48 protein-coding genes, 1 rRNA gene and 1 pseudogene are annotated in these 57,671 nt (G+C 60.3%); 31 read left to right on the top strand and 19 right to left on the bottom strand.

From position 1 onward, the window contains the following. Positions 1-203: 203 nt before the first annotated feature. Complete coding sequence (locus FBY10_RS00255) at positions 204-1,319, bottom strand: ImmA/IrrE family metallo-endopeptidase (RefSeq protein ID WP_145335582.1); 1,116 nt, start codon at positions 1,317-1,319, stop codon at positions 204-206. 5 nt (positions 1,320-1,324) lie between these two features. After that, positions 1,325-1,918 carry a hypothetical protein gene (locus FBY10_RS00250; protein ID WP_145335584.1) on the bottom strand — a complete coding sequence of 198 codons (594 nt, stop codon included), beginning with the start codon at positions 1,916-1,918 and terminating at the stop codon, positions 1,325-1,327. Positions 1,919-2,523: 605 nt separating this feature from the next. Between FBY10_RS00250 and FBY10_RS00245 the strand changes: the two genes are divergently transcribed. Next, positions 2,524-3,567: a methyl-accepting chemotaxis protein gene (locus FBY10_RS00245; RefSeq protein ID WP_145335585.1), complete on the top strand. Its 1,044-nt coding sequence runs from the start codon at positions 2,524-2,526 to the stop codon at positions 3,565-3,567. A gap of 826 nt (positions 3,568-4,393) precedes the next feature. Here the strand turns inward: FBY10_RS00245 and FBY10_RS00240 are convergent. Next, on the bottom strand, positions 4,394-5,560 hold the full coding sequence (locus FBY10_RS00240) for an MFS transporter (protein WP_145335587.1): 1,167 nt from the start codon (positions 5,558-5,560) through the stop codon (positions 4,394-4,396). A 94-nt stretch (positions 5,561-5,654) separates the two neighbouring features. Here FBY10_RS00240 and FBY10_RS00235 point away from each other — a divergent pair, with 94 nt between their 5' ends. The 6 genes from FBY10_RS00235 to FBY10_RS00210 all read left to right on the top strand — a co-directional run bounded on the left by FBY10_RS00235 (position 5,655) and on the right by FBY10_RS00210 (position 11,003). Beyond that, positions 5,655-6,548 (top strand): LysR family transcriptional regulator, encoded by an 894-nt coding sequence (locus FBY10_RS00235; RefSeq protein WP_131700424.1) that lies wholly within the window; start codon positions 5,655-5,657, stop codon positions 6,546-6,548. Between the two features lie 768 nt (positions 6,549-7,316). After that, the gene (locus FBY10_RS00230; RefSeq protein ID WP_145335589.1) at positions 7,317-7,805 is read left to right on the top strand and encodes a group 1 truncated hemoglobin; all 489 of its coding nucleotides are present in this window, start codon (positions 7,317-7,319) and stop codon (positions 7,803-7,805) included. Between the two features lie 708 nt (positions 7,806-8,513). Next, on the top strand, positions 8,514-9,146 hold the full coding sequence (gene nthA / locus FBY10_RS00225) for a nitrile hydratase subunit alpha (RefSeq protein ID WP_131700426.1): 633 nt from the start codon (positions 8,514-8,516) through the stop codon (positions 9,144-9,146). A gap of 20 nt (positions 9,147-9,166) precedes the next feature. Next, entirely contained in the window at positions 9,167-9,820 is a 654-nt protein-coding gene (nthB, locus tag FBY10_RS00220) for a nitrile hydratase subunit beta (RefSeq protein WP_145335590.1), read from the top strand. Next, positions 9,817-10,257, top strand: coding sequence for a nitrile hydratase accessory protein (locus FBY10_RS00215; RefSeq protein ID WP_145335592.1), 441 nt, complete (start codon positions 9,817-9,819; stop codon positions 10,255-10,257). Before nthB ends, FBY10_RS00215 begins: the two co-directional genes overlap by 4 nt. 68 nt (positions 10,258-10,325) lie before the next feature. Beyond that, entirely contained in the window at positions 10,326-11,003 is a 678-nt protein-coding gene (locus FBY10_RS00210; RefSeq protein ID WP_145335594.1) for an energy-coupling factor ABC transporter permease, read from the top strand. A gap of 64 nt (positions 11,004-11,067) precedes the next feature. Here the strand turns inward: FBY10_RS00210 and FBY10_RS00205 are convergent, their stop codons facing one another. After that, entirely contained in the window at positions 11,068-12,069 is a 1,002-nt protein-coding gene (locus tag FBY10_RS00205; RefSeq protein WP_145335596.1) for a helix-turn-helix domain-containing protein, read from the bottom strand. A 507-nt stretch (positions 12,070-12,576) separates the two neighbouring features. Between FBY10_RS00205 and FBY10_RS00200 the strand changes: the two genes are divergently transcribed. From FBY10_RS00200 to FBY10_RS00150, 10 genes are all read left to right on the top strand, one after another. Further along, a complete protein-coding gene (locus FBY10_RS00200; RefSeq protein WP_131700430.1) occupies positions 12,577-13,824 on the top strand; it encodes an acyl-CoA dehydrogenase family protein in 1,248 nt (415 codons plus the stop codon). A 190-nt stretch (positions 13,825-14,014) separates the two neighbouring features. Continuing rightward, entirely contained in the window at positions 14,015-14,965 is a 951-nt protein-coding gene (locus tag FBY10_RS00195; protein ID WP_131700431.1) for a transporter, read from the top strand. Positions 14,966-15,362: 397 nt separating this feature from the next. After that, entirely contained in the window at positions 15,363-16,196 is an 834-nt protein-coding gene (locus FBY10_RS00190; protein ID WP_145335598.1) for an EamA family transporter, read from the top strand. 132 nt (positions 16,197-16,328) lie between these two features. Beyond that, positions 16,329-16,856, top strand: a complete 528-nt coding sequence (locus tag FBY10_RS00185) for an RNA polymerase sigma factor (protein ID WP_131700433.1) — start codon at positions 16,329-16,331, stop codon at positions 16,854-16,856. After that, entirely contained in the window at positions 16,849-17,805 is a 957-nt protein-coding gene (locus FBY10_RS00180; protein WP_131700434.1) for a FecR family protein, read from the top strand. Before FBY10_RS00185 ends, FBY10_RS00180 begins: the two co-directional genes overlap by 8 nt. A gap of 104 nt (positions 17,806-17,909) precedes the next feature. Continuing rightward, positions 17,910-20,351 carry a TonB-dependent siderophore receptor gene (locus FBY10_RS00175; protein ID WP_145335601.1) on the top strand — a complete coding sequence of 814 codons (2,442 nt, stop codon included), beginning with the start codon at positions 17,910-17,912 and terminating at the stop codon, positions 20,349-20,351. Between the two features lie 99 nt (positions 20,352-20,450). Next, positions 20,451-21,230, top strand: a complete 780-nt coding sequence (locus FBY10_RS00170; RefSeq protein ID WP_131700436.1) for a PhzF family phenazine biosynthesis protein — start codon at positions 20,451-20,453, stop codon at positions 21,228-21,230. Positions 21,231-21,266: 36 nt separating this feature from the next. Next, the gene (gene ggt, locus FBY10_RS00165) at positions 21,267-23,096 is read left to right on the top strand and encodes a gamma-glutamyltransferase (protein ID WP_178116705.1); all 1,830 of its coding nucleotides are present in this window, start codon (positions 21,267-21,269) and stop codon (positions 23,094-23,096) included. A gap of 23 nt (positions 23,097-23,119) precedes the next feature. Continuing rightward, positions 23,120-23,842, top strand: coding sequence for a peptidoglycan editing factor PgeF (pgeF, locus tag FBY10_RS00160; RefSeq protein WP_131700438.1), 723 nt, complete (start codon positions 23,120-23,122; stop codon positions 23,840-23,842). Positions 23,843-24,317: 475 nt separating this feature from the next. Next, entirely contained in the window at positions 24,318-24,632 is a 315-nt protein-coding gene (locus tag FBY10_RS00150; RefSeq protein WP_090409699.1) for a DNA-binding transcriptional regulator, read from the top strand. A gap of 26 nt (positions 24,633-24,658) precedes the next feature. On the opposite strand, the gene ddlA is transcribed toward FBY10_RS00150, so the two are convergent. Next, on the bottom strand, positions 24,659-25,753 hold the full coding sequence (gene ddlA, locus FBY10_RS00145) for a D-alanine--D-alanine ligase (RefSeq protein ID WP_145335607.1): 1,095 nt from the start codon (positions 25,751-25,753) through the stop codon (positions 24,659-24,661). Positions 25,754-25,797: 44 nt separating this feature from the next. Continuing rightward, a complete protein-coding gene (locus tag FBY10_RS00140; protein WP_145335609.1) occupies positions 25,798-26,436 on the bottom strand; it encodes a LysE family transporter in 639 nt (212 codons plus the stop codon). A gap of 137 nt (positions 26,437-26,573) precedes the next feature. Here FBY10_RS00140 and FBY10_RS00135 point away from each other — a divergent pair, with 137 nt between their 5' ends. Beyond that, complete coding sequence (locus tag FBY10_RS00135) at positions 26,574-27,383, top strand: AraC family transcriptional regulator (protein WP_131700442.1); 810 nt, start codon at positions 26,574-26,576, stop codon at positions 27,381-27,383. 6 nt (positions 27,384-27,389) lie between these two features. Here FBY10_RS00135 and FBY10_RS00130 read toward each other — a convergent pair. After that, a pseudogene (locus FBY10_RS00130) lies at positions 27,390-27,590 on the bottom strand (flavin reductase); the annotation flags it as partial. A 72-nt stretch (positions 27,591-27,662) separates the two neighbouring features. Next, positions 27,663-27,995, bottom strand: a complete 333-nt coding sequence (locus FBY10_RS00125; RefSeq protein WP_145335611.1) for a DUF2790 domain-containing protein — start codon at positions 27,993-27,995, stop codon at positions 27,663-27,665. 225 nt (positions 27,996-28,220) lie between these two features. Between FBY10_RS00125 and FBY10_RS00120 the strand changes: the two genes are divergently transcribed. The 3 genes from FBY10_RS00120 to FBY10_RS00110 all read left to right on the top strand — a co-directional run bounded on the left by FBY10_RS00120 (position 28,221) and on the right by FBY10_RS00110 (position 31,986). Continuing rightward, positions 28,221-29,540: an OprD family porin gene (locus tag FBY10_RS00120; protein WP_145335613.1), complete on the top strand. Its 1,320-nt coding sequence runs from the start codon at positions 28,221-28,223 to the stop codon at positions 29,538-29,540. Positions 29,541-29,878: 338 nt separating this feature from the next. Then, positions 29,879-30,553: a heavy metal response regulator transcription factor gene (locus tag FBY10_RS00115; RefSeq protein ID WP_131700444.1), complete on the top strand. Its 675-nt coding sequence runs from the start codon at positions 29,879-29,881 to the stop codon at positions 30,551-30,553. Beyond that, entirely contained in the window at positions 30,550-31,986 is a 1,437-nt protein-coding gene (locus tag FBY10_RS00110; protein ID WP_145335615.1) for a heavy metal sensor histidine kinase, read from the top strand. Before FBY10_RS00115 ends, FBY10_RS00110 begins: the two co-directional genes overlap by 4 nt. On the opposite strand, the gene FBY10_RS00105 is transcribed toward FBY10_RS00110, so the two are convergent. From FBY10_RS00105 to FBY10_RS00095, 3 genes are read right to left on the bottom strand one after another with little or no spacing between them, the layout of a single operon-like run. Further along, positions 31,910-35,056, bottom strand: coding sequence for a CusA/CzcA family heavy metal efflux RND transporter (locus FBY10_RS00105; RefSeq protein ID WP_145335617.1), 3,147 nt, complete (start codon positions 35,054-35,056; stop codon positions 31,910-31,912). The two genes, FBY10_RS00110 and FBY10_RS00105, sit on opposite strands and share 77 nt — an antisense overlap. Positions 35,057-35,074: 18 nt before the next feature. Beyond that, positions 35,075-36,181 carry an efflux RND transporter periplasmic adaptor subunit gene (locus FBY10_RS00100; RefSeq protein ID WP_145335619.1) on the bottom strand — a complete coding sequence of 369 codons (1,107 nt, stop codon included), beginning with the start codon at positions 36,179-36,181 and terminating at the stop codon, positions 35,075-35,077. Positions 36,182-36,199: 18 nt separating this feature from the next. Next, entirely contained in the window at positions 36,200-37,420 is a 1,221-nt protein-coding gene (locus tag FBY10_RS00095; protein WP_145335621.1) for a TolC family protein, read from the bottom strand. A gap of 184 nt (positions 37,421-37,604) precedes the next feature. Between FBY10_RS00095 and FBY10_RS00090 the strand changes: the two genes are divergently transcribed. Further along, entirely contained in the window at positions 37,605-38,975 is a 1,371-nt protein-coding gene (locus FBY10_RS00090; protein ID WP_145335623.1) for a gluconate:H+ symporter, read from the top strand. A gap of 3 nt (positions 38,976-38,978) precedes the next feature. Here FBY10_RS00090 and FBY10_RS00085 read toward each other — a convergent pair whose 3' ends face one another. Next, entirely contained in the window at positions 38,979-40,268 is a 1,290-nt protein-coding gene (locus tag FBY10_RS00085) for an MFS transporter (RefSeq protein ID WP_145335625.1), read from the bottom strand. A gap of 185 nt (positions 40,269-40,453) precedes the next feature. Here FBY10_RS00085 and FBY10_RS00080 point away from each other — a divergent pair, with 185 nt between their 5' ends. The 5 genes from FBY10_RS00080 (at position 40,454) to FBY10_RS00060 (ending at position 46,055) form a co-directional block, all read left to right on the top strand. Continuing rightward, the gene (locus FBY10_RS00080; protein WP_145335627.1) at positions 40,454-41,872 is read left to right on the top strand and encodes a short-chain fatty acid transporter; all 1,419 of its coding nucleotides are present in this window, start codon (positions 40,454-40,456) and stop codon (positions 41,870-41,872) included. Positions 41,873-41,997: 125 nt separating this feature from the next. Continuing rightward, a complete protein-coding gene (locus FBY10_RS00075) occupies positions 41,998-42,318 on the top strand; it encodes a hypothetical protein (RefSeq protein WP_141605450.1) in 321 nt (106 codons plus the stop codon). Between the two features lie 87 nt (positions 42,319-42,405). After that, positions 42,406-44,106 (top strand): acid phosphatase, encoded by a 1,701-nt coding sequence (locus FBY10_RS00070; protein ID WP_145335629.1) that lies wholly within the window; start codon positions 42,406-42,408, stop codon positions 44,104-44,106. A gap of 121 nt (positions 44,107-44,227) precedes the next feature. Next, a complete protein-coding gene (locus tag FBY10_RS00065) occupies positions 44,228-45,397 on the top strand; it encodes a hypothetical protein (protein ID WP_145335631.1) in 1,170 nt (389 codons plus the stop codon). A 145-nt stretch (positions 45,398-45,542) separates the two neighbouring features. Further along, positions 45,543-46,055, top strand: coding sequence for an SET domain-containing protein-lysine N-methyltransferase (locus FBY10_RS00060; RefSeq protein ID WP_145335633.1), 513 nt, complete (start codon positions 45,543-45,545; stop codon positions 46,053-46,055). On the opposite strand, the gene can is transcribed toward FBY10_RS00060, so the two are convergent. Further along, positions 46,052-46,696 carry a carbonate dehydratase gene (can, locus tag FBY10_RS00055; protein ID WP_145335634.1) on the bottom strand — a complete coding sequence of 215 codons (645 nt, stop codon included), beginning with the start codon at positions 46,694-46,696 and terminating at the stop codon, positions 46,052-46,054. The genes FBY10_RS00060 and can overlap by 4 nt on opposite strands. Before the next feature lie 151 nt (positions 46,697-46,847). Between can and FBY10_RS00050 the strand changes: the two genes are divergently transcribed. Continuing rightward, positions 46,848-47,252: a serine kinase/phosphatase gene (locus FBY10_RS00050; protein ID WP_131700454.1), complete on the top strand. Its 405-nt coding sequence runs from the start codon at positions 46,848-46,850 to the stop codon at positions 47,250-47,252. A gap of 59 nt (positions 47,253-47,311) precedes the next feature. On the opposite strand, the gene rimI is transcribed toward FBY10_RS00050, so the two are convergent. Together rimI and FBY10_RS00040 are read right to left on the bottom strand one after the other, a co-directional pair. Further along, positions 47,312-47,764 carry a ribosomal protein S18-alanine N-acetyltransferase gene (gene rimI, locus FBY10_RS00045; protein ID WP_003188286.1) on the bottom strand — a complete coding sequence of 151 codons (453 nt, stop codon included), beginning with the start codon at positions 47,762-47,764 and terminating at the stop codon, positions 47,312-47,314. After that, the gene (locus tag FBY10_RS00040; RefSeq protein WP_131700462.1) at positions 47,757-48,500 is read right to left on the bottom strand and encodes an energy transducer TonB; all 744 of its coding nucleotides are present in this window, start codon (positions 48,498-48,500) and stop codon (positions 47,757-47,759) included. Before FBY10_RS00040 ends, rimI begins: the two co-directional genes overlap by 8 nt. Positions 48,501-48,687: 187 nt before the next feature. On the opposite strand from FBY10_RS00040, the gene mksB reads away from it, so the two are divergent. From mksB to mksF, 3 genes are read left to right on the top strand one after another with little or no spacing between them, the layout of a single operon-like run. Beyond that, positions 48,688-49,965: an Mks condensin complex protein MksB gene (gene mksB, locus FBY10_RS00035; protein ID WP_049710159.1), complete on the top strand. Its 1,278-nt coding sequence runs from the start codon at positions 48,688-48,690 to the stop codon at positions 49,963-49,965. Next, a complete protein-coding gene (gene mksE, locus FBY10_RS00030; protein ID WP_027606956.1) occupies positions 49,955-50,662 on the top strand; it encodes an Mks condensin complex protein MksE in 708 nt (235 codons plus the stop codon). The genes mksB and mksE overlap by 11 nt, the downstream gene beginning before the upstream one ends. After that, a complete protein-coding gene (mksF, locus tag FBY10_RS00025) occupies positions 50,659-53,499 on the top strand; it encodes an Mks condensin complex protein MksF (RefSeq protein WP_145335636.1) in 2,841 nt (946 codons plus the stop codon). Before mksE ends, mksF begins: the two co-directional genes overlap by 4 nt. 174 nt (positions 53,500-53,673) lie before the next feature. Here the strand turns inward: mksF and FBY10_RS00020 are convergent, their stop codons facing one another. The 4 genes from FBY10_RS00020 to rrf all read right to left on the bottom strand — a co-directional run bounded on the left by FBY10_RS00020 (position 53,674) and on the right by rrf (position 57,507). Next, on the bottom strand, positions 53,674-55,977 hold the full coding sequence (locus FBY10_RS00020; RefSeq protein ID WP_145335638.1) for a PqiB family protein: 2,304 nt from the start codon (positions 55,975-55,977) through the stop codon (positions 53,674-53,676). Then, the gene (locus tag FBY10_RS00015) at positions 55,970-56,593 is read right to left on the bottom strand and encodes a paraquat-inducible protein A (protein ID WP_131700458.1); all 624 of its coding nucleotides are present in this window, start codon (positions 56,591-56,593) and stop codon (positions 55,970-55,972) included. The genes FBY10_RS00020 and FBY10_RS00015 overlap by 8 nt, the downstream gene beginning before the upstream one ends. Next, the gene (locus FBY10_RS00010) at positions 56,580-57,239 is read right to left on the bottom strand and encodes a paraquat-inducible protein A (RefSeq protein ID WP_145335640.1); all 660 of its coding nucleotides are present in this window, start codon (positions 57,237-57,239) and stop codon (positions 56,580-56,582) included. The genes FBY10_RS00015 and FBY10_RS00010 overlap by 14 nt, the downstream gene beginning before the upstream one ends. 152 nt (positions 57,240-57,391) lie before the next feature. After that, positions 57,392-57,507: ribosomal RNA gene (gene rrf / locus FBY10_RS00005) — 5S ribosomal RNA — on the bottom strand. Positions 57,508-57,671: the final 164 nt, after the last annotated feature.

Below are 57,671 nucleotides of genomic sequence, written 5' to 3'. Positions count from 1 at the left end.
ATTCTCTTTATCAAAAAAATCTTCGAAGACAATCACCCGCAGCTTTCATTGCGGATTGAGCTTTCTACCAAAGAACGTGACTGTTTTCCGGTTCGCAGAATGAGGCCGCTGAGGTTTTTTCGGTCGTTGAACTGGAGCGGTGTGGTTTGATTATTTTCAGCGCCAACAACAAGCCCGGCAGATGCCGGGCTTAGTGACGGAGCTTACTTGACTAGGCGCAGGTGTCTTGCAGCTTCGGGGTGGATCTGTGGTGGACTCGAAAGGGCTATCGACTCTAATCCAGCTAATTCTTTGAGAAATGCAGGTTTTATGTGTAAGGCTTTAGCTATCTCCAAGGCGTTGATTCCTTTTTTTTCCGCCAAGATGAATAGCGACCGCGCGAGCATTTCAGGTGGCTCTTGTGCTACCAAGTGATCCTCTCGCTCCCCATTGGTCTCGCCATATTTTCTCAGGGTGATCACCCCGGTTTTGTACTGACTCTCGGTGATTAGATCAAGCTGCTTTGCCCTAAATAAGATGCCGGCCTTGCTCACTTTCCAAGTGAGTTTGAATTCTTTTATGCCCTTCCAATCAAGCCGTGTCCCAGTTGGCCGAGGAAAAAGCTTTGCCATCATCGACCGGGGTAAAAGCAGGGCACTTGCGAATCTGTTGGCCTGGTTCTCGGTAACCCTATCGCCCGTTACCACCCCTTCGTGCATCACCAGATGACCTAGCTCATGAGCGATGTCAAAGCGCTGCCGGCATGCGCTTTCTTTAGCAGTGTTACGAACAATAAATGGCCGTTCAACTGATACAGAAAGAGCATCGATTTCCTTGGAAACGCCCTGGAACGTAGTAACGACCGCTCCTAAGTTTTCCACGAGCCTGGTCATGTTCGCTATAGGGCCTAAACCTAAGTCCCACTCTTTTCGACAATATTCTGCGGCTCGCTCAACTTCATCGAAGGTGTGCGAGTTTGGCAGGCTAGGAATACTCACTTGAGGGAGACGCAGCTCTTGATCAAGAAATTTGATCAAAGAGTCAATCATCTCGCCTCTAGCTATTGCTACCTGCTTGATAGTGCTCTTGGTTGTCATCAGTTTTCTGAAGTGAAACTGATCCTCATTCAGTCTGTGTGGTCGGGATCCGAAAAAACCAATTTCCACGTCCAAAGCTTCCGCAAGGTCGCCCATCAGTTGTTCTGTAGGCGTTCCTTGACCTGTTTCAAGCTTGTGTAGGTATTGGCGTGTTTTGCCTACCCTTTCTGCTACCTCTTCAAGAGCTAGCCCGCTAAAAACGCGGGCTAGTCTGAGAGATGCTCCGTCGAAAACGGCATTCATCTATATCACTCGGTTTGAGCTTTATCGCTCTTATCAATGGAATCTTCGCGGACACCAACCTCAGCTGGCCGCAGCTCTTTAGAAGCTGGAGTGTCGCTGTCCACAGTATGCAGTACAGGACCAGATGCTCCATATGCCCACTGAGACACTTTTTCCTGGAAAGCGTTGTATCCAATGAAGAAAACTCGATCCTCGTCTTCCTCCGTCATCGCCTTTTCGACTACAAAGCGCCACATAACAGGGGCATTTTCATCGATCGAGAACAGGTCGTCAGCACCATTACGCTTGAAAAAACCAGGTTTTTCGGGACTTTCTGGATCATCTCGGAAAAAGCGGCACGGTACGTTACCGATCCTGAACGTTACGTCCATGCCCGCATTAGCGAGGCTAAGCCATTGGTACTTGCCGCTAGTGCATAGCTGGATGAGAAGGTTTCGAGAGCGACCAAATACAGCAGTTTCTTGCGTGTACGAGTCATCCAAAGGGGATGCCATTTCTTGAAGAGTACTGTAGCGAATGTCGAGTAGAGGTTCGGCAATTTTTGCCAGGCGCTCATCGGACAGTTCTGAGTAGAACGAGGAGGGGTGTTTAAAGGTCATAACGATTCCTGGCAAAAACCGGTTTTTGTCAACCAAAGAATCGGGCAAAAAATGGGTTCTGTCAACCAAGATCGAATGCAATCTTGAAGCAACCGCCTTTTTTTGAAATCCACCCACAACTCACATCTTTATACGGTGCGCACTGCTTCATTGCTGAATGATGGTTGCAATGGCACACCCATCAGTGAGCCGAGTTCCCTGAGTGAAGCCCTGGAGGACCAGAGCCGTGAGCTGCAGAGGAGCTAGCAAGGAGCGGCGAGTATAAACATTCGAACTATCATCGCCGCCCTTCCCCCTTTAGCCCTGTCTCGACATGACTGCCGTGTTTTTAAGCCTGCCGATTACCTAGGCTATTACCAGCGCTCGTGGGTGTTCCATTCCTTACGACCAAGGCCAGGAGCCATCCGGGGTGTGAAAGTCTAGATTTATTTTTGGAACCCACCTAATGGCCCAGCAAAACCAGCCGATCTTATTACTAACGGGGTCCAAACCTCAGTAATTCAGAGGGCAGCTATAGCCCCGTTTTTGGCTTCTTTCTTCGCTCATTGAGCTCATTGATAAGCAACCCACTGCCGCCTTCAATAACTCTTAGAAGCAGAAAGAAAATGGTCGAACCCGAACGGATCGTCTCCCTTTCACGGGAAGTGGAGTCTCTGGCGAATCGTGGTGTCAGTGATATACATGCGATCACTCGCCAAACTCGATTGCTGGCAATCAATGCACTCATTGAAGCCGCGCATGCAGGCAAGGCCGGGATGGGGTTCTCGGTTGTGGCCGAAGAAGTCAAAAACATCTCCGAACGTATTTCGAAAATTGCCAGCGGGCTCACCGAGGACTTGCAGGTTTCGGTCAATGAACTGACGGCACTCGGTCGTGGTATGTGCTTTGACGTGCGGGGACAGCGATTGGCTGATCTGTCGCTTAACATGATCGAGATCATCGATCGAAACCTTTACGAGCGCACATGCGACGTGCGCTGGTGGGCAACTGATGCATCCCTGGTAGACGCGCTGACGAGTCAATCCCCGGAAGATTGCGCCCACGCCAGCGAGCGTCTTGGGATCATTCTCGACAGTTATACCGTGTACCTGGACATCTGGGTCGCTGACAACAGTGGGCGAATCTTGGCATCGGGCAGACCGGGAACCTTTGGCAGAGTGATCGGAGCCAATGTTGCAAAGGAGTCTTGGTTCAAGAAAGCAATGCAGCACGCTTCAGGTGATCAGTATTTTGCTGGAGAAGTAACGGCCGAACCGCTTTTGAACGACTCACAAACCTGCACATTCAGTGCGGCTGTGCGCAGCAAAGCAGGTAAACAGACCCCAGTGATTGGCGTTATCGGAATTTTTTTCGACTGGAAAAATCAAGCTGACTCCGTGCTCAACGGCGTGCGCTTGAGCGAGGATGAACGCTCGCGAAGTCGATTGATGATCATCGATGACAATCACAGGATAATTGCCAGCTCTGATACACAGAATCAGCTGGGCGAACGCATTGAGTTGCAGACTAAAGCTTCCCAATCGAGCGGTTACAGCGTCCTGAGTAAAAACCTCATTCAGGGTTACTCGATAACGCCTGGGTTTGAAACCTATTCTGGTATGGGGTGGCTAGGCGTCATCGAGCAGCACTTACCCACAATTGACGCTTAACCCCCTCTGCACCGTATAGCATTGGAGCCATATCGAAAACGTTGGCCGAGTAGCGGTCGCTGGCTTAGCAGTACTCTGCGGACATTAGAAAATTGGCACGACTGATTGCGTACAACGCAGACCCTTTCTCATTAAGGCTTCAGTATCAGGTTCAATGGGACGCCGCGTGTATCCCCTAGTGTATCCCTGCCACCAGGATAAAATATTAAATACATTAAAATCATATAGTTATAAATCCAGTTCAAGTGACTGTGTACCACCAAGTACCGATCCATAGATGTCTACAGCAGTCTATGAATCACCTCAAGAAGCCCGCCTCGTGCGGGCTTTCTTGTTTCTGGCTGTTCACCTCTGTCTATCCCTATCCTTCCCCTCCGTGTATGCCCCCATGCATGCTTCAATAAAAATTGAACTGGAGGCAACGCACAGATATCAAGCGACGCCCTCTCGCTGACACGACACTTTCCAGCCTGGAGCCTGAGGCCGGGGCATACCGCGAACTAGAGCATGCATCTAGATCAAACCTGAAATTTATCGGCAGGTACCGGTGATGGGAAATACGACCCTAAGCACGTATATTTTTCGAGCGGTGTAACACGAAGCCCAACACTTCCCGGTGCTCATTAATGAGGTGTCAAGGAAGGAAGATGAGGGGTCTTAACGCGGGCCTTAGGCTACTCTCCAACCGCCATATCAGGCTCCATTCTAAGTGTTCCCGTGGGCAGCAAGGCGCGTGTTGATCGGCGATTCAGCCAATCCACTGTGGTCATGCCCAAAACACGATGAAAGTCACGGAGCAACTAAGCGACTGGCGCTCACATCAAGGTCACACCACCGCAGTTGCAATCTTTCTGGAACGCCACGCAAACGCCAACACCATCAGCAGCCCTAGCCCCGCCACCGCCGCTCCGGCCAGGGAAATCGCCGGATAACCTAGCCCGGCATTGATCACCGCGCCGCCCAGCGCCGCACCAATCGCATTGCCGAAGTTAAACGCACCGATGTTCACCGCCGAGGCCAGATTGGGCGCCTCCTTGGCAGCTTCCATGACGCGCATCTGCAGCGGCGGCACCAGGGCGAAACTGGCAATACCCCATATCAGGATGGCAACGGCTGCCGGCAGCGGCCAACGCATCAGTACCGTAAACGCCAGCAACACGAGAATCAGCACGCTCAGCGAAACGATCAGGGTGCGATCTATCGAGCGATCAGCGGCCTTGCCGCCCCACATGTTGCCCAGGGTCAACCCCACACCGAACAGTACCAGCATGGCGGTGATGTAGGCAGTGGACGCACGGGTCTCGCTGCTGAGGATCGGCGCGATGTAGGTGAAGACGGTAAACATTGCGCCCGAACCGACTACCGTGAGGGCCAACGCGCCCAGCACCGGGCCACGGCCCAGTACCCGAATTTCGGCCATTACACCAACGCTTGGCGGCGCCTTCAGGTTGGGCAGGGCGAACCACAACGCGGCCATAGCCACCACACCGAGGCCGGTAATACCCCTGAATGCTGTGCGCCAGCCGAACAGTTCGCCAAACCAGGCGGCCAGCGGCACACCGCCGATGGTTGCCAGGGTGAGGCCCATAAACATTGCCGCGACCGCCCCGGCACGCTTCTCAGGGGCGACCACGCTGGCGGCAACGATAGAGCCAACGCCAAAGAACGCACCGTGGTTCAGTGAGGTCACCACCCTGGCGATCATGAGGCTGTAGTAATCGGTCGCCAGGGCTGACATCAGATTACCCAGCGTGAAAATCGCCATGAGTCCGATCAGCAGATAGCGCCGGGGAATCCTGCCGGTGGTCAGGGTCATCAGTGGCGCGCCGAGCAGTACACCCAGGGCGTAAGCACTAACTAACAGGCCCGCGGCGGGAATGGAAACGCCGAGATCCTCAGCGATGCCCGGCAACATGCCCATTGGGGCGAACTCGGTAACACCGATGCCAAAGGCACCTATGGCGAGTGCGACAAGTGGTGGATTGATACGCATGGAAGGCTCCTTATCTATGCCGCCAATGCTACGATCCAGCGTTTTAAGGCGGTAGATAGCATTTCTGGCAATCACCTATGCGTAAGGAGCACAAATGGACTTCAACGGTAGATCCGGTGACATGCTCGTGTTCGCCACCGTGGCGCAGGAAGGCAGCCTATCGGCGGCCGCGCGTGCATTAGGGCTTACACCCTCGGCGGTCAGCCGGATCATCGCGCGTACCGAACAGCGCCTTGGCACCCGGCTGCTGTTGCGCACCACCCGAGCGATCAGCTTCACTGCCGAGGGCGAGGCTTTCCTGCGCGGCGCCCGGCGTATCCTGGCCGATATGGCCGAGGTGGAAGAAGCCATCGCCGACCAGGGCGTACCCAGGGGCCGATTGCGGGTCAGTGCCGCCCTTGGCCACGGGCGGCTGGCCATCGTTCCCTTGGTGGCGGCATTCAGCGCCCGCCATCCGAACATCTTGGTCGACCTTACCCTCGGCGACGAAGTGGTCGACATTCTCGGCGGCCAGGCCGATGTGGCGGTACGTTTTGGCCATCTGCCCGACAGCCCGCTGACCGCGCGCAGGATCGGCGACACCGGCCAGGTAGTGGTGGCCTCGCCCGAATACCTGCAACGCCACGGCATCCCTCGCGAACCGGAAGACCTGCTACGGCATAACTGCCTGCGCTTCAACTTCCGGCGTGCCGAACCCAACTGGCCGTTCACCCGCGACGGAATAGAGTTTTCCCTGAAGGTCAGTGGCAACATCGAATGCAGCAGTGGTGAAGCGCTGGCACAACTCGCGCGAGTAGGTGCCGGCATTGCGCGTATCGGCGAGTTCAGCGTGAGCGAAGATCTACAGCGCGGCGACCTGATACCGCTGCTGGAAGCCTGGAACCCTGGCGACCAAGAGCCGATTCATGCGGTGTTTGTAGGTGGATCGGCGATGCCAGCGCGGGTGCGGCTGTTCGTGGACTTCCTACTGGAAAATCACCGGATGTAAGCGGCAGCGTCACCTGATCCTTCCGGCTACTCGCGATACTGTCCGCATCGGGTAGGTGACTTCGCCGGGCGCTTACTTGCTGAACACTTGGCTGGAGTGTATGTAGATAGATCCGTCTAAACACTCCCCATGCGACTTCCCAGGGCGCCTCGCCTCCTCCCCCACACCATCGCTGCGCACTGGTATGCCGAACATTTATACCTGTCCTTTTTAACCAAACGGTTGTCCATTCGAGCCAAGCGCGCTTCATCTCCCCTAGATAATTTTCACTCCATGCCGTGTCCCTACAAACACAAATGACGAGGTGTCTCATGCATCTACGAGAACAGCAGCGACTATCCGATTCATCCTGGTTTTTACAGAGATGGGACATGGCCCCCGAAGAGTTTGCCACTTATCTATTACAACTCGGGACCTTGGTGCTGCAACGCCGATGGAATGGTACCAATCGTAAAACACCAACCTCCACGGGGATCTAGAACAGCGACCGTCCGTTTGAGACAGAAATAAAAGAGCTCCCAGCCACGGGCAATATCTACTCCCATGGCCGCAAGACCAGTTCCGATGTCGGCATTCTGCGTCTGCTGTAAGCACGGCTTTCTAAGCCGTTGTCCCTCTAGACCAAACGATTGTCCTTGCCAGCAAAGCGTGCACTCGACAGCAGATCTAATTTGGATCCGTCGCAAGCTCTCGCGCCCCTTATCAACCGCGTGGAACGCGACATTCAGCGAATAAGATCGTCCCCAGCCGAAACGGAGAAACCGCATCATGACCGACCAGCAACCCTCCATGGAACAACAGCCCTCCCTCTATACGCGTCTTGGGGGTTACGACGTTATTTATCAGTTCGCAGGTGCAGTTTTGCGGAAGACCATGGGGCATCCCGCTATCGGCCACATCTGGGCCCACATGTCCGAATCAACATTCCAGAAGGAGCACATCAATTTTGTCGACTTCCTTTCTGAACACTGGGGTGGCAGCGCCAAATACAGAGGTAGGGACATGGTCACCGCGCATCGCGGAATGGGTCTTACCGAGGTGCACTGGCAAGCTGTGCTCGATTGTCTTGAGGAATGCTATAACGACTACGATCTGGCACCGGAGCTGCGCAAAGAGGTCAATGACTTTCTGGTCAAGTTCAAACCAGCCGTGATTGGGAGCCCCTCCTACCGCGACGTTGTACTCGCACACCCCGAAATGGACCCCGCCAAAGGAATGAAAAGCGTTGGGGTAATTTGGCCGAAACGAGGGAAGTAACCTGCAAAAAAGCTGTCGGCAGAGAACACTTCTTGAAGATCATTATCAACCTGCCAAGACTGTCAGGAATCTTAATGAGCAAATTCAGGAACACGCTTGCCGTCCTGGCCATGGCCCGCAGGGAGCGACCGGAGCAATTGCAATGACGACTCGAGGATCAACTTCAATGGTTGGCGGCCGATGTCACAAAACACCAGGACCTCGACGCGCGGGCTTCATGTGCAGCATCGCTCGGCCCACTTGATTATCTGGCGCCGGATACTGGTATTGCTGCACTCGTCGAGGACCTGAATATTGAAGCCTTCAAGGTGCAGTGGCAGGTCAATGGTGTTGGTGCACTGAACACGCTTCCCACTCTGAGTCAGAAACAGATAGACGTTCCTTCTCAAGCAGGTAGCTGTCCTGCTCAAACAAGTAGTTGTCCTGTTCGACCAAGCAACAGCGTGGCCCCCCAATTATTTTAATTGCTCAGCACAATGACAGCGCCGCATTCGAGGCTTCTGTCGATTGGCGAACGCTGTAAGCCTGCTCCACCGCCGGCTCAAAAACGTTGTGCGTCGAACGTTGCTCTTCATCCGTATAAGCAGATCAGGAGACAACCGATGAGTGTACCGATATCCCTGGGACCGCTTTCGACGCATGGCGAACGGTTCTCCATCGGCAAGTAATACAGGGAGCGATTTCATCAACTTCAGAGGGGGCAAAGACATGAGCCATACGCACGAACATCATCATGATCACGACCACACTGAGCCACCGGAGGCCATAGCGCTACGCGTCAAAGCGCTCGAGTCCCTGCTGACGGAAAAGGGGCTGGTCGATCCCGTAGCCATGGATGCTTTGGTGGACACCTACCAACACAAGGTCGGCCCGAGAAACGGCGCCCAGGTGATAGCGAAAGCCTGGTTCGACCCCCTGTACAAACACAGGCTGCTGGAAGATGGCACCGCAGCCATCGCCGAGCTGGGCTTTTCTGGTGTTCAGGGTGAAGACATGGTGGTAGTGGAGAACAGCCAGACCGTGCACAACGTGACGGTATGCACACTGTGCTCCTGCTACCCGTGGCCGACCCTGGGCCTGCCACCGGTCTGGTACAAGTCCGCACCTTATCGCTCGAGGATAGTCATTGACCCGCGCGGCGTGCTGGCGGAGTTCGGTCTGACGATCCCTGATGACAAGGAAGTTCGCGTCTGGGACAGCAGCGCTGAGCTGCGCTATCTGGTATTGCCGGAACGTCCGGCGGGTACTGATGGCTGGAACGAGGAACAACTGGTCGAACTCGTGACTCGCGACGCCATGATCGGCACCGGACTGCCTAAGAAACCAGATCAAGTAGCCTGAACCTGAGAAGGAGAAAACCCATGAATGGTATACACGACCTGGGCGGCATGCATGGCTTCGGCCCAGTGCTCACGGAAGAGCACGAACCCATCTTCCATCATGATTGGGAGCGCAGAGTTTTTCCGCTCTTCGCCTCGCTCTTCGTCGGCGGGTACTTCAACGTTGACGAATTCCGCCACGCCATCGAACGCATGAAGCCGGCCGAATACCTGCAGTCGAGCTACTACGAGCACTGGCTGCACGCCTTCGAGACCCTGCTGACAGAAAAGGGTGTCATCAGCGCCGCCGAACTGCTGGGTACGGCCAAACCAACCCCACCGACACAGCCCGTCACGGTTTTAACTCCGGACATCGTCGACGCCGTAGTGCTCGGCGGCGCCTCGTCGCGGGCAAAAGAAGATGTCCCCGGCCAATTCCGAGTCGGTGACCGGGTGCGAACGAAGTGCCTCAACCCAACCAATCACACCCGGCTGCCACGCTACGCGCGCGGTAAGGTCGGCACCATCGTGATTGCACATGGCGCGTTCGCTACCCCGGACACGATGGCCCATGGTTTGGGCGAACAGCCGCAGCAGGTCTATGCCGTACGCTTCAGTGCCGAAGAGCTGTGGGGAGTACGGCGACCCGACAGTGTGTGCATCGACCTATGGGACAACTACCTGGAGGCCGTATGAACACGAGCATGCACCACGACTACAAGGCCGTCGGCCTCCCTCTCGACGATGAAGGCCCGGTGTTCGACAAGCCTTGGCAGGCTCAGGCTTTTTCCCTGCTGGTGCACTTGCACCAAGCCGGCGTGTTCCCCTGGAAGGACTGGGTGCAGGTATTCAGCGAAGAGATCAAGGCTGCCCCGGCGCAACCCGGAGAAAGCGTCAATGACGCCTATTACCGGCAATGGATCACGGCCATGGAAAGAATGGTCACCACCCTCGGCCTGACCGGGATGGAGGACATCGTCCAGCGGGGCGAGGAATGGAGGCAGGCCTACCTGAATACTCCCCATGGACAACCGGTGGTTTTGCTCAATGCAAGTTGTCCGCCGGCCCACGGGCACACCTCTGAGCATCTGCCGCATCGCAAGCCCGTGGCAATCAGCCGAGCCTCTAACTGAGGGCAGAGCAGTTTTTTGTTGTCCTTTTTTACCTAGCAAGCCGCAGAGGCGGCCAAGGAGTCATCGTCATGCATATCGAACCTGGCCTCGTGGAAGCCGGAAAACTCTGGCTGAGCTATGTTACCGCCGCAAGCGTCGGCACCTACACCGTCAAACTCGTTGCGGACGCCATTGGTGAACGAGGTGCCGTCTCGCTGGTAGTTCGCGCCGCCGCCGCCACGGCGCTGGTGTTTGGCTTCTTTGAACTGCTACCCCATCATCCGGTTGGCGTCTCGGAGGTGCATCTCATACTCGGCTCGACGCTGTTCCTGTTGTTCGGTGCAGCACCTGCAGCAGTAGGTCTCGCTTTGGGGCTGTTAATCCAGGGTATGTTCTTCGCCCCATTCGACCTGCCGCAGTACGGCATGAACGTCACCACCCTTTTGGTACCGCTGTTAGCAGTTGCTGCCCTGGCGCGGCGTATCATCGCGCCAAACACGCCCTATGTTGATCTGAGCTATCGCCAGGCACTGGGCCTGTCGACGGCCTTCCAGTCAGGCATCGTCGCCTGGGTTGCCTTCTGGGCCTTCTACGGGAAGGGCTTCACGGCAGAGAACGCACTGTCAGTCCTGACCTTCGGCAGTGCCTACATGACCGTCGTCATCCTCGAACCGCTGTTGGACCTGGCCGTGCTGGCCGGAGCGAAGGCAACGCATCACCTGCGCAATAGCAGGCTGGTCGAGCGTCGTCTGTACCAGGCCGCCTGAGTCGACAGACGCCAGTCCAGGTCAGACTTTCCCCGGGCATTCGAAGACCGCAATGCTCGGGGCATCAAAGAAGATTCTGGACCGATCCACAACTGTCCGTTCCTGGTTTGGCTTCACCTTCTACGCTGGCTGCGAGTCCGCGTGGGGAGATCCCGAACCGCTGCTTGAACAACCGGGAGAAATGCGAAGCATCGTTAAAGCCCCAGCGCAGCGCTACGGCGAGTACGCCAGGATGGCCGGAACTGCAGAGATCGCGAGCGCTGTGCCGCAAGCGCAGCTCCCGAATCAGGCCACTGACAGAAAATGGCTCCTCCTCGAACAGGCCATAGAGTGTCCGGCGCGAGACTTTGAATCGCGCCGCAAGCAGGTCCGGCCCGAGCCCGGGTTCAGATAAATGATCGGCTATATAAGTTTCGACCGCCTGGCGGAAGGCTGTCCGCACCGGTACCCGGTCCTGCTCCTGCGCCTCCAGCGTGGCGCCCAGCGCGATGGCGATGACGCCATTGAGCGCGGCGCTGAGCCCATGCTGCGCCTGTATGCCGACGCTGGCGTCCATCTGTTCAAGCGAACGGGCGAAGCGAGCCGCGACCAATCCAAGTCCCGCTTGTCCACTGACGCAGCGCGCTGTCGCCTGGCGCGGTGCCGCGAGCCTGGACACCAGTTGCTCCCTGGGTATACGGAATGACAGCACGCGCCAATCTTCCCTGAAATCGAGAAAGTAGGGACGCGTGGAGTCCACGACGGAGAAGTCACCGGGCAACACCAGTGTCTCCTGCCCATCCTGACGCACCACGCATGACCCTTCCAACTGGAAGTTCGCGAAGCAGAACTCGACCGGGTTGCGGCGGATTTCATCCCAGCGTCGTTGGACAAACTGCGCACGGGAAAACACGCGGGTCTGCGCGCTCATGGAGAGGGGCCGGGAGCTCACCTCACCCGTGAAGTCCGATCCTGCATGCTCTTGCTTGAGGATGGGATTGAGCGAGACGAAGGCTTCGCAGAGGACCTCACGCCAGTAGCTGAATCTTTCGCGCTGCACGCACGCTTCGGTAGTCCAGATTTGCATCCTGCGGTCACCCCTCAGTGGCGCAAAAGACAATCATCACGAGCGCAAGCCAGCAACTAATTTCTGAGCCAATGTCACGGTATGGCAGGCCGCTCAGACGTGTCATGTGTTCCTCCTGTTGCACAGATCGTCAACTGGTCTTGCACGCAAAGGCAAGTCGCCGGTTGATGGGCTGCAGGCACCCTGGCACGGCATTTTCGTTTGCTCCTGCGCTGTGCACGGCGGGAATGCGAATGTGTCATGTCGGTGCAGTTTTTCGCCGGATAATCAGGCGCACGACTGACCCCATGTGACCTGCGGCAGAAAGACGCAAAGTCCGCGCCAGAACCAAGGGGGCATTCACCCGCTACAGGCTCTTTCTGCAGAAGGCACAACCTCAGTCGGGAAAGCCCTGCGCCCTTGCGCAAATCGTCAACTGGGGTTGCACGCTCCAGCGAGACCGAGGCAGTCCGGCTGCCTACGATGGGTTGTCCGTTACCTAACCCACCGCAAGAAAGGTCGCTTCCCATGGCTATCGATTTCCAGCTCACCGAATCACAGAAGGCTTTACAGGCAAGCGCGCGAACCTTCGCCGCCGAAGTCCTCAGCAAGGTCGCCTCCACCATCGCCCCAATCGCGCGACCGGAAGACCGGTTCTACGCCACGCGGCCGTTCTACGATGCAATGGTCGACGCCGGCTTCATCAAGGCGTTGCTGCCAGCCTCGTTCGGCGGCAGCGCCCTGACCACGCTGGATTTTGCGTTGGCTGCCGAAGAACTCGCCGCCGCCGACGTCAACTTGCCTTCGGCCTTACTGGGCACCGGCCTGGGTTTGCACGCGGTGCTGCACCACGGCACCGAGGAGCAGAAACGCCGCTTCCTGCCGGACTTCGTCGAAGATGGCTCGCGCCTGGCCGCCCTGGCCTTCACTGAGGTCACCGGAGGCGCGAACTACGACAGCCCTGACCCCTCCGCCGGCGTACAGACATTCGCCCGCCTCGAAGGCGACGAATGGGTCATCAACGGCGCAAAGCACTACACCACCAACGGTACCGGTTGGGACGGCAAGGGCGCGCACCTGTACAGCGTCATATGCCGCACCGATGCGGCCCTGCCGCCACAGCAATCGCTGGCAGTCATCATGGTGCCCGGCAGCGCTCAGGGCATCGAGATCGCGGGCTTTCTCGATACCGTCGGCCATCGCGCGACGATCTCGCCGCGCATCCATTTCAACAATGTGCGCGTGCCGGCGGCCAATATTGTGGGCAAGCCGGGCGATGGCATTGCCATGGTGGAAGATGCCTTCTCCTGGACTGCGGCTCTTATCGGCGCGGCCTGCGTAGGTGTGATGCGCGCGGCCTTCGACGTCGCGTTGAAGTTTGCCCGCACCGACAAACGCTCCGGCACGGTGCCTGTGATTGAGCACCAGAACGTTGGCTTCATGATGGCCGACATCAAGATGCGCATCGAGGCTGCGCGCTACCTGACCTGGAAAGCCTGTCACCAGCTCGATATCACCCAGGGACGCAGCCGCGAACTGGCCATCATCACCAAGGTGCACTGTTCGGAACTGTGCGTTCAGGCTGTCTACGATGCCATGCGCGTTGTCGGTGTCGATGCCTACACCGACCTCTACCCGTTGGCCGGCCTGATGCAGGACGCGCTGTGTTTTCCCCTGTACGACGGCGGCAACATGGGGGTCCGCCGCCGGCAACTCCATGCCCTGCTGCGCTCGCCGGCCTACGACGCCATGGCCTGCGCAGAGGCACGCAGTTGAAGCGGCCCCCGTGCCACGAGGCGTAAGCGCCGAGCAGCTGTCCTTCCCAGCACAACGAATGACCGCCCCAACAAAGCGACTTGGGGCGCTCCCCCCCTATCTTTGTCATGCGCACTACCGCGTTGTCCTGTGTCGCCGCATTTCGCCGACCGATCAATGACAGATGACTACTCGAGAGAGGACTTCCGTAATGACCCAAGCATTCTCCAGCGTCGCCCGCAGGACCGGCCACGTGTCAAAGGCCGGTACCCACTCGCCCCTGAGCTGCATGAACAAGGTATTGGCCTTGGCCTGTCTACCGATGGTCACGATGGTACCGATGACCGCCCGGGCCATCGATGTGGACATCGGTGATTTCGTCCCGGCGCCGGAGGGTACGACAGCGGGGTTGCTGTACCTGCAGCATGCCAAGCGCGACAAACTCTATGCTCAGGGACGGCAGACGGCGCGGGATCCTCGGCTGGTCTCGGATGTCGGTATCGGGAGGCTGGTGCACTACACCACGATTGGCGGGCTGACGGTAGGCCCCCAGATCCTGGTACCGTTTGGCCGGCTGGATGCCGGGCGCGACACGAGTGCACTGGGCAAGACCAGCGGGGTAGGTGACGTCATCCTGGCCGCACCAGTCTGGTTGATCAACGACTCAGCGTCTCGCACCTATCTAGCCATAGCGCCCTATCTTTACCTTCCAACGGGTAGCTATAGCCACGACCGCCCGCTCAATCTGGGTGAAAACCGCTGGAAGTTTGATTTACAGGTAGGTTTCGTCAAAGGGCTGACCGACAATTGGTATGTCGATTTGACCGGCGACGTCATGTTCCACGGCAAGAACGACAACTATGGCGCTGCCGGCGACACGCTCAAGCAGAAACAGCTCTACCAGGGGCAGGGATATTTGCGTTACCAGTTCACGCCCGGAGCCAACGCTTTCGTCGGCCTGTCGCAGACCTGGGGCGGTGAGACCCGGGTCAATGGCGTTGACAGCAACGACGAAGCCCGGCAACGAAAAATCAGCGTGGGTGGCAGTTACTTCATCCGCCCGAAGACGCAACTGCTGGTAGCCCTTGGGCGCGACCTTGAGGTGGAAAATGGCTTCAAGGAAAGCGCCCGCATCAACGTTCGACTGTTGCAGGTGTTCTGAGTAGGAAGACAACATGTTTGTCTAGCCCCGAGCCAACAATCGATCGAGCAGACATTGAGCACCGAGCTGCCGCGCACCACTGTCGGCATGCACCGGTGCACTGTCTCATCTTCGCGCCACCGACTCGACGGTCACTCACTGGAAAAATCAAGCCGATTGCGCTCTTAAAGGAGTTCGCATCAGCGAAGACGAAGAAGAACGCCTGGCGTTAAAACATATCCGGGCATGGGGTAGCCAGGCGTAATCGAACAGCATTTGCCCTCAATTGACGCGTAACCCAGTACTGATAACGGCTTACCGAAAGGTAGACCGTTTTTTTATGCCTTGAAGAAAGTGCCTGGGGCATACTCGCAGCGCCCCTCCTGGATACAGAACTTAGCCAATAGGACGTCCCTTCATGAGCCTTGATGTGTTCGCAATCATCATGCTGGGCGCTGCGTTGCACGCCACTTGGAATGCCGTGGTCAAGGGCGGTGACAACAAGCTGCTGACCACCTGCATGATCGCGTCGATCGCATCACTGATCGCATCGGCGGTCATTCCGTTTCTGGAACTGCCATCCAAGGAAAGTTGGCCCTTCATCGGCGCGTCGGTGATTTTGCAGGTGGTGTATTTCGTGCTGGTCGCCTCGACTTACCGCATTGCCGACATGAGCCAGACCTACCCGATCATGCGCGGCACCGCGCCGTTGCTGGTGGCGACAGCGAGCGTAGGGCTGTTGTCCGAATCCTTGTCCTCCTTCGCCTGGCTTGGCATTGCCATCATCTGCATCGGCATTTTGAGCATGGCTGCAACCCCCGGCATCGGTCAGCGAAAAGGGCTGCTCCTGGCGCTGGTCAACGCGGCAGTCATTGCCGGCTACACCCTTATCGACGGTGTGGGTGTGCGCAAATCCGGCGCGCCTGCGGCCTATACGCTGTGGATATTCCTGCTCACCGGCATCGCGCTTGCCCTATGGGCATGTGCTGTCAGGCGGCGGGAGTTCTGGCGCTATCTGGCGCGCCACTGGCGTCCTGGCGTTATCGGCGGCTTCGGCACCGTCGTGTCCTACGGCCTGGCGCTTTGGGCAATGACGGCGGCACCGATCGCCACGGTTTCGGCGCTCAGGGAAACGTCGATTCTGTTTGGCGTGGTGATCTCGGCACTGGTGCTCAAAGAACAGCTGACCCGCCGCCGGATCATGGCCGCGTGCATCATTGCCGGCGGGGCGATAGTGTTGCGACTGGGCTGACGCGCCGGTCAAACCCATGACATGCCCGGCAGGGCTGCTCTCCAAACAAATCCCCCGCCACCCTATCAAATGAGAGAGCTTCTCATTAATATGCCTGCTATTCGCGCAACGCCGCATCAGGGTATCGGGGCCATGGAGACAGGGACGCCAGGGGATCAGGAAAAACTCAGCGCCGTTTTTATCGGGCAGCGCAGTGCGTTAATCCGTATGCTGTCGCGCGTCGTCGGCTGTTCGAGCCAGGCGGAGGACCTGGCCCAGGAAACCTACCTGAAGGTGGCGAAAGCGCTGTACGCCCGCCCTATCGAACACCTGAAGCCGTTTCTTTATCAAACCGCGCAGTACCTGGCCTTTGATCATCTGCGCAGTGTGCGCAGCAAAAGGCGCTATGAGTGCCATTTGGCCGAAAGCCTGGTTGTCGAGGTGCCCACCACGGCACCCGGACCGGAGAGCCAGGTCCAGGGCCAACAGCAACTGCTGCAGTTTCAACAGGTGCTCGCTACCTTGCCCAAACGCCAGCAACAAATCCTGGTATTGCATCGACTGCATGACCTGTCCCAAAGCGAGATCGCTCAACGCCTGCAGGTGTCGTTGAGCACGGTGGAAAAAGATCTGCGCCAAGCCCTCACTGCCTGCGTCAAGCAAACGACCGACCATGATTGATCGTGCCGATATCCCCGATGCCATACGTAAGCAGGCGACCGACTGGTTCGCCCAGCGCGATGAGACGGTGCGCAACCCCATCACCCGCCAGCGCTTTGAGCAGTGGCGCGATGCGGATCCCCGGCACGCCACGGCGTATGCGGAACTGACCGCGATGTGGGAAAGCCGTGCCTTCGAGCAAGCCTTGAAAAACCTCGCCGGCGACCTGGAATTGCCCCCTGCCCCGCAAGCCGCCACGCACCGCAAGACACGCTTCGTGGCTGCCGCCGCTGCCGTGTTGATCACGCTGGGCATCGGCTGGATGACCGATGTGCCGATGCGCCTGCAGGCTGACCACATGACCGACGTTGCGCAGTTGGAACGCTTTGACTTGGAGGACGGCTCGCACATCGTGCTGGGCAGCCACAGCGCCATCAGCATCGCTTTCGACGGTGCCCATCGCCGCATCAAGCTGCTGCGCGGCGAACTCTATGTCGAAGCCGCCCATGACTCAGACCGCCCCCTTAGCATCGAAACCACCGAGGCCCGCGTCACCGTAGTCGGCACGCAATTCAGCGTCAGCCAGCGCGACGCGGGCGTCACCGTCGCCGTGCGCCAAGGCCAGGTACGCTTCGCCAACCGCAAGGGCGAACAGAGCCTGTTGCAGGCGGGCAACTGGCAACAGTTGCTGGGTGGGCATCTGCAACCGCTGTCCCTGGACGGTGGTGAACGACAGATGGCCTGGATCAACGGACGGCTGTCGTTCCAGAACGCGCCGCTGGCGCAGGTGTTGGCAGAAATCCGCCGCTATTACCCCGCACCGATCCTGTTATTGAACGATACCGCCGCCGGGGAGCGGGTCAGCGGCAATTACCAGTTGGATGATCCCCAGGCGATCGTGCAGGCGTTGGGTAAAGTCACTTCAACCCGGGTCCAGCGCCTGCCTGGCGGCATCCTGGTAATTCGCTGACACAGCCCACCTGACACCGTCGAAAAAAGTTTTACGGCTTTCGAAGCTTCAACCCGTCAAGAACTTTGCCTTTGCAAATCATTCCTATTTCTAACGGGGCTCACATGCACTTCCCAGCACTCAATCCGACCCACGCCCGCAGCATTCTTGCGCTCGCCATCTGCCTGGCGTGCAGCACTGCGGTTGCCGTGGAACCGGCGGGCAAACCGGCCATTCGTGAAGCAGCAGATACCCGCAGCTTTGCCATCGCGCGTCAGTCGCTGGTCAATGCCTTGGATCAATTGAGTGTGCAGAGCGGGCTGCAAATTGCCTATGCGGCTGACCTGGCCCAAGGCGTCGAATCGCCTGGCGTCAGCGGCCGCATGACCGCCCTGGAGGCGCTGACCCGATTGCTCAAAGGCACGCCCCTGAGCTTCGAGCGCAACGGCCCTGACGCAGTCATGCTGACCCGCACCGAACAACCCGGCGCGGCCTTGCAACTGGGCACCACCACCGTCATCAGCAACCAGTTGGGCACAGTCACCGAAGGCACCGGTTCCTACACCCCGGGCACCATCGCCACGGCCACGCGCCTGGTGCTGACCCCGCGCGAAACGCCGCAGTCCATGAGCGTCGTCACGCGCCAGCACATGGATGACTTTGCCCTCGACAGTGTCGACGACGTGATGCGCCATACCCCTGGCATTACCGTGTCGGCCTACGACACCGACCGCAGCAATTACTACTCGCGTGGTTTTTCGATCAACAATTTCCAGTACGACGGTATCCCCTCGGCCGTGCGCAACGTGGCCTATTCGGCGGGCAACACCCTGAGCGACATGGCGATCTATGACCGGGTCGAAGTGCTCAAGGGCGCCTCCGGCCTGCTCAGCGGCGCTGGCTCCCTGGGCGGCACCATCAACCTGGTGCGCAAGAAACCTACGGCGGAATTTCTCGGCCACATCACCACGGCGGCGGGCACCTGGGATCACTACCGCACGGAAGTGGACGTCAGCGGCCCGCTGACCGAAACCGGCAATGTGCGTGGGCGTGCCGTGGCGGCCTATCAGGACAACAAATCGTGGGTCGACCGCTACTCGAACAAAAGCTCGGTGTTCTACGGCATTCTCGAATTCGACCTGTCACCCGACACCTTGCTCACCGTGGGCGCCGATTATCAGGACAGCAAACCCAAAGGCTCCACCTGGTCCGGCAGCTTCCCGCTGTTCAACTATGCCGGCGAGTTGAACAATGCCAAGCGCTCCTTCAGCAATGCCACTGACTGGAGCAGTTGGCAGCAATACACCCGCACGGTGTTCGCGAACCTGGAGCACGACCTCGGCGACGGCTGGGTGACCAAACTGCAACTGGACCACAAGCTCAACGGCTACGACGCCCAGATGGGTGCGATCCAGTTCTACCAGCCGGCGGCGGACGGCACCGCCAATATCAACGCCCAGCGCTACAAGGGCGAAACCACCAGCGACTCGGCCGATCTGTATATCAGCGGCCCGTTCAATTTTCTCGGCCGTGAACATGACCTGGTGGTCGGTGGATCCATCAGCACCGCCCATTGGAAGGGCAAGGGTTATTGGGACGAAACCTTCCCCACCGCCAACCTGGTCGACTACTTCAACTGGCATGGCAACCTGGCCAAGCCCGACTGGGGCGTGGCCTCCCAAGTCACCGACGACACCATTCGCCAGACCGGCATGTACGTCACCACTCGCTGGAACCTCACCGACGACCTGAAACTGTTGCTCGGCGGGCGCGTGGTCGACTACACCCTGACCGGCAGCACCGACACCTACCGTGAAACCGGACGCTTCATTCCCTATGCCGGGGCCATCTATGACCTCACGGACAACCTGTCGGCGTATGTCAGCTACACCGATGTCTTCATGCCCCAGGAAAGCTACAACCTCGACCGTAACCGCAAGCTGATTGACCCGGACGAAGGCGAGAACTATGAAGTGGGCCTCAAGGGTGAGTTCCTCGATGGGCGCCTTAACGCCAGTCTGGCGTACTTCGAGGTGAAGGAAAGCAACCGCTCCCTGCCCGACGATGCGTACAACAACCAGACGCCGACACCGCCCAACTTTGCCTTCAAGGGCACCGATGCGACAACCAAAGGCTATGAACTGGAACTGTCCGGCGAAATCGCCCCCGGCTGGCAGTTGCAGGGTGGCTACACCCACAAAGTGGTGCGCGACGATGCCGGCAAAAAAGTCTCGACCTTTGAGCCCGAGGATCAGGTGAGCATGTTCACGATCTACAAGCTCAAGGGCGAGCTGGACAAAGTCAGCGTCGGCGGTGGCCTGCGCTGGCAGAACACGGTGTGGCAGGACATCTACAACAGCCCCAGGAATACGACCGAGAAATTTTCCCAGGAGGCCTACTGGGTGGTGGACTTGATGACGCGCTACCAATTCACGAAAAACCTGTCGACCACGCTGAACCTCAATAACGTGTTCGATAAGCCCTATTACACCAACGTGGGCTTCTACAACTCCGCCATCTACGGCGCACCGCGTCACTTCATGCTGACCACGCGCTGGGACTTCTGACTGCCTGAGCCACACGGCCTATCACGAGGTAGGCCGTTTTTGACGCCCTCCCTTGCCACTGTTAGTGTCCAGCCTTCCCCATACACGGAGTGCTTCACGGTGAAACTGGACATCTACCAAGTCGACGCCTTCAGCCAACATGCCTTCGGCGGCAACCCTGCCGCGGTGTGCCCGCTCACCGAGTGGCTGCCTGATGAGCAACTGCAGCATATCGCCGCCGAAAACAACCTCTCCGAAACCGCCTACTTCGTGCCCCGCGATGGGTTCTATGAGTTGCGCTGGTTTACCCCGCAAGTCGAAGTCGACCTGTGCGGCCATGCCACGCTGGCGACGGCGTGGGTGTTGATTCACGCGCTGGCGGACGCACCCCAGGTGCTGCGCTTTGCCACCCGCAGCGGCGAGCTTCGGGTGACGCGCAAGGGGGATGAGCTGGCGATGGACTTTCCCGCCCGGCAACCACAGCGTTGCGAACCGCCCGCTGGAATGTTGAGTGCCCTGGGGATCGAGAGCGCCGACGTGTTCGGCACCGATGACTACATCGTGCTGGTGGACGACGAAGCCCAGGTCGCCGCGCTGACGCCTGATTTTGCGCAGCTCAAGGGCCTGCCCAAGCGCGGGATAGCAGTCACCGCCAAGGGCACGCGGTTTGATTTTATTTCGCGCTGGTTCGGGCCGAATGTGGGGGTCGATGAAGACCCGGTCACCGGTTCGGCGCATACCTCGCTGGCACCGTTCTGGGCCGAGCGCCTGGGCAAATCGCACTTGACGGCCGAACAAGGGGGCCAGCGCAAGGGCCAGTTGCACTGCGAGCTGCAGGGCGACCGCGTGATTATTTCCGGCAAGGCAGTGTTGTACATGCAAGGCACGATTTACCTGTAAACCGCAGCGCCCCCAGGACAACAGATCATTCGCAAAATGAACGGAGTTCAGCACGTGTTTTCGATTTCCCTCCGCCAACTGTCGCTCATGGCGGCAGCCCTGAGCCTGGCTGCCTGCCACACGCCGGTCAACGAACAGCCACCGGCACCGGAGTTGGGCTCGGGCTATCGCACCGACCTCAGCACCCGCCAGGCCGAGCGCCATATGGCCGCCGCCGCCAACCCGCTGGCGGCCGAGGCCGGACGCGAGATGTTGCGCCAGGGCGGCTCGGCAATTGACGCTGCCATTGCGATGCAGGCGGTGTTGACCCTGGTGGAGCCACAATCCTCCGGCATTGGCGGCGGTGCGTTCATCATGCTGTGGGATGGGAAAAACGTGCACGCCTATGACGGCCGCGAAACGGCCCCGGCCGGCGCGACCGAGCGGTTGTTCCTGAACACCGACGGCACGCCGATGGCCTTCACCGACGCGCAGATCGGCGGGCGCTCGGTGGGCACGCCAGGGGTGCTGCGGGCCCTGGAAATGGCCCATAAGAAGACCGGCCGCCTGCAATGGGCCAAGCTGTTCGAGCCAGCGATTCGTTTGTCGGAGCAGGGCTTCGCGATTTCACCGCGCTTGCACAGTTTGATCGCCGCTGACCGCTTTATCCCGCAATCGCCGGAGATGGCAGCCTACTTTCTGAATGCCGATGGCACGCCGAAAGCCACCGGTACGCTGCTGAAAAACCCGGCGCTGGCCGCCGTGTTCAAGCGTATCGCCAAGGAAGGGCCAGACGCCCTGTACCACGGGCCGATTGCCGATGAAATTGCGCGCAAGGTGCAGGGCAACCGCAATGCCGGCAGCCTGACTCAAGCCGACCTCAAGGGCTACGCCGCCAAAGAACGCGCGCCGCTCTGTACCGATTACAAACGCTGGAAAGTCTGTGGCATGCCGCCGCCGTCCTCAGGCGGGATTGCGGTCGCGCAGATGCTCGGCACATTGCAGGCCCTGGAAGCCCGCGACCCAAGCCTGGCCATCGCGCCGATGACACCGATAAAAAGCGCCTCGCCTGCCGGGATTGAACCCACGCCCGAGGCCGTGCACCTGCTCGCCGAAGCCGGTCGCCTGGCCTTTGCCGACCGCGCGCTGTACGTGGCCGATGCGGACTTCACACCGGTGCCGGTGGCCGGCCTCGTGGCCCCGAACTACCTGGCACAGCGTGCCACGCTGATCGGCGAGCGCAGCATGGGCATCGCCAAGCCAGGCCGACCGGCCGGTATTCAAGTCGCGTACGCACCGGACCGTTCGCCGCTGCGAATCTCCACCTCACAAGTCGTCGCCGTAGATGACCTGGGCGGTGCCGTGTCGATGACCACCACGGTGGAAGCCGCGTTTGGCGCCCATGTGATGGTCCAGGGCTTCTTGCTCAATAACCAGATGACCGACTTCTCATTCATCCCCGAAGAAAACGGCCAGCCGGTAGCCAACCGTGTGCAACCCGGCAAACGCCCGCGCTCGGCGATGGCGCCGACCCTGGTGTTCGACCGCGAGAGCGGTGAGTTGCTGGCCGCGGTCGGTTCGCCGGGCGGCTCGCAAATCATCGAGTACGTGAGCAAATCCCTGGTGGCGATGCTCGACTGGAAGCTAGACCCGCAAGCGGCCATCGGCCTGCCCAATTTCGGCAGCCGCAATGGGGCTACCGAGCTGGAGGCGGGCTTGTTCAGCCCAGGCCTGAAGCAGGTGTTGAAGGACAAGGGCCATGAGCTGAGCGAGATCGACATGACCAGCGGCGTCCAGGCCATCGTGCTCAAGCGGGATGACCAGGGTAAGGTGTCGCTGAGCGGCGGCGCGGACCCTCGGCGCGAAGGCGAAGCGCTCGGCGACTGACTTTAGTGAACGGAGGGAATCCCTTGCACCAGGCTGAAAATCTCGCTGCCATCCCTGGCATCGACCACGGTTTCTGTTCGATCGACGACCCGCTGCGCCCGGATGAAGTATTCATCTGCAAGCAAGTGCACAGCGCCTCGGTGATTGAATGGCAGGCGGGCCAGGTGGCCAATACGATCGAGGCCGATGGTGTGTTGACGCACCACGCTCACCCGATCGCGGTGATCACCGCAGATTGCCTGCCCATTCTGTTCGCGTCGAAAACGGGCGAACGGGTGGCCGCAGTCCATGGCGGCTGGAAGGGGCTGCAACGCGGGATTATCGCCAACGTCATGCAGCGCTTTGCCGCCGAAGGGATTGCAGCCGACCAGCTGCAAGTGGCTATCGGCCCATCGATCAAGCCGTGCTGTTATGAAGTGAGCGAAGGCTTTATCGCCGACTTCCAGAGTGACCAAGGGCACCTGTGGCAACACGCCCAGGCACCGTGGAGCTTCGTGCAACCGGCACCGCTGCAATCCCCGCAGATGGCCCCGCCCCATGCACGGCAAGCAGGCAGTGCGTGGTTTGACTTGAGCGGGTATGGGTTGTTGCTGCTGCAAGCGGCGGGCGTCAAGCGTGAGCAGATCGACGTGAGCGAGGTGTGCACCTACTGCACGTCGCCGACGTTTGCCAGCTACCGCAGAAGGACGCATCAGCCGGAGGAAGCGAAGACGTTGATTTATTCGTGGATTGCTCGTACAGACTGACACGAGAAGGCCTACAACACTCTTTCTCAAATCCTCTACATGTCTTCAGATCGCAAAATGCCATGTCATTTTTTGCGATAAACCCCCTCTTGAGCGGCGCCTTTTCACCTGCGATTTTCTGGCCCGCACTTTCTTGCCAGGGGCTACGTCAAAGACGTAGAATTTCTCGTGTTAACGATCATAGAATCTCCATTGTTCAGCAAACTATGGCCTGACTATTGGAGCGAAGATGAAAAGGGTATTTTCATGGCGTTTCTTGCCAGCCATCCCGATGCCGGGAATGTTATTCCTGGCTCAGGCGGTTGCCGAAAAGTACGCTGGTGCTTGGAGGGTCAGGGCAAAAGGGGGGCAGTGCGAGTCATCTACACCACTCAATTGGCTTGCGGAGCAATAATAGCCCTACTGATTTACGGCAAGGGCGCTACGGAGAATATTCCAGCGCACATCCTGTACAAAATTGCGAAGGAGATGAACCATGCCACTCACTGATAAACAACTGAAGGAACGTGACGCCAAACGCAATATCGGCGAAGAATTACTGAGCGCTATTCAGGATGTTAAAGCGGGACGCTACGGCGCCGTGCAGCAGATCGAAATCACTCAAGCTGCCGAAGCAAGAAGCAAGACAGGACTGTCGCAACCCAAATTTGCCGAGCTTTTGGGGGTTTCGGTAAGAACCCTTCAAGAGTGGGAACAGGGGCGTCGTTCCCCCTCCGGCGCAGCACGCTCACTGCTGCATATTGCGGCCATAAGACCAGACGTTTTTCGGGAAGTCCTCAGTAACGCCTGATGGCGTTACTGGCCACTCCCTGAGGATCAACGGCTGATCTTCAACCCCTTACGCCCCGCATGCCGCTCCAACGCCAGCTCGATCAACCGGCTCACCAACTCGCTGTAGCTCATCCCCGCCGCCTGCCACAACTTGGGGTACATGCTGATACGGGTGAAGCCGGGCAGTGAGTTGATTTCGTTGATCAGCACTTCGCCATCGTCGGTCAGGAATACATCGACCCGCGCCAACCCCGCGCAACCCAGCACGTCAAACGCCTCGAGGGCCAAGCGGCGAATCCGCTCACTGGCTTCATGGCTGATATCAGCCGGCACCACCACCTGGGCCGCCTGCCCGTCGATGTATTTGCTGTCGTAGGAGTAGAAACCGCTGCTCACCACAATCTCGCCGCAGCCGCTGGCGACCGGGTTTTCGTTACCCAGCACAGCGCATTCTATTTCGCGGCCGCGCACGGCCGATTCCACCAGCACCTTTTGATCAAAACCCAGGGCCAGTTCAACCGCGGCGTGGTACTCAGCCTCGTTGCCCACCTTGCTCACACCCACCGAAGAACCCTGGTTGGCCGGTTTGACGAACATTGGCAGGCCGAGTTTATTCACCGCAGTGTCAAAGGAAATACGCGCGGCGTTGCTGCGGGTCAGGGTGATGAACGGCGTCACGGCAATGCCGGCGTCGCGCAGCAGACGTTTACTGATGTCCTTGTCCATGCACACCGCCGAGCCGAGCACGTCAGAGCCGACGAAAGGCAAATCCGCCATGCGCAGCAGGCCTTGCAGGCAGCCGTCTTCGCCGAGGGTGCCGTGGACGATGGGGAAGATCACGTCGATGTGTGCCAGCAGGCCGTTGCCGGAGGTTTCCACCACCTGCTGGCTGGCCTTGCCGGGCACCACCGCCAGTTCACGGTTGGATTGGTTAAGGGCGATGAGTGCCGGGTTTTCCTGGTTGATCAGGAAGTTCGAGGTGTCGTTGAGGTGCCAGTGGCCGGCCTTGTCGATGCCGATCAGGACTGGCTCGAAGCGTGTGCGGTCGAGTGCATCGACAATATTGCGCGCCGACTGCAACGAGACTTCGTGCTCGGCCGAACGACCACCAAAAATAATCCCCACCCGCACCTTGCTCATGACTCGGCCTCACTGTCGAAAGTAAGGCTTCTTACCACGGACGGTCAGCGATTCGCTACCAGGTGTGCGCCGAACAACACGTAGCAACCGCCAGCAAAACGGTCGAGCCATTTGCGCGAGCGGCTGTAGAGGTTGGCCATGTGCGCACTGGAAAACACCAGGGCCACGCAGGAATACCAGCTGAACGACAGGGTGGCCATGGTGATCACCGCCAGGGTCAGCAGCATCGGCGACGGCGACGGCGGCATGGTGGAGGCGAAGATGGTGGCGACGAACAACGCGGCCTTGGGGTTGGACAGGTTGCCCAGCAACCCCAGGCGCCAGGCGGAAAACAACGAGCGCCGCGCTTGCTCCGGCAACAGGCTCTGGCCCATGGCTGGCGCCGAGCGTTTGAACAGTTTCAGCCCCAGGTAAATCAGGTAGCAGCCGCCGATGATCTTGAACGCCAGGTACAACATGGGGGCGGCGGTAAACAGCGACTTGATGCCCAGGCCACCCGCCAGCCCCCACATGATCGTGCCGGTGGACACGCCCGCCGAAGCCACCACGCCATGGCGGCGCGAACAACTGGCAGCCAACTGCGCCGTGTTGAAGAAGTTGGGCCCGGGCGTCACCACCGCCACGGTCCACAACAGGGCCAGCGAGACCAGGGGAGCCACGTAGGCGGGGTTGATAAATTCCATTGGGCAGTTCCATCAGCGCAGGGCACGAGCAAGGAGCATAGACCTCGCCCACCGCCCGCACAATCGTACAAGACCCCGGCAGACAAGGGATGCAGACTGGGTTAACGTATTTCCACCTCTCCTTGTGACAAGCCGCCATGGGCAAACCGACCCGCAACTTCGACTGGCTGCACCGCGCCCCGCATGCCAGCGGCCTGGACCGTATCGAGGCGTACTTTGCAGGCTTTGCCTTCGACCCGCATCGCCATGACACCTACGCCATCGGGCGTACCTTGTCTGGCGTGCAGAGTTTTCACTATCGCGGCGACATGATCCACAGCCTGCCCGGCACGACCATGGTGCTCCATCCCGATGAGACCCACGACGGCCACGCCGGCAGTGACGAAGGTTTCAAGTACCGGATGATTTACGTGGAGCCGTCGCTGATCCAGCAGATCCTCGGCGGCAAGCCGTTGCCGTTTATCCCCAGTGGTTTATCCACTGACCCCAGGCTGTTCCGCGCCAGCGAAGTGCTGCTGCAGAACCTCGATCATCCGATTGACCCGTTGCAGGAACAGGACGCGATGTTCGACCTGGCCCACGCGCTGAGCAACGCCGCTGGCGCCCTCGTCAGCCGCAAGGCGTTCGATTACGTCGCCGCCGAACGCGCCCGGGAGTTTATCCACAGCGCCCTGGGCCGCAGCATCACCCTGGATGAAATCGCCGACCACGCCGGCCGCGACCGCTGGGCATTGTCGCGGGATTTTCGCGTGCTGTTCGGCACCAGCCCCTACCGCTACCTGACGATGCGTCGGCTGGACCTGGTGCGCAGTCTGCTCGCGCAGGGACAGTCGCTGGTGGACGCCGCGCTGATCGCCGGCTTCACCGACCAGAGTCATATGACCCGGCAATTTCGCAGCACCTACGGTATGCCGCCGTCGCGTTGGGTGAAGATGCTCGGGCGCTGAGTACGCTTAGAGCGAGTGCCCATCGATGGGCTCGCCGATGGTCAGGAAATGCCCTCCCGCCACATGATGCAAAGTCCGTAATTCATCATGCCCTTCGAAGTGCCAGTGGCCTTCGCTGAACACCCGCTCATCGGCATAGGCTGCGACCACTTCGCCGAGGAACAGGTCATAGGTCTGCTGGTTGTGAGGTTCGGGCAGCAGGCGACATTAAGCATGAGTCCTATGGATCAGCTCGACAGTTGGTTAGCGAATCGCCCTACCCGTTGAGCGCCAGCACATTTAACTGCCGTTATTTCGACACACGCCCATGACTTGGTACTCCAAAGTCGTGAGCTTGCCGCTGGAGTCTTCATAGGTCATGCGCGAAGGCACGGTGTTGCACGCGCGGATCGGCGGCGTCACGTTGACCACCTTGGCAATGTCCAGCTTCATTCCATAGCGATAGGCCTGCACTTTAGGCACCGGCTTGCCGTTTCTCACGGCGTAATCGGCCATGGCCTTTTCATTGCGCTCCATCATCAGGGCAAAGGTGCGATCACCGCCGCCTTCGGCCAATGCACCGAAAGACAGGACGGCCGTTAATACACCCAGAGCGGTTTTATAAAAGTTCATCACCTGTTCCTCGACTGAAAGTTCAGTGCCGAGACTAACGAACGAACCCTGACGCGATGTTCACCAGAACATTACTTATTTGTTAGGTGGTGGCGAGCTTCCAGAATTGTAATGTTCACGCCACCCAATCGTTATCCACGGTTTGCAACTATCAGCCCGGGCCAGATCAATAAGAACGCCCGCCTCCATAAGAAGCTGATAACTGCCAATACCGAGGAGCGAAACATGCGGATCCGTTATTACACCCTTCCCCTTTCACTGATCGCCACATTGCCCCTGGCAGCCGTGGCCGCAGAAGACAAACCTGAAGGGTTTATCGAGGGCAGCAGCGTGAACGTGCTGGCGCGCAACTTTTACTTCAACCGCGATGACCGCAAGGGCCAATCCAGCCCCACCGGGAATGGCTATTCCGAAGCCTGGGCCCAGGGACTGATCGGCAAATTCGAATCCGGCTTTACCCAGGGCACCGTGGGGTTTGGCCTGGACGCCTTCGCCATGGTCGGCGTGAAGCTCGACTCGGGTACCGGCCGCAGCGGCGGCAAGGGCTCGTTCGGCGTGCTGCCGGTGGACAGCAACAACCATCCCGAAGACAACTACAGCAAGGTCGGCGGCGCGGCGAAACTGCGGGTATTGGACACAGTGATCAAGGCCGGCGACGTGTTCCCGCTGACCCCCGTGGTGGCCTACGGCGATTCGCGGGTGTTGCCGGAAAGCTTCCGTGGCGTGACCCTGCAGAACACCAGCCTGGACGGCCTGACCTTGCAGGGCGGGCGCCTGAGCGGTATGAGCCAACCCAACGAAAGCGGCATGAACAAAGGGTTCGCAACGTTTTACGCCGGCCCGGTCGATTCACCTTGGATCGGCTACTTCGGCGGCGACTACACCGTGAACAAACACCTCAGCCTGAGCCTGTACAGCAGCCGCCTGAAGGACGCCTGGGACCAGTACTACGTCGGCAGCGCCGCCAGTTACCCGCTGAACGAAGACGTCTCGCTGTTCGGCGACGTCAACTACTACAAGGCTGTGGACGAAGGCAAAAAGCTGCTGGGTGAATTCGACAACTCCATCTGGAGCGCCCGGCTCGGCGTGAAGGTGGGCGCCCACAGCCTGGCTGTGTCACACCAGCGCAACAACGGCGATGACGACTTCGATTACCTGCGTCAGTCGGACTCGATCTTCCTCAACAACTCAATCCAGTACAGCGACTTCAACTCGCCCAAGGAGCGCTCGTGGATGCTGCGCTACGACCTGGACATGCAGCCATTCGGCATTCCCGGCCTGTCGTTCATGACCCGCTACGGCAAGGGCACCGGCGCCGACTACAGCAACGCCAACGCGGTTTATATGCGCCGCGATGCCGCCGGCGATCCGCTAACCGACCAACGCCGCTGGGAGCGGGATATCGAAGCCAAGTACGTGGTGCAAAGCGGCAACTTGAAGGATTTATCGCTGCGACTGCGCCAGGCCACCGTGCGCTCAAGTTCATTTGAATCCGACCTTGAGGAAGTTCGCGTGATTGTCGAATACCCACTGGCGATTCTTTAAGACGCGCTTACATTCACTTGCCGATGCCCTACATCTCTTCACAGGTTGAAGTCTGTCAGAACTGTAATATCGGCCTCACCTTCTCGTTAAGTTGCACTTTTTATACTGCGCATCGAACACATCTCATCTCTGCAGCTTTTGTGTAGCTCCTTTGGAACAGAGATGAATTTTATACGCCCCAGCCGGGGCGTTTTTTTTGTGTGCCAGGTCAGTGACGAATCGTCGCACCGGCCTGACGCGGCTTGACCTTAAAGCTACTTCAGGCTCCAGAGTTTTCCTACAGCCTATTCAGCCTCTATGAGGCCATCTCCTTTCGTTTTCCTTGAAGGTAAATCCCCATGCGTATCCTTGTGGTTGAGGACGAGCAGAAAACCGCCGACTACTTGCAGCAAGGCCTGACCGAAAGTGGCTACGTCGTCGATTGCGCCGCCAGCGGCATCGACGGGCTGCACCTGGCCAGGCAGCACACCTATGAACTGGTGATCCTCGACGTCAACCTGCCCAACACCGACGGCTGGGAAGTACTTGAGCAACTGCGCCGTGACGGCAACCAGCGCGTGATGATGCTGACCGCGCGCGGCCGCCTGGCCGACAAGATCAAGGGCCTGGACATGGGCGCCGACGATTACCTGGTCAAACCCTTCGAGTTCCCCGAACTGCTGGCCCGTGTGCGCACCTTGCTGCGCCGCAGCGAACATATCCCGCTGCCGGATGTGCTGCGCGTCGCGGACCTGGAGTTGGACCCGCGTCGTCATCGCGCCTATCGCGGCGACCGGCGCATCGACCTGACCACCAAGGAATTCGCCCTGCTGCATGTGTTGATGCGCCAGGCCGGCGAGGTGATGACCCGCACGCAGATCATCTCGCTGGTGTGGGACATGAACTTCGACTGCGACACCAACGTGGTCGAGGTCTCCATCAGCCGCCTGCGCGGCAAGGTCGATGACCAGAGCGAGGTCAAGCTGATCCATACCATTCGCGGCGTGGGTTATGTGCTGGAGGCGCGCCAATGAGGACCAGCAGCCTGTCGATGCGCCTGGGGCTGACGGTCAGCCTGATGGGCGCGGGGCTGGTCGTACTGCTGGCGACCCTGGCCTACCTGGCCTTGACCCATGAGCTGGAAAAGCTCGCGCGCAAGGGCCTGGAAAGCAAGATGGAGCAGATCCAGCACAGCCTGGCGATGGGCCTGGACACCCACGGAATCAAAGCCCGCCCCCACTCGTTGCTGGACCTGGTGATGGGCCATGACAATTTCTACCTGACCATCGTCGGCACCGCGCCCGATAACGCCGTGCTGCTCAGTGTCGGCGCTAAACCCCAGGAACCGTTACTGACCGACTTTTCCCCCCGGGAAACCCTCGGTTACCTCAACTGGGAAGACCAAGACGGCAACCAGGTACTCAGTGCCTCCAGCCTGATGCGCCTGGCCAGCGGCGAGCGCGTGCGCGTGTTGCTGTCGCTGGACCGCAGGGATGACCAGGCGCTGCTCAGTGCCTACCTGCGCGCCACCCTCATCGCTCTGCCGATGCTGCTGATCCTTATCGGCATGGGCGCCTGGGGGCTGGTGCAACGCGGGTTGGCGCCCTTGAAGCAGTTCAGCCATGTCGCTGCCCAAGTGACGACACAGGACCTGACCCACCGCTTATCCATCGACAACCTGCCCAAGGAGCTGGGCGAGTTGGCGCAAAGCATCAACGTAATGCTGAATCGCCTGGACGCCGGCGTGCAGCAGTTGTCGCAGTTCTCCGACGACCTCGCTCACGAACTGCGTGCACCGCTGACCAACCTGATGGGCAAGGCCCAGGTGACCCTGTCCCGTGAACGGCCCAGTGAGGAATACAAGGCCGGACTGGAATCCTGCACCGAGGAAATGGAGCGCCTGTCGCGCATGGTCTCCGACATGCTGTTTCTCGCTCAAGTCAGCCATCCGGCGGCGCGAGCCGGGTTCGGCACGGTGTCGCTGGGCGCGGAAGCGCAACGGGTGATGGAGCTGTTCGCCCTGAGCGCCGAAGACAAACACGTGACCCTCAACCTGCGCGGCGACGCCTGGGTGACAGGTGATCGCCTGATGATCCAGCGGGCCATTTCCAACCTGCTGTCCAATGCCATTCGCCACACGCCCGAAGGCTCCAGCGTGCTGCTGCTGGTGGAGACCTACGACCAGAGCGTGTCGTTGTCGGTGGGCAACCCCGGGCGTGGCATCGAAGCGCACCACCTGCCGCATCTGTTCGAACGTTTCTACCGCGCCGACAGCAGCCGTACCCGCGCCGAAGGTGGCACCGGGCTGGGGCTGGCCATTGTGCAGTCGATCATGCACCTGCATCAGGGGCACGCCGACGTCAGCAGCCAGCCAGGCCGGTTTACACGGTTCAGCCTGGTATTTCCTCTTCCTTGCGATGCGCCCACTGGTACAGCGCCGGCAGCACCAGCAAGGTCAGCAACGTAGAAGAAATGATCCCGCCGATCACCACCGTCGCCAACGGACGCTGCACTTCGGCGCCGGTGCCGGTGGCTAGGGCCATGGGGATAAACCCCAGGGAGGCCACCAGTGCGGTCATCAATACCGGGCGCAGGCGAGTCAGCGCACCTTCGTGGATGGCCACCGACAGCGAGCGCCCTTCCTCGCGCAGGTTGCGGATGAAGGCAATCATCACCAGGCCGTTGAGCACCGCCACGCCGGACAAGGCGATAAAGCCCACGCCTGCGGAGATCGACAGCGGAATATCGCGCAGCCACAGCGCCATGATCCCACCGGTCAACGCGAACGGAATCCCGGTAAACACCAGCAGCCCGTCCTTGAGGTTGTTGAACATCATGAACAACAACCCGAACACCAGCAGCAACGCCACCGGCACCACGATTTGCAAACGCTCGGAGGCTTCCTTCAGTTGTTCGAACTGGCCGCCCCATGTGGTCCAGTAACCTGCCGGGACTTTCACCTGCGCCGTGATCGCCGCCTCGGCCTCCTCCACGAACGACCCCATATCCCGCCCGCGCACGTTGGCACTGACGATCACCAGGCGCTTGCCGTTCTCGCGGCTGATCTGGTTCGGGCCGAGCACCAGGTCCAGGCTGGCGACCTGGGACAACGCAATAAACCCCAACTGCCCCGCCGCATTCCCGGCCAGCGCCGGCACCGGAATCAGCAGCCGCGACAAACCGTCGATATCCGTACGCAGCGCGTCGGACAAGCGCACGACCATGTCGAAGCGGCGGTCACCTTCATACAGGGTACCGGCCTGGCGCCCACCGACGGCGACGGCAATGGTGTCCTGCACATCGCCGACATTCAGGCCAAAGCGCGCGGCCTTGTCACGGTCGATATTGATGGTCAGCACCGGCAGGCCGGAAGTCTGTTCGACCTTCACTTCCGAAGCCCCCTCGAGGCCTTGCAAGGTCTCGGCAATGTCTGCGGCGGTGGTGTTGAGCACCGCCATGTCGTCGCCAAATACCTTCACCGCCACATCACTGCGCACCCCGGAAATCAGCTCGTTGAAACGCAGCTGGATCGGTTGCGACAACTCGTACGCACTGCCCGGCACAATCGCACTGGCGCGCTGGATATCGGCGATCAGGGCTTCGCGGGACTTGCTCGGATCTGGCCATTGATCCTTCGGCTTGAGCATCACGTAGCTGTCGGAAATATTCGGCGGCATCGGGTCGGAGGCGATTTCCGCCGTACCGGTACGTGCAAATACCCGCTCGATTTCCGGCACATGGGCCATCAAGGTTTTTTCCAGTTGCTGCTGCATCTGCACCGATTGCGTCAGGCTGGTGCCGGGCACGCGCAGGGCCTGTTGGGCGAAGTCGCCCTCACTGAGGCTGGGGATAAACTCACTGCCCATGCGGCTGGCCACCACGCCCGAGGTGACGATGGTCAGCACGGCCAGACCGAACACCAGCGGCCGGCGGGTCATCACCCAGTCCAGCACCGGCGCATAGGCCCGGCGTGCGGTACGCATCACCAGGTTTTCTTCTTCCTTGACTTTGCCGGTGACGAACAGCGCAATCGCCGCCGGCACGAAGGTCACCGACAAAATCATCGCCCCCAGCAGCGCGATCACCACGGTAAACGCCATGGGGTGGAACATCTTCCCGGCCACGCCGGTGAGGGCGAAGATCGGCAGGTACACGACCATGATGATCAGTTGCCCGAAGATCAGCGCACGCCGCGCTTCCTTGGCCGCCGCGAACACCTCGTGCAGGCGCTCGCTGCGGGTCAGCAAGCGACCATGGCGCTGCTGCGCATGGGCCAGGCGGCGGATGGCGTTCTCGACGATCACCACCGCGCCGTCGACGATAATGCCGAAGTCCAGCGCGCCGAGGCTCATCAGGTTGGCGCTGACTTTGTTGGTGAACATGCCAGTAAAGGTGAACAACATTGCCAGGGGAATCACCATCGCGGTGATCAGCGCCGCGCGGATATTGCCGAGGAACAGGAACAGCACCGCGACCACCAGCAGCGCACCTTCGAAGAGATTTTTCTTCACGGTGGCAATGGCTTTTTCGACGAGGTTGGTGCGGTCGTAGACGGTCACCGCCACCACACCGTCGGGCAGCGAACGGTTGATTTGCTCGAGTCTGGAAGCCACCGCCTGGGACACGGTGCGGCTGTTTTCTCCGATCAACATAAACACCGTGCCCAGCACCACTTCACGGCCGTTTTCCGTGGCGGCGCCGGTACGCAGCTCACGGCCGATCTCGACCTGGGCGACATTGCGCACGCGGATCGGCGTGCCGTCGGACGTGGTGATGACGATATTGGCGATGTCGTCGATGGACGCAACCTGCCCCGGTGCGCGGATCAACAATTGCTCGCCGCTGCGCTCGATGTACCCGGCGCCGACGTTGGCGTTGTTGCGCTCCAGCGCCGTGACCAGATCGTTCAAGGTCAGGTTGTAGGCCGCCAGGCGCTTGGGGTCCGGGGCGATCTGGTATTCCTTGGCGAAGCCGCCGATGGTGTTGATCTCGGCCACACCGGGCACGTTGCGCAGCTGCGGCTTGATGATCCAGTCCTGGATCACCCGCAGGTCGGTCGGCGTGTAAGGCGTGCCGTCGTCCTTGCGGGCGCCCTCCTCGGCCTCCACGGTCCACAGGAAAATTTCCCCGAGGCCGGTGGAAATCGGCCCCATCGCGGTTTCGATCCCCGTAGGCAATTGCTCGCGGGCCACCTGCAGGCGCTCGTTGACCAACTGGCGGGCGAAGAACAGGTCGGTGCCGTCCTTGAAGATCACCGTCACCTGGGACAAGCCGGAGCGTGACAACGAACGGGTCTGCTGCAGCCCCGGCAAACCGGCCATCGCGGTTTCGATGGGAAAGGTAATGCGCTGCTCGGTTTCCAGCGGCGAAAAACCGGCCGCCGCCGAGTTGATCTGCACCTGCACATTGGTGATGTCGGGCACCGCGTCGATGGGCAGTTTCTGATAGCTGGCGATGCCGACACCGGCCATCAACAGCACTGCCAGCAGCACGATGATGCGCTGCTCGATGGCGAATTGGATAAGGCGCTCAAACATGAGAAATCACTCGCAGGATCAATGGGCGTGCTCAGCCGAGCCCTTGCCCAATTCGGACTTGAGGATGAAGCTGCCGGTGGTGGCCACCTGGGCACCGGCCTCCAGGCCTTGGCGCACTTCGACGTAGCCGTTCTCACTGGCGCCCAGTTCGAGATGGCGGGTGATAAAACCGTCTGGCGTGCGCACGAATACCGACGGTTTTTCCTCGACGGTCTGGATCGCCGTGTGCGGCACGGTGACCTTGGCCTGGTAGGTGTCCGTGACCAATTGCACGGTGACAAACAGCCCTGGACGCCAGGCGTCATCGGGGTTGGGCACCGTCACGCGCACGGTGGCGGTGCGCGTTTGCTCGCCGAGCAAATTGCCGACATAGGCCACGGTGCCCTGCACATCGGTGCCCATTTCCGTGGAGCTGACCTTCACCGGTTTGCCGAGCCGGACCTTGTTTAAATCCTTGGGAAATACGCCGAAGGTGACCCACACCTGTGACAGGTCAGAAAGCGTGAAGGCATTGCTGGTCTCACTCACCACCTCGCCGACACCGAGGTGTTTTTCCACCACCACGCCTGCGAACGGCGCACGCAGTTCGTAACGATTGCCGCCGACCAGCACGGTGTTGCCGCTAAGTGCGGTCATTTTTTGGCGGGCATTGTTCAAGGCGATTTCGGCTTCTTGCAGGGTTTGGCGCGCCAGCAGGTAATCCTGCTCGGCGGAGATCTTGTCCTGCCACAACTGGCGTTCACGCTGGAAGGTAATACGCGCCAGTTCAACCCGACGCTCGCTGGCCGCCAGCTCACTGCGCTGGTCGGAAATCTGCTGGCTGGCGATCACCGCGAGCAGCTCGCCCTTCTTCACTGCCTGGCCAAGATTGACCTTCACCGACTCCACCACGCCGGCCGCGCGCGGGACGATATGCGAGGTGCGGTCTTCGTCGAAACGCACCTCCCCCGGCAGCGTCAGCAGTGTGCTGATCGACCGGGGTTGGGCCTCGGCGAGTTCGATGCCGGCGGCCTGGATTTGCTGTTCAGTCAGCTCGAGCGTGCCTTCTTCTTCCTCGGCGTTGGTAACGCCGGACAGCATCAGGCCCAAGGCGACGGCAAGCGCCACGCCGTGTCGTTTGTTCATAAGGCACTCCAGAAAAAATCAAAACCGGGCGAGGTCGCCGTAAATCCGTTCGATGCGCAGCCAGGCATCGGTGGCCTGGGCGGTGGCCGCAAGGTATTGGGTGCGCGCCGCGATCAGGGTGCGTTGGGCGTCGAGCACGTCGAGGAAGTTGAACTTGCCCATCTCGAAGCCGCGGGTGGCGCTGTCCACCGCGCTTTGGGCGGCGGGCAGGATCTGCTGGTTGAATGCGCGCACTTCGGTATTCGCGGTTTGCCACAGGTCCAGGGCCTGGCGCGTTTCGGTACGCAGGCGCAATTCTGCAGCGTTGCGCAGGTCGCGGGCCTGATCGGCACGGTGCGTGGCGGCAAGTACGTTGCCCTGGTTGCGGTTGAACAACGGAATCGGCATCGATACACCGACCAGGTTCACCCGCTCGCGCACACTGGCGTCGTATTGACTGCCAATGGACACATCCAGGTCGGGAATCCGCTGGGCTTTTTCCAGGCCCACGCTGGCTTCGTTCTGCACGATCTGCAGTTCTGCCAGGCGCAGTTCGGCGGTCTGTTCAAGGCGCGCCAACAGTTGCGTGGCGGACGGCAACGGCGGTGTGGAGTGGCTTGGCATGGCGACGGCCTGGAAGTCGGTCGCCGCGCTGCCGGTACTGGCGGCCAGGCGGCGATAGGCGTCGGTGAGGCCCATTTGCGCGCGGTTGAATTCGAGGCGGATCTCCGACAGTTGCACCTGGGCCCGTGTGGCTTCCACCGGTGAGGATTTGCCGGCGGTCACGCGGCCGTTGGCGACCACCAGCCCGCGCTCGGCCAAGGCCAGGGAGCGCTGGGCCAGGTCGAGACGTTCCTGGGCGCGCAGGGCACCGTAGTAGCCGTCGATCACTTCGGCGCGCAACGTATTGCGGCGCTGTTCCAAGGTCAGTGCGGCGGCGTCCTGGGCACGCGTCGCTACGTCAATGCGGGCACCGCGCTTGCCACCCAGCTCCAGGGTTTGGCTTAGCTTGAGGGTGGTGGTGCGCGTATCGCGACGTGTGTCTTCGGCATCCCAGGACGCCACCGGATTGGGGATCAGCCCGGCCTGCTGGCGACCGCCCTCGGCGATCTCGATGTCCCATTGCGCAGCCGCCAGGTCGGGGTTGTTGGCGAAGGCGGTTTGCAGGGCGGCGTCGAGGGTAAGGGTTTGTGCCTGGGCAATGCTGGCAGCTCCCCACAACAGCGTCGCGCCCAAGAGTTTTTTAACGGAAATTGCCATACGAGAGTTCCACGCCCAAGAAGTCCAAGCGGGGGCAATGTAGCGTTCGCGACTTATCAGAGCGGTGGAGCAAAGATTACAAATCCGACAGCAATGGCTCTGGGGCGGGCGTTATCAGGTATGCTTTTGGAGCAGGAAACAAAAAGAAACAATTTTCCCAACCTGTTCGATAAGGAGTCCCGCCTTGGCGTTATCGACTGCCGCGTGGATGCTTCACGACACCCGCCTCATGCTCTGCGTACTGCTGGCCATCGCCAGCATCATCGTGCTGATCAGCGCGACCAAGTTGCCGCCATTCCTGTCGATCCTGATCGGCACCTTTATCGCCGGGGTCGGCGCCGGGCTGCCAGCGGAAGAGGTGGCCAAGGCCTTCAGCAAGGGCGCCGGAACGATCCTCGGTGAAGCCGGGATCATCATTGCCCTGGGCTCGATGCTGGGTGCGCTGATGGCAGAATCCGGCGCGGCCGATCGCATCGCCACCACCCTGCTCGGGCTGGGCAAGGGCAAGTCGTTGCCATGGGTGATGGCGCTGGTAGCGATGGTGATCGGCCTGCCGCTGTTCTTCGAAGTGGGCCTGGTGATGATGGTGCCAATCATCTTTGTGATGGCCAAACGTTCGAACCAGCCGCTGTTGAAAATCGCCATCCCGGCGCTGGCGGGCATGACCACCTTGCACGCCTTGATGCCACCGCACCCGGGGCCGCTGATTGCGGTGAGCGCGTTGCACGCCGACCTGGGCCTGACCATGTTGCTGGGCTTTTGCCTGGCGGTGCCGGCGGTGATCCTCGCCGGGCCGCTCTATGGCAACTGGCTGTCCAAGCGCCTGCATGTGGATGAGCCGGCCGACATCGGCGCGCTGTTCAGCGCCCCGCCCAAGGCTCCGCGCCAGCCGAGCTTTGGCGTGTCATTGCTGATCATTCTGTTGCCGGTGATTCTGATGCTCGGCAGTACCTTGGCCAAAGTCGCGCTGCCAGCGGAAAGCAGCGTGGGCCTGACTCTGAAACTCCTCGGCGAACCACTGATCGCCCTCGGCCTGGCGGTGATCGCCGCCGTGATCTGCCTGGGCTGGGCCGCCGGGATGCCGCGCGCCGAAGTCGGCAACACCCTGCGCAAGGCCCTCGCGCCCATCGCCGTGTTGCTGTTGACCATCGGCGCCGGCGGCGGCCTCAAGCAAACCCTGCTCGACGCCGGCGTCAGCCAGACCATCAGCAAAGTCGCCGAAGGCGCGCACATGCCGTACCTGCTGCTGGCCTGGTTGATCGCGGTGGCGCTGCGCCAGGCCACCGGCTCGGCCACGGTCGCCACCACCACGACCGCCGGCATCCTCGCGCCGATGATGGCCGGGTTGGCGGCGACGCAAAGCTCACTGGTGGCGCTGGCGATCGGCGCCGGCTCGGTGTTCTTCTGCCACGTCAACGATGCGGGGTTCTGGATGGTGCGCGAGTACTTTGGCTTGCAGCTGAAACAGACGATTTGGGTATGGTCGGTGTTGCAGACGATTGTTTCGGTCGTCGGGTTGGTCGGTACGCTGGTGCTGTGGCACTTCTTGACCTGACCTTCAGGCCGCCAACGTGTGGCGCTTACCAAACAGCGCCACACTCGCCACCCCCACCGCGCCCATGACCACGCAATACCCCACGCAAATCCACGGGCTGGTCGGCATCAGCGCGATCAGCATCAGCGGCGTAGTACTTGCCCACAGCGCATAGGCGATGTTGTAGGTGAAGGAAATGCCCGACACTCGCACCTGCGCCGGAAACAGGCCGACCATCACCGACGGCACCGCACCGACCACCCCGCAACTCAAGCCCGCTACCGCGTACGCCGCACCAAGCCAGATGCCGCCGCTGATCAGGCTGGCGTACAGCAGGAAAATACCCACTGGCAGCAGCAGGCTGTAGACCAGCACCGCGCGCCAGGCACCGATGCGGTCCACCAGCAGGCCGGCGAGGACGCAGCCGATATTCAGGAAGACGATGCCCAGGGCGCTCAAGGCAAAGGTGTGGCTGGGGCTCATGCCGAAGGTTTTCTGCATCATGGTCGGGGTGATGACCACCAGCACCACCACAGCGGAGGTGAGCACGCAGGTGAGGATCATCGCCGGCAGCAGCACGGCGCGATGGTCACGCAGTACGGTGCGCAGCGGCATCTCGGCGGCGGCCTGGCGGCGGGCCTGCATTTCGAGAAATACCGGGGTTTCGCTGAGCCAGCGCCGCAGCCACACGCCGATCACGCCGAACACACCGCCGAGCAGGAAGGGAAAACGCCAGGCGTAGTCGAGGATTTCGGCCGGGGTAAAGACCTGCGCCAGCAGCGTGGCGGTGAGGGCGCCGAGCAGGTAGCCGAAGGTCAGGCCCGCTTGCAGGAAGCCCAGGGCATAGCCACGATGGTTGCGCGGTGCGTGTTCGGCGACAAAGGTCCAGGCGCTGGGCACTTCACCGCCCACCGCTGCACCTTGCAGCACGCGCAGCACCAGCAGGATCAGTGGTGCGAAGTAGCCGATCTGTGCGTAGGTGGGCATGATCCCGATCAGCAGGCAGGGCAATGCCATCATCAGGATGCTCAGGCTGAACACGCGCTTGCGCCCCAGGTGATCGGCGAAGTGCGCCATCAGGATGCCGCCCAGCGGGCGCGCCAGGTAACCGGTGACGAAGATGCCGAAGCTCTGCAGCAGGCGCAGCCACTCGGGCATTTCTGGCGGGAAGAACAGTTGGCTGAGGGTCAGTGCGAAGAACACGAAGATAATGAAGTCGTAGATTTCCAAGGCTCCGCCCAGGGCGGCCAGGCCCAGGGTTTTGTAGTCGGAGCGGGAAAAACGCTGCGCCTGTGGAACAAAGGTGGCAGTCATGTTGAGGCTCGGCAGACAAACAAAATGGCGTGCAGATTATGAGCTGAGCCGGATGATGGCAATCGCGGCAGATATATTTGTTTTCCTCATTGATCGATGAAGATAACTGCATTCCCATATCAATGGCCGTAGCGGAACATGCCGGAAAATTGCCGACACCATAATAAATACAAGAGGAAAGACTCGTGGCCGATGCTATCGAAGAAAGCCGCTATGCCCGATTTGCCCTGCGCTGCTCGAACTTTGCCGAGCGCTGGTTCCCCGACTCCTGGGTGTTCGCCGCCCTCGCCGTGATCATCGTCGCCGTCGCGACCCTGGGCATGGGCGCCGCGCCGACCGAAGCCGCCAAGGCCTTTGGCGACGGGTTCTGGAGCCTGATCCCGTTCACCATGCAGATGGCCTTCGTGGTGATCGGTGGTTACGTGGTCGCCAGCTCGCCGCCGGCGGTCAAGCTGATCGACCGCCTGGCACGCATCCCGAAGAACGGCCGCTCCGCCGTGGCGTGGGTCGCGTTGATTTCCATGGTGGCGTCGCTGCTCAACTGGGGCCTGTCCCTGGTGTTCGGCGGTTTGCTGGTGCGTGCGCTGGCCCGTCGCACGGATTTGCGCATGGACTACCGTGCTGCGGGTGCGGCGGCCTACCTTGGCCTTGGTGCGGTGTGGGCGCTGGGGTTGTCGTCATCAGCCGCACAATTGCAGGCCAACCCGGCCAGTTTGCCGCCGTCGATCCTGTCGATCACCGGGGTGATCCCGTTTACCGACACCATCTTCCTGTGGCAATCCGGCGTGCTGTTGCTGGCGCTGATCGTGGTGTCGCTGATCATCGCCTACGCCACCGCGCCCGGCCCCAACAGCGCCCGTGACGCCAAGGCCTGTGGCGTCGACCCGGCCTTCAACCTGCCCAAGCTGCAACCACCGGCCCGCCCCGGCGAATGGCTGGAACACAGCCCGTTGCTGACCATTCTGCTGGCATTGCTGGCGGCGGGCTGGTTGTTCCATGAGTTCTCGAGCAAGCCGGCGATCAGCGCGATTTCAGGGCTGAACACCTACAACTTCCTGTTCATCATGGTCGGCGCCCTGCTGCACTGGCGCCCGCGCAGCTTCCTCGATGCGGTGGCCCGTGCAGTGCCGACCACCACCGGCGTATTGATCCAGTTCCCGTTGTACGGCTCGATTGCGGCGCTGATGACCGTGGTCAAGGGCGGCGACGGCCAGACCCTGGCGCACCATATCTCGACCTTCTTCACCTCCATCGCCTCCCACGACACGTATGCCCTGCTGATGGGCGTGTACTCGGCGGTGCTGGGTTTCTTTATTCCGTCGGGCGGCGGCAAGTGGATTATCGAAGCGCCTTATGTGATGCAAGTGGCCAATGACCTGCAATACCACCTGGGCTGGGCGGTGCAGATCTACAACGCCGCCGAAGCGCTGCCGAACCTGATCAACCCGTTCTATATGCTGCCGTTGCTGGGGGTTTTAGGGTTGAAGGCGCGGGATTTGATCGGGTTTTCGTTTGTGCAGCTGCTGGTGCATACGCCGCTGGTGTTGTTCCTGCTGTGGGCATTGGGGACGACGTTGAAGTATTTGCCGCCCGTCATGCCGTAGAGCACGGTGTTTCTGATGAAGTGCGTCGGGGTTGTCCTACTCAATAAGGTGACACCCCCTGGCTCCTCCTGCCAGCCCCTTTGATTAACCTTGGCTGCCTCCTCACATAGCACAAGGAAAATCCGATGACACCCTTATCCAAATCACTGGAGCAGTTGCTCGATGATATTTACAAGGACGACAACGTATCGTTCGTCGAGTACAAGACCCTGCGAGACGACGCCGATCGCCGCATGGACGCTGTTATCAAGGAATTCGGCCTGCATAACAACGTGACGGCCTTCCAGAAGGCCATAGATGTGGCCATGCAACTGCTACAGACCAGCGTTATCGATGCAAAAAAAGCCACCCTGACTGACACCGGCGAGGCAATCGTCAAGGATGCCGTGACGGCTCAGGTGGAGTACTTGCGCGCCGGCAGCCAATTGGCACTGCGTCTGCTGTGATCACCTGACTGTCTTCGTTCCGTCACATTGCATTGCTACCGTCCTGCGAAATATCTTGCAACATCTCGCCAGCAAGGACTCCCCGCAATGAGTGATGATCACGAAGACCGCCCTTCCCCCGATTCCATAGCCCAACCGCCGGTAGACACCGGCCGTCGGCGCTTCCTGGGGGGCGCGGCGGTGTTGGGGGTGGGCGCGACCTTGAGTGCCTGCGGCAATAGCAGTGAGGCGCCCGGCAAGCCCGTGGCGCGGCCGCTCACGCCGCAGGAGCTGGACAAGGCGTTGCGCGACCAGGTGAAGACCGTGGTGGTGATCTATGCCGAGAACCGCAGCTTCAACAACCTGTTTGCGGACTTCCCAGGCGTTGAGAAACCGCTGTCGGCGCTTTCTGCCGCCGACACGCAGCAACGCGACCGCGACGGCAGCCTCTTGACCACCCTGCCCCCGACCTGGGGCGGTGTGCTGCAAGTAGGCCCGCAAAGCGTGGATGGGGTGACTTACCCCAGCGAAGTGCAATTCCAGGAAAACCTGCCCAACGCGCCGTTCGCCCTCAAGGGCCCGAACGCTGAAGACCTGCCTTTGAGCCTCGTCACTCGCGACTTGTGGCACGTGTTCTACCAGAACCAGATGCAGATCAACGGCGGCAAGAACGACGGTTTCGTCGCCTGGGCCGACTCCGGTGGCCTGGTCATGGGCCATTACGCCCAGAGCCGTTATTCCCTGCGCCTGTGGGACGTGGCCAAGGAGTTTGTGCTCTGCGATAACTTCTTCCAGGGAGCGTTTGGTGGCTCGTTCCTCAACCATCAATACCTGATCAGCGCCACCGCGCCGTTTTACCCGAATGCCGCGCAGTCGGTGGCCAAGGCGCAGATCGCCACGCTGCAAAGCGATGACCCCACCGACCCGCGTCTCAAGCCGCTGGATAAATCCCCGGCCAGCGCCATGACCGGCCCGCCGCAGTTCGGCCCCAGCGCGCTGACCCCGGACGGCTACGGTGTGAACACCCTGGCGCCGCCTTACTGGCCGACCTGGATTCGTGACCCGGAAAACCCGGACTACGCAAAAGCCGACCTGCCCAACGTGCTGGTGCCGCAGACCCACGAACATATCGGCGACAAGTTGTCGAAAAAGAACGTCGACTGGGCGTGGTACGCCGGGGCATGGCAGGCAACGCTGGACCAGTTCAAGGATTCGGGGGGCATTCCGAAGATTCCAAACTTCCAGTACCACCACCAGCCGTTCAACTATTTCAAGCAGCAAGGCCCCGAGAACCGTGCGGAGCGTGACAAGCGCCTGCGCGATGGCGGTTTGGGCGATGAGGCGAGCACCAACAAGTTCTTCGCCGATGCCCAGGCCGGCAAGCTGCCGGCCGTGAGTTTCTACAAACCACAGGGCAACCTGAACATGCACGCGGGTTACGCTGACATTGCCTCGGGCGACCGCCATATCGTCCGCGCCTTGAAGGTGCTGCAGGAAAGCCCGCAGTGGAAAAACATGGTGGTCGTGGTGACCGTCGATGAAAACGGCGGCTGGTGGGACCACGTCGCCCCACCCAAAGGCGACCGCTGGGGCCCAGGCACGCGAGTCCCGGCGCTGGTGGTCTCGCCCTTCGCGCGCAAAGGCACCGTGGACCATACGGTGTACGACACCGCGTCGATCCTGCGCTTGATAACGCGGGTCTTCCAGCTGGAGACCCTGGACGGGCTCAAGCAACGCGATGACGCCATGATTGCCCGCGGCCAGAAACCCATGGGGGATTTGAGCAACGCGTTGCAGTTCAGCGTGTAGGACGCTTATCCAATAGCGACATGCCTGGCGATTTAGCACGCGGTTTTCCTGGTCAACCGCTACTGTGAGGGGGTGGGCTTTCATCCCGCGCAGACGGGCTTTCGCTGACAAGGAATCAAGTATGTTCAAACCGACCAGGTTGTCCTTCACCGTGGCCGCACTGATGGCCAGTGCGGTCGTACACGCCGACATCGAAGTCCCTCTGGGCAGCACGCAACGGGTCACCCAGTTGTTCGCTTACCCCAATAACTGCAATGTGATCTGCTTTCGGCCGTGGACGCTGGAGCAGACCGCCGAGCACTACCTCAACCAAAGCCTGCAGCGCGACGGCTACAGCCGAGCCAAGGTCAGCGTCAAAAACCATGAAGGGCAGCTCGCCGCGACCTTCAGCGGTGTACCCGACAGTTACGGCCGGCCCCTGACCGCGCTGCTCAACACCGCCGACCTGGCCTACCAAGGCGCCAGCAAACTCAACAGCGACGGCAAATGGGCCTACAACTGGTACCTGTTCCTGCCGCTCGGCATGGCCCTGGAAAACCGCAAGAGCATCGAGTTGCTGCATTTTCCGCCGGATTACTCGTTGACCCAGGCCCAGGATTACCTCGAATCGGCCACCACCGACCGCTGGGCCACGCTGCTCACCGATAACGGCGTGCCGGCCACCGAAACCCCGGCCTACCAGACCATCATCGATATCGCGCCCATCGCTGCACCTTCCAATGCGGGCAAGGACCTGGAGAACGTCTACAGCTACTTCACCGACTACCAGACCCGCATGGTCAGCGAACTGAGCCTGCACACCAACGGCTCGCTGCCAATGGTTGCGTTCGGCGCGCCGGTGCGCAACTGGATCAAACAGCAATACGGGCAATCCGTGGGTGTACTGGGCCTGGCGCAGATCAGCCCGGCTGCGGGCAAAACCGTTTCGGTGCTTGGCTCCAACCACCCCAGCTACATCTGGTACGCGGCAGACCCGGCCACCTATGAGGGCAATGAGCAGAAGGCCGATGACGCCGGCCTGAAAGTGATGGGCCAGGACTTGAGCGCCGCCTGCTGGCAGGCCGGCATGGGCCAGAAACCGGCGAGCGATCCGAATGTGCTGCTCAAAGCCTGCATGAATACCTGGCAGGTCACGCGCAAGGAACAGACCTGCGAGCTGTTCTACACCTCGGTGCGCAACCTGAGCCCGGAACAGGCGAATGCCAAATGCGCCACACCCGCGATCAAAACGCAGCTCAAACAGCTGAAGAACACAGCGCCCGCCCCCACCATCACGGCGCCTGTGCTGTAGAAAGCCAAAAAAAACCGATTTCTACTGTCAAAGTTGACAGTAGAAATCGGCTCCATGTTCAGCGAGTCTTGAGCCGCGCCCATCCGCTGCAAGACTGGTAGTCAGACTCCACCCGCAGGTCGATGCAGCCTCACCAAGGAGAGTTATGAAAACTCAGGCCATGGACCAGGCTAAAACCGCTGTGAGTGATTGTTTGTACCCGTTCAAGACACTGCTCGTTGAACAGGGCTATCCCTCGGCCAAGCACTTTAAGGTTGAGCGCGACGACGGCGGCGTCAGAGCTCGCGTGAGTTTCGACGGCCGCGTGCGCATTGCCCGAGTGTCCGGTTACGCCGTGAACGAGCGACGCACACGTACGTTGCAGCTGTCTGCCCGCATCCACCTGTACGACAGCTGGTTCTGCGGCCTGCTGCGGCATTCCTGCAACCCGAATGTGTTTTTCGACACCACCTACCTGGAACTATGGACCGTGCAGCCCATAGCCGCCGGCGCCCCGCTGACCCTGGATTACGCCAGCACCGAGGACGCCTTGTTCCGGCAGTTCGCCTGCCAATGCGGCGAGCTGAACTGCCGGGGGTGGATCACCGGCAGCACAGAGCTTTTGAACGCCGAGGGCCAGGCATTCATGACCCGCTGGCGCGACCGCAAACGGCCTTAGGATTCGCCCAGCGGACGCAGGCGATACTGCGGCGGCAACTGCTCAAAACCACTGATGGTGGTGTTCAAGCTCTTCCAACGGCCGTCCTTGATGCCGTAGATGCAGCCGTGGATCGACAGGCTCTGCCCACGGTGCCAGGCATTTTGAACAATGCTGGTGTGGCCGACGTTGGCCACCTGCTGGATCACGTTCAGCTCACACATGCGGTCCACACGTTCCTCTTCGGTCGGCAATTGGGCCAGCACGTCACGGTTTTCGTAGTAGAGGTCGCGAATGGTGCGCAGCCAACCGTCGATCAGGCCGAACTGGCGGTCCTGCATCGAGGCACGCACGCCGCCGCAGCCGTAGTGGCCAGTGACGAGGATATGTTTGACCTTGAGTACATCGACGGCGTACTGGATCACCGACAGGCAATTGAGGTCGGTGTGCAGCACCACGTTGGCCACGTTGCGGTGCACGAACAGGTCACCGGGCAGCATGCCGACGATCTCGTTGGCCGGTACCCGGGCGTCGGAACAACCGATCCACAGGTATTCAGGGGTCTGCTGGCGGGCGAGCTTGGCGAAGAATTCGGGATCTTCCTGTTTGATCGCATCCGCCCAGCGTTCGTTGTTATCAAGCAGGTCTTGTAGTTCGTTCATCAGGGAAAGCCTCAGGAATGATGCGCAGCTTTGACAGACGACCGCCCGTCCGGGTCACGCCGATCATAAAGATAGCCGGCGGGCAATTACTTGAATCTTGGTGGGCCATGCCTGTCCACACACTATAAGCCCCACAGTATGAGGATTGGCCATGACTGAATCACGACGTCCCTACGGCGCTACACAGCCCGAACCGATTGACGACAACGAAGATCGCATGGGCTCGATGCGCGAGCTGGATTTTGACGAGGAAGAACCGACGGCGGAGATTGGCAATGAGATTCCGCGTGGCGAGCGTGAACACCTGATGCCCGACGAACGGGTGCGCGAGGCAGGAATGACCGGGGCTTCGACCGATAATCATGAGTCGACCGATGATGATATGAGCCCGGAAACGCTAATCCATGAAGATGGTGCGCGGGATGCTCGGGAGGCGGGTGAAGACAACCCGGCGGATTTTGACCTGAGCATTGTGGATGAAGATGACATTGGCGGCGGGAATGGGCTGGATGAGGCCGAGTTGGCTGATATCGACCCGGTAGACGGTAACCGCTGACACACCGCACAGCTGAATGTGGGAGGGAGCAAGCCCTCTCCCACATGGGTTTTGTGTGCTCAGTCGACCAGGGTGCAAGCCATGACCACCGCATCTTCACGACCACCGACAGCCGGATAGTAATCCCGACGACGGCCAATCTCGTTGAAGCCATAGCGTTCATACAGACGGAACGCACCGGTATTACTGTCGCGCACTTCCAGGAAGCATTCCCGCGCGTTGGCGGCATAGGCACGGGACATCAGGTGCTCCAGCAGCGCCAACCCCAGGCCACGGCCCTGATTCTCCGGCTTGACCGTGATGTTCAGCAAATGCGCTTCATCGAGGATGATCTGCACCACGCCGTGGCCTACCTGCTGCTCGCCTTCGAACATCAGCCAGATCTGGTACTTGCCCAGCCCGTCGAGAAAGATCCCGCGAGTCCAGGGGTGGCTGAACGCCGCGTATTCGATTTTCAGCACCGCGTCGAGGTCGGCCTCGGTCATCGGGCGGAAGGATAAAGCCTCACTCATCGGTTGTTTTCCAGCGCGCCATCAGCCGGCGCATGGCTTGCCAGACATCAGCCTTACGCTGTGGCTCTTCCATTAATAATTCCAGGCCCGGCAGGGCCCATACAGCACCCAGGCCCTCGACCTGCAGTTCGCGGTACCAGGCTTCGGCGTTCGCTTCGCCGGCAAACCGTACGGCGGGCAGGCCGATCAGCCACAGGCACACGCAGGGTTCGTCTTCCAGGCGCGCCGAGACGAAGCCTTGCACAAAATCCCGCGCCGCTTCCGGGCCCTGGTCCATGGTGCCGCGCACCAGCAGCGGCCAACGGACCGGGTCGCCGACGATTTGCGGGCTGTCGGGCAGGCCGGCGGCGCGCAGCATGTCCTTGAGCAGCATGTAGGCGGGGTCGCGGGTCTGGAAGCGTTCGCCGGTGGGCAGTTCCACCAGCAGCAGGCAGCGCCCGGCCCGCAGCAGTTGCAGGGCGAAACGCGGTGGCGGCACCACCGGGGCCTTGACCACCGGGGCTGCCTCTTCGGCTACCACCGGCTTGGCCATGGGCGAGGGACGGGGCACTTCGATCTTGGCCCGCTCGACCGCCGGCCGCGCTGGCGGCACGGGCTTGGCCACCACCACCGGGGCGGCGGCCTCCTCGCCCGAGGTCTCGAACGCCTCATAGGGCTCAAGCGCCTCTAACAGCTCGGGCCGCGACGGGGCGGCGAACGGCAGTTCGGTGCGGGGCAGCCAGTTGACCACCTGCATGGCGGTCAAGTAAGCGCGACGTCGGGACTCGATAAGCACAGCTCGGCCACTTGTGGATAAGTAAAGAGCGGGGATTCTACCGCTGTTCGGTAACAATCGCCCACTGTGCACTGACCGGCTGTGGATAAATCCCGCGCCTGATGCAGTACAATCGCGACTTTTAATCGCCAACCAGCCGGCCATTCCCATGATCGAACCCAAGCGCGTCCTGCGCGCCCTCGCCGAACACTGGGCCTTACTTGAGCCACTGTGCGAACACTTCGACCAAGGCACCCTCAGCCTGAGCGAGTTGCGCGCACAACTGGCCGCCCAACAACTGGACAGCACGCCCCAGGACATCACCAGCCTGCTGGACGTGTGGATTCGCCTGGACATCCTGGTGCCTGTCGCCAAAAGCCCGAATCGTTTCGAGCTCAACGCGCAGATCCACGACTTCCTGGCTTATCTTCGCAAGGAGCACCGGCTTGGCCTGTGCCTGGAAATCGAAGCCTACCTGCGCCATCTGGAGCGCTTGGCCGGTTATATTCAGGACGCCTTCGACATCCGTGATGGCCACGACCTGGCCCGCCAGTTGCGCCTGCTCGACATGCGCGTACGCGACGTACTGAAAAAACTCGCCAACGACGAACAGGCCCTCGCAGCCGTGGCCGACCGTGCCAAGACCAGCGACCGGCAGATCCCGTTGCGCCAGCGTTACGCCGAAGTCCTGGCGACCTGGGACGAATACGTCGAACCGATGATTCAACTGGTGAACGCCGACGGTGCCTTCGAACAAGGCGTGCGCAAGGTGGAAAACGTGCTGTTGCGCATGCTCACCGAGCAACAGCGCCTCGGCCACCTGGTGGACGACGACATGCTGCTGCGCACCCACGCGCGCATCCTCGAAATGCAGACCAGCGCCCAGCTGACCCTGCGTCACGCCCGCGAGCTGCTGTTGCCGCTGCGCGAAGAGGCACGCCGGCACAACGCCGTGACCCGTGGCGCCGCGCTCGCGCTGTCGGCCATCCGCCGTAAAGGCTTGGACGCGGTGCCGCAGGCGGCGATGCCGATGTTCACCCGGCCGCAAAGTACCTTCCTGGGCAGTGCCAGCCAGGTCGAGGCCTATGTGTATGCGCTGGCGAACTTCGAGCCTAAACCGGCACGGTTCCCCAAGGCGCACAAATCCCACAAGGGCGAAGCCCAGCGCGCACCGCGGACGGTCAAGGAAATGCTCGAGCGCTGCGAAGACGCGCTGCCGATGCCGGACTTGATGACCTGGCTGCTGGAGCAGGAACCGGACGGCGCGACCGACGAGTTGCTGTACTGGTTCTCGCGCCTCTCGCGCGAAAAGCGCTTCAAGCGCGAGCGCCTGGAACGCCGCGATTACCACACACACGAGCACCAGGTCAGCCTGCGCTCATTCGCCCTGCTCCCGGCCACGCCTGACGCGGCCGAGAATTCCGCGAGCACACCTTATGCATCTTGATCTATCCGAACTGTCCCAGCTGGCGCCGATCTTTCGCGAGCTGTTCAAGGGTTACCACGTCAGCCGCCGCGACCCCGAACTGTACGCGCAACTGTCGAACTTCCAGGACCAGTACCGCACGCTGTTCAAGGCCCTGGGCTTTGAGCTGGTGTGCGATACTCGTGGTTTCTACTACTTCGTGCCGGACTCCGCGATTGCCAGTGCGCAGGTCAACAAGACCGCCCAGCGCCTGGCGCTGTTCACCTTCATCATCGTCGAGCACCTGGCCGACCAGGGCCGCGACCCGATTGCTGTGCTCGACGGTGGCAGCCTCGGTCGTGATGAACTGCCGTCCCTGCTGGAAAAGTACCGCGACCTGTTTATCCAGGCCGAAGTGCAGACCCAGGAAGAACTCGAAGAAAAAATCATGCGCCGCATGACTCAACTGGGTTTTGCCAGCGAAGACAACGGCATTTACCGCTTCCTGCCACCGATGCACCGCTTCCTCGACGTGTGCCTGTCGGTGCAGCAAGACCGTGACCTCGCGGCCAGCGTGCACAGCGTGTTGCCGTTGCCGGCACCGGTGATCATCGACGAAGACAGCGATGAGAAGCTGCTGAAGACCGATGACCCGCTGGACTTGAGTGACTTCGCTGAAGAAAGCGAAGAAGACGCCCTGGCCCGCGCCATTGCCGAAGAACAGGAGACCGACGCATGAGTAAGGAACGCTACGGCATCCGCCGCTTCGCCCTATTGAACACCGCCGGTTACAGCTTGGGCTTGTTCCCGCTGGAAGAGCCGCTGTCGGTGTATGGCGCGAACAACCTGGGTAAATCCGCGTCGATCAACGCCTTGCAGTTCCCGATCCTGGCGCGCATGTCGGACATGAGTTTCGGCAAGTACACCCTGGAGCAATCGCGACGATTCTACTTCGCCACCGACACCAGCTACATCCTCGTGGAAGTCTCCCTGCCCCATGGCCCGCATGTCATCGGCGTGGTCGGGCGTGGCCCGGGCGGCGGTTTTGGTCACCAGTTCTTTGCCTATGCTGGCAAGCTGGACCTGGCCCACTACCAGAAAAACGACACCTGCCTGCGCCAGAAAGAGCTGTTCACCAACCTGGAACGCGAAGGCCTGAAAGCCTACGAACTCAAGCCGGATGAACTGCGCCGTTTGCTGGTGGGTGGTCACACGTCGATCCCGCTGGACCTGACGTTGATCCCACTGCGCTCCACCAGTGAGCAAAGCCTGAAGACCTTCCGCGCGTTGTTTATCAACCTGCTGCACATGCGCGAAATCACCGCGGCCAAGCTCAAGCAGTTGTTCCTCGATGCGTTCGAGCACAGCCTGCGTTCGGGTAGCGTGGATTACATCGCAGCGTGCGAAGAGGCCTTCCGCGATGTACGACGTATGGAGCAGGACTACAACGCCCTGGTCGCTGCCGGCCCGCTGGTCGAAGCCCTGGCCAATGGCGTCCGACAGCGCGACGCCCTGCGCGGCAAGCTGCATCGCCTGTCGCCGCTGCTGGACTCGCTGCTGGGCACCTGGTCGGACTACGCGAGTGCGCGCAAAGAAGAGCTGACCATCCAGGCCGAGCACTACCGCAACGAGCAGGATGCGCTGCAGAACGATCAGCGTGGCGGCACCCAGGAGCTGATGCGCCTGGAGCGGGAAATCAGTGGTATCCAGCGTTGGCTGGGCGAGTTGTCGGTGCTCAAGCATCGCTTTGCCCTGGTGGATGACGTCAAGGTGCTGGAGCAGCAACTGCTGGCGGCAAAGGACGCTCACGATGAACTGGCGGGCGCCCTGGCGCAGTCGCGACAGTTCAGCGCCGAGGATTTGGACGAGCGTTTGCGCGACCTGGAAAAGCGCTTGAAGTCGGTCAAGCAGCAGCTTGATCACGCGGATAACAACAGCTACGCCAAGCTGCGCGAAGAGTTTTCGCAGCAGGATGTCGAGCGCCTGATGCGCCTGTTCAACAGCTCGTTGTTCAGCCTGCCATTGGGTGAACACGGCATCACGCTGGACGAGGACGGCCAGTGGGTCAAATCCCTGGAGCAGATCCTGGATGGCTTCAAGGGCGAGCGCTTTGAAGTGCCGGGGCTGTCCATCGACATCTCGCACATCGAACCACCGGCGTTGCAGGCCTTGGCGGATCGCGCGGCGTTGCGCGACCAGAAAGAGCGCCTGGAAAAAGAACTCAAGCAGTTGAAAACCCAGCAAGCCGTGGCCTCTGACCGTGCCGCAAGCAAGACCCAGACCGAAGCGCTGTACCAGCAAGTGCTCGACGCGCAAAAGGCGCTGGAAGATTTCCGTCGCGCGCAAACCCTGAGTGCCGAGGAAGGCGAAAAACTGGAAAACCTGGCGCAGATGGAAGCGGCCCAGGATGAGTTGAAGCGTTCCAGTGACGCCTTTACCGAACGCGTCCAGCAACTGTCCGCCAAGCTGCAACTGGTGGGCCGGCAAATCGGCGATATGGAAGCCAAGCAACGCACGCTGGATGACGCCTTGCGCCGCCGGCAGCTGTTGCCGGCCGACTTGCCATTCGGCACGCCGTTCATGGACCCGGTCGATGACTCCATGGACAACCTGCTGCCGCTGCTCAATGACTATCAGGACAGCTGGCAGGGCTTGCTGCGTGCCGATGGCCAGATCGAGGCGCTGTACGCTCAGGTGCGCCTCAAGGGCGTGGCCAAGTTCGACAGCGAGGATGACGTGGAGCGTCGCCTGCAATTGCTGATCAACGCCTATGCGCACCGCACCGATGAGGCGCTGACACTGGGTAAGGCACGCCGTGCTGCGGTCACTGACATTGCGCGGACGCTGCGCAATATCCGCAGCGACTACGACAGCCTGGAACACCAGTTGGCGCTGTTCAACCGCGAGATCAACAAGCGTCAGGTGTCCAACCTGCAGAGCTTCCGTATCGTGCTCGCGCCGAACAAGGAAGCCCTCAAGCATATCGACCAGATCATCCACAGTGCTGGCCAGTACGAAGAAGGCGAAACCCTGTCGGTGTTCGACCTGAGCCAAAGTGCCGAGCAGGACAACAAGAACGAAGAGGCCAAGGAATACCTGGCCCGCCTGGTGGCCGCCAACCATAACCAGTTGGGCCTCAAGGACCTGTTCGAGCTGGCCTTCGAGATCACCAAGGTGCACGGTCAGCCGGTGATCCACACCGACATCGACGGTGCGGCGTCCAACGGCACCACCATGACCATCAAGGCGCTGACCAACATGTACTTGTTGCTGCACTTGATGGACCGCGACCAGGCTGGCCGCGTGCGCCTGCCGTACTACCTCGACGAGGCGGCGGATATCGATGAGAAGAACCAGGCAGCGTTGCTGGAGACCAGCTTGCAACTGGGCTTTGTGCCGATCCTCGCCAGTGTGAAGCCGCAGGTGTCTGCCCAAGTGGCAATCGACCTGGAGGGCGGCAGCGGGCCGAACGGGATCTACATCGATGAGGCGGACTGGAAGTACATCCGCCGCCATGATGGGGTGAAGGCGACGGTGAATGTGCAAGCGGATGAGCCGGAGTTGGATGAAGTCTGACGCTTTGCGCTGAAATGTAAAAAGGCCGCGATCCATTGGATCGCGGCCTTTTTTTGGGCTGGGGTTTTGCAGTGTTTTTGACGGCCCTATCGGGAGCAAGCCCCCTCCCACATTTGATTTGTGAACACATTCAAAATGTGGGAGGGGGCTTGCTCCCGATAGCAGCGCCTCAGTCTATTTACCGAGTGGGATTTTAGGCGCCCAGGTCAGCCATTCTTCTTCGAATTTGTCGAACAGCGGGAAGGTTTGCTGCGGCCGCGCTGCGTTCCCCATGCGCTCGCCGTCTGGCGTGGCAAATGCGATACCGCCGGCCACCAGCGTCTCCAGGGACTCGGTACGCACCGTCGCCCCCTTGAACAGGCCGAAGTCGAGGCCGAAGCCACTGGTGTTCCAGAAGCGGCTGCCACTGCGTACCAGCGGCGCGTACTTGGGTTCGATCAGGATGTGGATCAGCACGCGGTCGGCGGTCTGGCCAAGCTCGTAGCCGGTCACTTTGCCCACGGTGACTTCACGGTAGGTCACCGGTACGCCTTCCTTCAACGAGCCACGGCGTGCGGCGCTGAGTGTCAGGCTCAGGCCAGCCTCTTGACGGACAGTGTCAGGGGGCTGGTCCAGCGCGACGAAACTCTTCTGCGGGCCGGCGTTTTTCGCAGCCGGCTGCACCTCAATGTATTGCCCGGTGACCAGTGTTTCCAGGTTGGAGGTTTTCATCAGGCCCAGCTCTGGCTTGACCACCCAGAACTGGCTGCCGACGCGCGCGATGCGGTCTGCCACTTGGGTGATACGTGCGCTGAGCAGCACCGACTGCATATCGGCACTGAGGTCCACACTCTCGATCTTGCCCACATCCAGGCCTTTGAAACGTACCGGTGTGCCTGGACGCATACCGTCAGCACGGTCGACCTTGATGGTCACCAGGGTGCCATGCTGATTGGCAGCCTCACGGTCGGCAAACAAGCGGAAACGTGGAATGCGTTTTTTCAGCGGTACGTTCGGCTGCGGTGTTTCGAAGGCAATACCGCCGGCCATCAGGCTGGCCAGGGATTCACTCTTCACCTGGATACCACCGGTAAGGCCGCCGGTCAGGGTGACGCCGCTGGCATTCCAGAAACGTGTCGAACCGTTGACCAGGTTTTCGTATTCCTTCTCGATATGAACGCCGATCACCAGTTGCTTGTTCTTGCGCGAGAACTGGTAGCTCTGCACCGAGCCGACCTTGACCTGCTTGTAGAGAATCGGGCTGCCGACATCCAGTGAGCCGAGGTTGTCGGTGAACAGCACCATGTGCAGGCCCGGGGAACGCAGGTCCAGCGGTGGCGCCTTGGCGCGGGCGACGAAATCGCGTTGCGGGGCGCTGCCTTTGTCGCCAGGGCGAATGGCGATGTAATTACCTTTGACCAGGGCTTCCAGGCCGGTAATACCGGCCAGCGAGATGGAAGGTTTGACCACCCAGAACTGAGTGTCCTGAACCAGGTAGTCTTCGGCCAATGGGTCGAGGGTCAGCTCGGCGTTGGCGCTGGACAGGTCAGGGTCGATCTTCAGGGTTTTCAGGCTGCCCACCTGAATGCCTTTGTACATCACCGGTGTACGCCCTGCCTGCAGACCTTCGAAGTCCGTGAGCTTGACCTTGGCCTTGATACCGGCAGCGGCCGCGTCGAAATCTTCGTACAAGCGGAACGGCAGGCTCGGATCAGTGGGTGGGCTGTCCTTGCGGTTCTCTGGCGTGGCGAAGGCGATGCCACCGGCGACGATGCTGGAAAGAGATTCGCTGCGCACTTTCACGCCGGAGAGATTGGCGTCGATGCTGATGCCGCTGGCGTTCCAGAAGCGCGTGTGTTTGCGCACCAGGCTGGCGTAGGTCGGCTCGATGTAGACCTTGATCTCGACGGTGCTCTGGTCCTCGGAGAGCAAGTAGCTTTTGACCTGGCCGACCTGTATCTGCTTGTAGAACACCGGGCTGCCGCGATTGAGCGAACCGAGGCGGTCGGCCTTGATGGTCAGGTGCAGACCGGGCTTGGCGTCAGATAACGGAGGCTCTTCGGAGAGCGCCTTGAATTTACGGGTAGGTTCACCATCACCAGGGCTCGCGGCGATGTAGTTACCGGAGACCAAGGTTTCCAGGCCGGTAATACCGGCAAGGCTGACGCTGGGCTTGACCAGCCAGAAACGGGTGTTGGTCTTGAGGTATTGATCAACATCCTTGTTCATCTCGATGGTGGCGATCACCCCGCGATTATTACCCTCATCGTCAAGAGCCAGGGTCTTGACCTTGCCCACGGGCATGCCTTTGTAGACTACTTCGGTTTTGTTGGCCTGGATGCCTTCGCCGCTTTCAAAGCGCACCTGGATCTCAATACCCTGCTGGGAATAGGCACGCCACCCCAGCCAACCACCAATGATCAAGGCAATCAGGGGAAGAACCCAAATGGCTGACCAGTTGGAGGCCGGGCGGGTTTTAGCTTTAGGCAAATCACTCATGGTCGTCGTCCGACTCCGTGTTATCCCAAATCAGTCGGGGATCAAAAGTTACTGCGGCAAGCATCGTCAAGATCACCACACTGGCGAACGCTGCAGCACCGAGGTTAGCCTCGACACTGGCAAGCCGTCCAAAATTTACAACCGCCACCAGGATGGCGATCACGAAGATATCCAGCATGGACCAGCGGCCAATGAATTCGATAAAGCGGTACATGATAATGCGTTGCTGCGCGGAAAGCGGTTGGTGACGCTGTACGGAAAACAGTAACAGGCCAATGCCCACCAACTTGAACGTCGGCACCAGGATGCTGGCGATGAACACCACAGCCGCAATCGGGAACATACCGTGCTGCACCAACTGGATCACACCGGCCATGATGGTGCTGGGCTCGCCCTGGCCAAGGGAGTTGACGGTCATGATCGGCAACAGATTGGCGGGGATATACAGAATGGCCGCCGTGACCAGTAAAGCCCAGGTGCGCGCGAGGCTGTTGGGGCGACGGGCGTGGATCAGTGCACCGCATCGAGTGCAGGTTTGCTCATCGGTGTCCGGCTCTTGTTTGTTCAGCTCATGACATTCGGTACAAATCAGAATGCCTGCGTCAATCGCCCGCATGATCATCTTCTCCTGACAGTGCTTGCCAGATCTGGTGCGGCGACATCAACACCTCAAGCAGAACCTGAACCATTAATAGGCTGACGAAGCAGACCAAACCCAGGCCGATAGTGATTGAGGCCATGTCGGCGAGTTTCACGATCGCCACCAGTACGCCCATCAAGTAGACCTCCAACATCCCCCAATCCTTCATGTGGTGGTAGATGCGGTACAACAGCAACCCGTAACTGCGGCCTATTTTCCAACGAATACTGAGCAGCACCGCCAGTTGGCAAAGCAGCTTGAGCAGCGGAATGCCCATGCTGCATAGGAACACCACGGCGGCGACGCCTTGCATCCCGGTATCGAATAGGCCGACTACGCCACTCCACACGGTGTCTTCTGAGGACTGCCCGAGCAGATTGAGCTGCATAATGGGCAGAAAGTTCGCGGGGACGTACAGCAACAGCGCGGCGAGTACCAGGGCGAGGCTGCGCTCAACGACGTTATGGCGGTGAGCGTAGAGCTCATAACCGCAACGCGGGCATTGGGCTTTTTCACCGAGGGCGAGCACGGGTTTGCGCATCAGCAAGTCGCACTCATGGCATGCCACCAAGTTCTCCAGTGGTAAATCCGACACCTCAAGGGCGTCAACCGGATCCGGCATAGATAGGGCTCAAACTCTAAAAAAGGTTAGGTGGCTATTCTAGTGGTCTGGTTCAGAAATAACTGTGCAAATTTGTCGTGCGTCTTTCCGCACTTTTCGACCGCTCAAAACAAAACCCCATCTGCTTTCGCAAATGGGGTTTCGGAATTTAATCTTGACGATGACCTACTCTCACATGGGGAAACCCCACACTACCATCGGCGATGCATCGTTTCACTGCTGAGTTCGGGATGGGATCAGGTGGTTCCAATGCTCTATGGTCGTCAAGAAATTCGGGTACTGAGTCGTGACCAGTTGGCCTCGCTTCAGCAAATTGGGTATGTGACAGCTGTCGGTGTTTTGTGAGCATCGAACTTTCGGTTCATTGCGTCTTCACACACCGCAATCTGATGCTCTTTCGAGTAGTCAAATTGCTTGGGTGTTATATGGTCA

The organism is Pseudomonas sp. SJZ103, from assembly GCF_007828335.1.
Taxonomy (GTDB): domain Bacteria; phylum Pseudomonadota; class Gammaproteobacteria; order Pseudomonadales; family Pseudomonadaceae; genus Aquipseudomonas.
The sequence above is the reverse complement of the archived record's forward strand: the minus strand, read 5'-3'. Positions and strand labels throughout refer to the sequence as shown.

Bases quoted from the DNA above. Each gene is read 5' to 3' on its own strand.
- FBY10_RS00255 (WP_145335582.1), bottom strand. From the start codon at position 1,319: ATGAATGCCGTTTTCGACGGAGCATCTCTCAGACTAGCCCGCGTTTTT.
- FBY10_RS00250 (WP_145335584.1), bottom strand. From the start codon at position 1,918: ATGACCTTTAAACACCCCTCCTCGTTCTACTCAGAACTGTCCGATGAG.
- FBY10_RS00245 (WP_145335585.1), top strand. From the start codon at position 2,524: ATGGTCGAACCCGAACGGATCGTCTCCCTTTCACGGGAAGTGGAGTCT.
- FBY10_RS00240 (WP_145335587.1), bottom strand. From the start codon at position 5,560: ATGCGTATCAATCCACCACTTGTCGCACTCGCCATAGGTGCCTTTGGC.
- FBY10_RS00235 (WP_131700424.1), top strand. From the start codon at position 5,655: ATGGACTTCAACGGTAGATCCGGTGACATGCTCGTGTTCGCCACCGTG.
- FBY10_RS00230 (WP_145335589.1), top strand. From the start codon at position 7,317: ATGACCGACCAGCAACCCTCCATGGAACAACAGCCCTCCCTCTATACG.
- nthA (WP_131700426.1), top strand. From the start codon at position 8,514: ATGAGCCATACGCACGAACATCATCATGATCACGACCACACTGAGCCA.
- nthB (WP_145335590.1), top strand. From the start codon at position 9,167: ATGAATGGTATACACGACCTGGGCGGCATGCATGGCTTCGGCCCAGTG.
- FBY10_RS00215 (WP_145335592.1), top strand. From the start codon at position 9,817: ATGAACACGAGCATGCACCACGACTACAAGGCCGTCGGCCTCCCTCTC.
- FBY10_RS00210 (WP_145335594.1), top strand. From the start codon at position 10,326: ATGCATATCGAACCTGGCCTCGTGGAAGCCGGAAAACTCTGGCTGAGC.
- FBY10_RS00205 (WP_145335596.1), bottom strand. From the start codon at position 12,069: ATGCAAATCTGGACTACCGAAGCGTGCGTGCAGCGCGAAAGATTCAGC.
- FBY10_RS00200 (WP_131700430.1), top strand. From the start codon at position 12,577: ATGGCTATCGATTTCCAGCTCACCGAATCACAGAAGGCTTTACAGGCA.
- FBY10_RS00195 (WP_131700431.1), top strand. From the start codon at position 14,015: ATGACCCAAGCATTCTCCAGCGTCGCCCGCAGGACCGGCCACGTGTCA.
- FBY10_RS00190 (WP_145335598.1), top strand. From the start codon at position 15,363: ATGAGCCTTGATGTGTTCGCAATCATCATGCTGGGCGCTGCGTTGCAC.
- FBY10_RS00185 (WP_131700433.1), top strand. From the start codon at position 16,329: ATGGAGACAGGGACGCCAGGGGATCAGGAAAAACTCAGCGCCGTTTTT.
- FBY10_RS00180 (WP_131700434.1), top strand. From the start codon at position 16,849: ATGATTGATCGTGCCGATATCCCCGATGCCATACGTAAGCAGGCGACC.
- FBY10_RS00175 (WP_145335601.1), top strand. From the start codon at position 17,910: ATGCACTTCCCAGCACTCAATCCGACCCACGCCCGCAGCATTCTTGCG.
- ggt (WP_178116705.1), top strand. From the start codon at position 21,267: ATGAACGGAGTTCAGCACGTGTTTTCGATTTCCCTCCGCCAACTGTCG.
- FBY10_RS00150 (WP_090409699.1), top strand. From the start codon at position 24,318: ATGCCACTCACTGATAAACAACTGAAGGAACGTGACGCCAAACGCAAT.
- ddlA (WP_145335607.1), bottom strand. From the start codon at position 25,753: ATGAGCAAGGTGCGGGTGGGGATTATTTTTGGTGGTCGTTCGGCCGAG.
- FBY10_RS00140 (WP_145335609.1), bottom strand. From the start codon at position 26,436: ATGGAATTTATCAACCCCGCCTACGTGGCTCCCCTGGTCTCGCTGGCC.
- FBY10_RS00135 (WP_131700442.1), top strand. From the start codon at position 26,574: ATGGGCAAACCGACCCGCAACTTCGACTGGCTGCACCGCGCCCCGCAT.
- FBY10_RS00125 (WP_145335611.1), bottom strand. From the start codon at position 27,995: ATGAACTTTTATAAAACCGCTCTGGGTGTATTAACGGCCGTCCTGTCT.
- FBY10_RS00120 (WP_145335613.1), top strand. From the start codon at position 28,221: ATGCGGATCCGTTATTACACCCTTCCCCTTTCACTGATCGCCACATTG.
- FBY10_RS00115 (WP_131700444.1), top strand. From the start codon at position 29,879: ATGCGTATCCTTGTGGTTGAGGACGAGCAGAAAACCGCCGACTACTTG.
- FBY10_RS00110 (WP_145335615.1), top strand. From the start codon at position 30,550: ATGAGGACCAGCAGCCTGTCGATGCGCCTGGGGCTGACGGTCAGCCTG.
- FBY10_RS00105 (WP_145335617.1), bottom strand. From the start codon at position 35,056: ATGTTTGAGCGCCTTATCCAATTCGCCATCGAGCAGCGCATCATCGTG.
- FBY10_RS00100 (WP_145335619.1), bottom strand. From the start codon at position 36,181: ATGAACAAACGACACGGCGTGGCGCTTGCCGTCGCCTTGGGCCTGATG.
- FBY10_RS00095 (WP_145335621.1), bottom strand. From the start codon at position 37,420: ATGGCAATTTCCGTTAAAAAACTCTTGGGCGCGACGCTGTTGTGGGGA.
- FBY10_RS00085 (WP_145335625.1), bottom strand. From the start codon at position 40,268: ATGACTGCCACCTTTGTTCCACAGGCGCAGCGTTTTTCCCGCTCCGAC.
- FBY10_RS00075 (WP_141605450.1), top strand. From the start codon at position 41,998: ATGACACCCTTATCCAAATCACTGGAGCAGTTGCTCGATGATATTTAC.
- FBY10_RS00070 (WP_145335629.1), top strand. From the start codon at position 42,406: ATGAGTGATGATCACGAAGACCGCCCTTCCCCCGATTCCATAGCCCAA.
- FBY10_RS00065 (WP_145335631.1), top strand. From the start codon at position 44,228: ATGTTCAAACCGACCAGGTTGTCCTTCACCGTGGCCGCACTGATGGCC.
- FBY10_RS00060 (WP_145335633.1), top strand. From the start codon at position 45,543: ATGAAAACTCAGGCCATGGACCAGGCTAAAACCGCTGTGAGTGATTGT.
- can (WP_145335634.1), bottom strand. From the start codon at position 46,696: ATGAACGAACTACAAGACCTGCTTGATAACAACGAACGCTGGGCGGAT.
- FBY10_RS00050 (WP_131700454.1), top strand. From the start codon at position 46,848: ATGACTGAATCACGACGTCCCTACGGCGCTACACAGCCCGAACCGATT.
- rimI (WP_003188286.1), bottom strand. From the start codon at position 47,764: ATGAGTGAGGCTTTATCCTTCCGCCCGATGACCGAGGCCGACCTCGAC.
- FBY10_RS00040 (WP_131700462.1), bottom strand. From the start codon at position 48,500: ATGCAGGTGGTCAACTGGCTGCCCCGCACCGAACTGCCGTTCGCCGCC.
- mksB (WP_049710159.1), top strand. From the start codon at position 48,688: ATGATCGAACCCAAGCGCGTCCTGCGCGCCCTCGCCGAACACTGGGCC.
- mksE (WP_027606956.1), top strand. From the start codon at position 49,955: ATGCATCTTGATCTATCCGAACTGTCCCAGCTGGCGCCGATCTTTCGC.
- mksF (WP_145335636.1), top strand. From the start codon at position 50,659: ATGAGTAAGGAACGCTACGGCATCCGCCGCTTCGCCCTATTGAACACC.
- FBY10_RS00020 (WP_145335638.1), bottom strand. From the start codon at position 55,977: ATGAGTGATTTGCCTAAAGCTAAAACCCGCCCGGCCTCCAACTGGTCA.
- FBY10_RS00015 (WP_131700458.1), bottom strand. From the start codon at position 56,593: ATGCGGGCGATTGACGCAGGCATTCTGATTTGTACCGAATGTCATGAG.
- FBY10_RS00010 (WP_145335640.1), bottom strand. From the start codon at position 57,239: ATGCCGGATCCGGTTGACGCCCTTGAGGTGTCGGATTTACCACTGGAG.